This window comes from Lentibacillus sp. Marseille-P4043 (genome assembly GCF_900258515.1).
Classification (GTDB): Bacteria; Bacillota; Bacilli; order Bacillales; family Amphibacillaceae; genus Lentibacillus_C.
The window spans coordinates 3,054,675-3,112,345 of the sequence record NZ_LT984884.1 but is presented as its reverse complement, the minus strand read 5'-3'; the positions used below and the strand labels follow the sequence as shown (position 1 = coordinate 3,112,345).

General features: G+C 38.7%; 56 protein-coding genes and 1 pseudogene (2 of these 57 cut by a window edge). 52 read left to right on the top strand and 5 right to left on the bottom strand.

Annotation, left to right across the window (positions count from 1 at the left end; all coding sequences use genetic code 11):
* The 10 genes from C8270_RS15440 to pyrE all read left to right on the top strand — a co-directional run.
* Positions 1-32, top strand: the 3' portion of a protein-coding gene (locus tag C8270_RS15440) for an RluA family pseudouridine synthase (RefSeq protein WP_106497689.1). It extends 880 nt beyond the left edge of the window; 32 of the gene's 912 nt are visible here — the last part of the coding sequence; the start codon falls outside the window, past its left edge; its stop codon occupies positions 30-32.
* Positions 33-198: 166 nt separating this feature from the next.
* On the top strand, positions 199-741 hold the full coding sequence (gene pyrR, locus C8270_RS15435) for a bifunctional pyr operon transcriptional regulator/uracil phosphoribosyltransferase PyrR (protein WP_106497688.1): 543 nt from the start codon (positions 199-201) through the stop codon (positions 739-741).
* A gap of 764 nt (positions 742-1,505) precedes the next feature.
* Positions 1,506-2,426: an aspartate carbamoyltransferase catalytic subunit gene (locus C8270_RS15430; RefSeq protein WP_106497687.1), complete on the top strand. Its 921-nt coding sequence runs from the start codon at positions 1,506-1,508 to the stop codon at positions 2,424-2,426.
* Entirely contained in the window at positions 2,389-3,687 is a 1,299-nt protein-coding gene (locus C8270_RS15425) for a dihydroorotase (RefSeq protein WP_106497686.1), read from the top strand. Before C8270_RS15430 ends, C8270_RS15425 begins: the two co-directional genes overlap by 38 nt.
* The gene (locus C8270_RS15420; protein ID WP_106497685.1) at positions 3,662-4,762 is read left to right on the top strand and encodes a carbamoyl phosphate synthase small subunit; all 1,101 of its coding nucleotides are present in this window, start codon (positions 3,662-3,664) and stop codon (positions 4,760-4,762) included. Before C8270_RS15425 ends, C8270_RS15420 begins: the two co-directional genes overlap by 26 nt.
* Positions 4,755-7,955, top strand: a complete 3,201-nt coding sequence (carB, locus tag C8270_RS15415) for a carbamoyl-phosphate synthase large subunit (protein ID WP_106497684.1) — start codon at positions 4,755-4,757, stop codon at positions 7,953-7,955. The genes C8270_RS15420 and carB overlap by 8 nt, the downstream gene beginning before the upstream one ends.
* On the top strand, positions 7,952-8,707 hold the full coding sequence (locus C8270_RS15410; protein WP_106497683.1) for a dihydroorotate dehydrogenase electron transfer subunit: 756 nt from the start codon (positions 7,952-7,954) through the stop codon (positions 8,705-8,707). Before carB ends, C8270_RS15410 begins: the two co-directional genes overlap by 4 nt.
* Positions 8,704-9,618: a dihydroorotate dehydrogenase gene (locus tag C8270_RS15405; protein ID WP_442785809.1), complete on the top strand. Its 915-nt coding sequence runs from the start codon at positions 8,704-8,706 to the stop codon at positions 9,616-9,618. The genes C8270_RS15410 and C8270_RS15405 overlap by 4 nt, the downstream gene beginning before the upstream one ends.
* Positions 9,615-10,325 (top strand): orotidine-5'-phosphate decarboxylase, encoded by a 711-nt coding sequence (gene pyrF, locus C8270_RS15400; RefSeq protein ID WP_106497682.1) that lies wholly within the window; start codon positions 9,615-9,617, stop codon positions 10,323-10,325. The genes C8270_RS15405 and pyrF overlap by 4 nt, the downstream gene beginning before the upstream one ends.
* Positions 10,309-10,923, top strand: coding sequence for an orotate phosphoribosyltransferase (gene pyrE / locus C8270_RS15395; RefSeq protein ID WP_106497681.1), 615 nt, complete (start codon positions 10,309-10,311; stop codon positions 10,921-10,923). The genes pyrF and pyrE overlap by 17 nt, the downstream gene beginning before the upstream one ends.
* A 51-nt stretch (positions 10,924-10,974) precedes the next feature.
* Here pyrE and C8270_RS15390 read toward each other — a convergent pair whose 3' ends face one another.
* The gene (locus C8270_RS15390; RefSeq protein ID WP_325034788.1) at positions 10,975-11,607 is read right to left on the bottom strand and encodes a class I SAM-dependent methyltransferase; all 633 of its coding nucleotides are present in this window, start codon (positions 11,605-11,607) and stop codon (positions 10,975-10,977) included.
* 245 nt (positions 11,608-11,852) lie between these two features.
* Here C8270_RS15390 and C8270_RS15385 point away from each other — a divergent pair, with 245 nt between their 5' ends.
* Positions 11,853-12,713, top strand: a complete 861-nt coding sequence (locus C8270_RS15385) for a LysR family transcriptional regulator (RefSeq protein ID WP_106497680.1) — start codon at positions 11,853-11,855, stop codon at positions 12,711-12,713.
* Positions 12,714-13,380: 667 nt separating this feature from the next.
* Complete coding sequence (locus C8270_RS15380; protein ID WP_106497679.1) at positions 13,381-13,800, top strand: organic hydroperoxide resistance protein; 420 nt, start codon at positions 13,381-13,383, stop codon at positions 13,798-13,800.
* Between the two features lie 90 nt (positions 13,801-13,890).
* On the opposite strand, the gene C8270_RS15375 is transcribed toward C8270_RS15380, so the two are convergent.
* On the bottom strand, positions 13,891-15,603 hold the full coding sequence (locus tag C8270_RS15375) for an Rqc2 family fibronectin-binding protein (protein ID WP_106497678.1): 1,713 nt from the start codon (positions 15,601-15,603) through the stop codon (positions 13,891-13,893).
* 124 nt (positions 15,604-15,727) lie between these two features.
* Between C8270_RS15375 and C8270_RS15370 the strand changes: the two genes are divergently transcribed.
* The 15 genes from C8270_RS15370 (at position 15,728) to spoVM (ending at position 32,146) form a co-directional block, all read left to right on the top strand.
* Positions 15,728-18,379 carry a calcium-translocating P-type ATPase, SERCA-type gene (locus tag C8270_RS15370; protein WP_106497677.1) on the top strand — a complete coding sequence of 884 codons (2,652 nt, stop codon included), beginning with the start codon at positions 15,728-15,730 and terminating at the stop codon, positions 18,377-18,379.
* Positions 18,380-18,484: 105 nt separating this feature from the next.
* Positions 18,485-19,366: a YicC/YloC family endoribonuclease gene (locus C8270_RS15365; protein WP_106497676.1), complete on the top strand. Its 882-nt coding sequence runs from the start codon at positions 18,485-18,487 to the stop codon at positions 19,364-19,366.
* An 88-nt stretch (positions 19,367-19,454) separates the two neighbouring features.
* A complete protein-coding gene (remA, locus tag C8270_RS15360) occupies positions 19,455-19,715 on the top strand; it encodes an extracellular matrix/biofilm regulator RemA (RefSeq protein WP_088050122.1) in 261 nt (86 codons plus the stop codon).
* Between the two features lie 14 nt (positions 19,716-19,729).
* The gene (gene gmk, locus C8270_RS15355; protein ID WP_106497675.1) at positions 19,730-20,350 is read left to right on the top strand and encodes a guanylate kinase; all 621 of its coding nucleotides are present in this window, start codon (positions 19,730-19,732) and stop codon (positions 20,348-20,350) included.
* Positions 20,347-20,541 carry a DNA-directed RNA polymerase subunit omega gene (gene rpoZ / locus C8270_RS15350; protein ID WP_325034787.1) on the top strand — a complete coding sequence of 65 codons (195 nt, stop codon included), beginning with the start codon at positions 20,347-20,349 and terminating at the stop codon, positions 20,539-20,541. Before gmk ends, rpoZ begins: the two co-directional genes overlap by 4 nt.
* Before the next feature lie 482 nt (positions 20,542-21,023).
* The gene (gene coaBC, locus C8270_RS15345; protein WP_106497674.1) at positions 21,024-22,232 is read left to right on the top strand and encodes a bifunctional phosphopantothenoylcysteine decarboxylase/phosphopantothenate--cysteine ligase CoaBC; all 1,209 of its coding nucleotides are present in this window, start codon (positions 21,024-21,026) and stop codon (positions 22,230-22,232) included.
* Entirely contained in the window at positions 22,229-24,637 is a 2,409-nt protein-coding gene (priA, locus tag C8270_RS15340; protein WP_106497673.1) for a primosomal protein N', read from the top strand. The genes coaBC and priA overlap by 4 nt, the downstream gene beginning before the upstream one ends.
* Positions 24,638-24,652: 15 nt before the next feature.
* Positions 24,653-25,591 (top strand): methionyl-tRNA formyltransferase, encoded by a 939-nt coding sequence (fmt, locus tag C8270_RS15335; RefSeq protein ID WP_106497672.1) that lies wholly within the window; start codon positions 24,653-24,655, stop codon positions 25,589-25,591.
* A gap of 3 nt (positions 25,592-25,594) precedes the next feature.
* Positions 25,595-26,938 carry a 16S rRNA (cytosine(967)-C(5))-methyltransferase RsmB gene (gene rsmB, locus C8270_RS15330; RefSeq protein WP_106497671.1) on the top strand — a complete coding sequence of 448 codons (1,344 nt, stop codon included), beginning with the start codon at positions 25,595-25,597 and terminating at the stop codon, positions 26,936-26,938.
* A gap of 84 nt (positions 26,939-27,022) precedes the next feature.
* Positions 27,023-27,784, top strand: coding sequence for a Stp1/IreP family PP2C-type Ser/Thr phosphatase (locus C8270_RS15325; protein ID WP_106497670.1), 762 nt, complete (start codon positions 27,023-27,025; stop codon positions 27,782-27,784).
* Complete coding sequence (pknB, locus tag C8270_RS15320) at positions 27,778-29,814, top strand: Stk1 family PASTA domain-containing Ser/Thr kinase (RefSeq protein ID WP_106497669.1); 2,037 nt, start codon at positions 27,778-27,780, stop codon at positions 29,812-29,814. The genes C8270_RS15325 and pknB overlap by 7 nt, the downstream gene beginning before the upstream one ends.
* Positions 29,815-30,696 (top strand): ribosome small subunit-dependent GTPase A, encoded by an 882-nt coding sequence (gene rsgA, locus C8270_RS15315; RefSeq protein ID WP_106497668.1) that lies wholly within the window; start codon positions 29,815-29,817, stop codon positions 30,694-30,696. It begins immediately after the preceding gene.
* 2 nt (positions 30,697-30,698) lie between these two features.
* Positions 30,699-31,361: a ribulose-phosphate 3-epimerase gene (gene rpe / locus C8270_RS15310; protein ID WP_106498561.1), complete on the top strand. Its 663-nt coding sequence runs from the start codon at positions 30,699-30,701 to the stop codon at positions 31,359-31,361.
* A 5-nt stretch (positions 31,362-31,366) separates the two neighbouring features.
* A complete protein-coding gene (locus tag C8270_RS15305) occupies positions 31,367-32,032 on the top strand; it encodes a thiamine diphosphokinase (protein WP_106497667.1) in 666 nt (221 codons plus the stop codon).
* A 3-nt stretch (positions 32,033-32,035) separates the two neighbouring features.
* Complete coding sequence (spoVM, locus tag C8270_RS15300) at positions 32,036-32,146, top strand: stage V sporulation protein SpoVM (protein ID WP_325034786.1); 111 nt, start codon at positions 32,036-32,038, stop codon at positions 32,144-32,146.
* Between the two features lie 251 nt (positions 32,147-32,397).
* On the opposite strand, the gene rpmB is transcribed toward spoVM, so the two are convergent.
* On the bottom strand, positions 32,398-32,586 hold the full coding sequence (gene rpmB / locus C8270_RS15295; protein ID WP_106497665.1) for a 50S ribosomal protein L28: 189 nt from the start codon (positions 32,584-32,586) through the stop codon (positions 32,398-32,400).
* A 226-nt stretch (positions 32,587-32,812) separates the two neighbouring features.
* On the opposite strand from rpmB, the gene C8270_RS15290 reads away from it, so the two are divergent.
* Positions 32,813-33,175, top strand: coding sequence for an Asp23/Gls24 family envelope stress response protein (locus tag C8270_RS15290; protein WP_106497664.1), 363 nt, complete (start codon positions 32,813-32,815; stop codon positions 33,173-33,175).
* 27 nt (positions 33,176-33,202) lie between these two features.
* Positions 33,203-34,864 carry a DAK2 domain-containing protein gene (locus C8270_RS15285; protein ID WP_106497663.1) on the top strand — a complete coding sequence of 554 codons (1,662 nt, stop codon included), beginning with the start codon at positions 33,203-33,205 and terminating at the stop codon, positions 34,862-34,864.
* Positions 34,865-35,733: 869 nt separating this feature from the next.
* Here the strand turns inward: C8270_RS15285 and C8270_RS15280 are convergent.
* On the bottom strand, positions 35,734-37,020 hold the full coding sequence (locus C8270_RS15280) for an NCS2 family permease (RefSeq protein WP_106497662.1): 1,287 nt from the start codon (positions 37,018-37,020) through the stop codon (positions 35,734-35,736).
* 136 nt (positions 37,021-37,156) lie between these two features.
* On the opposite strand from C8270_RS15280, the gene sdaAB reads away from it, so the two are divergent.
* The 9 genes and pseudogenes from sdaAB to rnc all read left to right on the top strand — a co-directional run bounded on the left by sdaAB (position 37,157) and on the right by rnc (position 45,215).
* Entirely contained in the window at positions 37,157-37,819 is a 663-nt protein-coding gene (gene sdaAB, locus C8270_RS15275; RefSeq protein WP_106497661.1) for an L-serine ammonia-lyase, iron-sulfur-dependent subunit beta, read from the top strand.
* Positions 37,820-37,878: 59 nt separating this feature from the next.
* Positions 37,879-38,763, top strand: a complete 885-nt coding sequence (sdaAA, locus tag C8270_RS15270) for an L-serine ammonia-lyase, iron-sulfur-dependent, subunit alpha (RefSeq protein ID WP_106497660.1) — start codon at positions 37,879-37,881, stop codon at positions 38,761-38,763.
* A 5-nt stretch (positions 38,764-38,768) separates the two neighbouring features.
* Positions 38,769-40,802, top strand: a pseudogene (gene recG, locus C8270_RS15265) (ATP-dependent DNA helicase RecG).
* Positions 40,803-40,904: 102 nt separating this feature from the next.
* A complete protein-coding gene (fapR, locus tag C8270_RS15260; RefSeq protein WP_106497659.1) occupies positions 40,905-41,477 on the top strand; it encodes a transcription factor FapR in 573 nt (190 codons plus the stop codon).
* A gap of 6 nt (positions 41,478-41,483) precedes the next feature.
* A complete protein-coding gene (gene plsX, locus C8270_RS15255; protein ID WP_106497658.1) occupies positions 41,484-42,491 on the top strand; it encodes a phosphate acyltransferase PlsX in 1,008 nt (335 codons plus the stop codon).
* On the top strand, positions 42,488-43,429 hold the full coding sequence (gene fabD / locus C8270_RS15250) for an ACP S-malonyltransferase (protein WP_106497657.1): 942 nt from the start codon (positions 42,488-42,490) through the stop codon (positions 43,427-43,429). Before plsX ends, fabD begins: the two co-directional genes overlap by 4 nt.
* Entirely contained in the window at positions 43,430-44,170 is a 741-nt protein-coding gene (gene fabG / locus C8270_RS15245; RefSeq protein WP_106497656.1) for a 3-oxoacyl-[acyl-carrier-protein] reductase, read from the top strand.
* A 39-nt stretch (positions 44,171-44,209) separates the two neighbouring features.
* Entirely contained in the window at positions 44,210-44,446 is a 237-nt protein-coding gene (locus C8270_RS15240; protein WP_106497655.1) for an acyl carrier protein, read from the top strand.
* Positions 44,447-44,531: 85 nt separating this feature from the next.
* Entirely contained in the window at positions 44,532-45,215 is a 684-nt protein-coding gene (gene rnc / locus C8270_RS15235) for a ribonuclease III (RefSeq protein WP_106497654.1), read from the top strand.
* A 70-nt stretch (positions 45,216-45,285) separates the two neighbouring features.
* Here rnc and C8270_RS15230 read toward each other — a convergent pair whose 3' ends face one another.
* Complete coding sequence (locus C8270_RS15230) at positions 45,286-45,510, bottom strand: DUF1128 domain-containing protein (protein WP_106497653.1); 225 nt, start codon at positions 45,508-45,510, stop codon at positions 45,286-45,288.
* A 158-nt stretch (positions 45,511-45,668) separates the two neighbouring features.
* Between C8270_RS15230 and smc the strand changes: the two genes are divergently transcribed.
* The 14 genes from smc to C8270_RS15160 all read left to right on the top strand — a co-directional run.
* Positions 45,669-49,235, top strand: a complete 3,567-nt coding sequence (smc, locus tag C8270_RS15225; protein ID WP_106497652.1) for a chromosome segregation protein SMC — start codon at positions 45,669-45,671, stop codon at positions 49,233-49,235.
* Between the two features lie 15 nt (positions 49,236-49,250).
* Entirely contained in the window at positions 49,251-50,249 is a 999-nt protein-coding gene (ftsY, locus tag C8270_RS15220; RefSeq protein ID WP_106497651.1) for a signal recognition particle-docking protein FtsY, read from the top strand.
* Positions 50,250-50,298: 49 nt separating this feature from the next.
* The gene (locus C8270_RS15215; RefSeq protein WP_106497650.1) at positions 50,299-50,628 is read left to right on the top strand and encodes a putative DNA-binding protein; all 330 of its coding nucleotides are present in this window, start codon (positions 50,299-50,301) and stop codon (positions 50,626-50,628) included.
* A gap of 13 nt (positions 50,629-50,641) precedes the next feature.
* Positions 50,642-51,985, top strand: coding sequence for a signal recognition particle protein (ffh, locus tag C8270_RS15210; RefSeq protein ID WP_106497649.1), 1,344 nt, complete (start codon positions 50,642-50,644; stop codon positions 51,983-51,985).
* Between the two features lie 189 nt (positions 51,986-52,174).
* The gene (gene rpsP, locus C8270_RS15205; protein ID WP_106497648.1) at positions 52,175-52,444 is read left to right on the top strand and encodes a 30S ribosomal protein S16; all 270 of its coding nucleotides are present in this window, start codon (positions 52,175-52,177) and stop codon (positions 52,442-52,444) included.
* Between the two features lie 17 nt (positions 52,445-52,461).
* Positions 52,462-52,689 (top strand): KH domain-containing protein, encoded by a 228-nt coding sequence (locus C8270_RS15200; protein WP_106497647.1) that lies wholly within the window; start codon positions 52,462-52,464, stop codon positions 52,687-52,689.
* Positions 52,690-52,980: 291 nt separating this feature from the next.
* Positions 52,981-53,370, top strand: a complete 390-nt coding sequence (locus C8270_RS15195; protein ID WP_106497646.1) for a YlqD family protein — start codon at positions 52,981-52,983, stop codon at positions 53,368-53,370.
* A gap of 11 nt (positions 53,371-53,381) precedes the next feature.
* Positions 53,382-53,900, top strand: a complete 519-nt coding sequence (gene rimM / locus C8270_RS15190) for a ribosome maturation factor RimM (protein ID WP_106497645.1) — start codon at positions 53,382-53,384, stop codon at positions 53,898-53,900.
* The gene (trmD, locus tag C8270_RS15185) at positions 53,900-54,649 is read left to right on the top strand and encodes a tRNA (guanosine(37)-N1)-methyltransferase TrmD (RefSeq protein WP_106497644.1); all 750 of its coding nucleotides are present in this window, start codon (positions 53,900-53,902) and stop codon (positions 54,647-54,649) included. Before rimM ends, trmD begins: the two co-directional genes overlap by 1 nt.
* A 119-nt stretch (positions 54,650-54,768) precedes the next feature.
* Entirely contained in the window at positions 54,769-55,113 is a 345-nt protein-coding gene (gene rplS / locus C8270_RS15180; RefSeq protein ID WP_106497643.1) for a 50S ribosomal protein L19, read from the top strand.
* A gap of 116 nt (positions 55,114-55,229) precedes the next feature.
* Complete coding sequence (gene lepB, locus C8270_RS15175) at positions 55,230-55,793, top strand: signal peptidase I (protein WP_106497642.1); 564 nt, start codon at positions 55,230-55,232, stop codon at positions 55,791-55,793.
* A gap of 13 nt (positions 55,794-55,806) precedes the next feature.
* The gene (gene ylqF / locus C8270_RS15170) at positions 55,807-56,655 is read left to right on the top strand and encodes a ribosome biogenesis GTPase YlqF (RefSeq protein WP_106497641.1); all 849 of its coding nucleotides are present in this window, start codon (positions 55,807-55,809) and stop codon (positions 56,653-56,655) included.
* Positions 56,656-56,738: 83 nt separating this feature from the next.
* On the top strand, positions 56,739-57,509 hold the full coding sequence (locus C8270_RS15165; protein WP_106497640.1) for a ribonuclease HII: 771 nt from the start codon (positions 56,739-56,741) through the stop codon (positions 57,507-57,509).
* Positions 57,510-57,539: 30 nt separating this feature from the next.
* Positions 57,540-57,671, top strand: partial view of a hypothetical protein gene (locus tag C8270_RS15160; protein ID WP_106497639.1) — the 5' end (the start) only. The gene runs 1,629 nt beyond the window's last position; the window shows 132 of its 1,761 coding nt (coding positions 1-132); the start codon lies at positions 57,540-57,542; its stop codon lies off the right edge, out of view.

Sequence of the window (57,671 nt, the reverse complement as noted above, 5' to 3'; positions counted from 1 at the left end):
ATATGTTAACACAAATTGAAAAAATGTATTGACAGATGGAAACGAATTTGAAATAATATACACAATGAAATAATGATCCTTTAACAAGTAGTCCCGTGAGGCTAAAAAGGAAACGGAATACAAAGCGTAATAGAGTTACGTATATCCAAATCCCTTTTTCCTCATGGAGAAAAGGGATTTTTTAATAGGAGTGACAAGGTGAAAAAGAAGACTGAAGTACTTGATCAAGATGCAATTAACCGGGCATTAACACGAATTGCCCATGAAATCGTGGAAAAGAATAAAGGTGGAGAAAATCTTGTCTTGGTTGGAGTTAAGACAAGGGGGGTTCCCACTGCAAAACGATTGCAGAACAAAATCAAACAAATAGAAGGCATAACGGTACCAATCGGTGAATTAGACATTACTCTATATCGTGATGATTTAGAAAAAACGGTAGAAAACAATGAACCGGAATTAAAAGAAACGAATATCGAAACCGATGTGACAGGTAAAAAAGTAATTTTAATCGATGATGTTCTTTTTACAGGTCGAACCGTACGCGCCGCAATGGATGCGGTTATGGATTTAGGTAGACCATCACAAATTCAACTCGGTGTATTAATCGATCGTGGTCATCGAGAACTGCCAATTCGCGCTGATTATGTCGGAAAAAATATCCCAACATCAGATAAAGAAATAATCGTTGTTCAGCTAGACGAAACAGACGAAACGGATCAAGTAGCCATATATGAAAAGTAAAAAAATATAACCTTTAATTAAATCCAGAGAGATTTACAAGGTTGTGAAAGAATACGTGTATCTAACACACGTGTACCTCTTTGCGACCTTTCGCAAAGAGGTTTTTTTAATGAGGATCTTTTCGTAATGTTTGTTGCTTTTTAATGTCCTAGTTGATATAAACTGCGACACAGTGAAATTTCCTTTCGTAACAATGATGATGCAATGCCTGAATTCCGCTCCGGCAGAATACTTCGCTTTCCGCGGGCACGGCTTCAGCCTCCTCGGAAGAAAACCACTTCCTGCGGGGTCTTCAGACTCGTGCTGGGGCTGCGCTAACTCGCCCCACCGAAAACCATTGTTCCCGCAGGACAAGGAATGCTTCGGCAGCGTTACATCGCACGCAGAAAATTGATCTGTATTTTCAAGGAGTCTACGTATTCTGCCTCCGCTGGTAGTTGTGCTCTGATTATCGACAGGGGAAAAGCCATGGATTCTAAACGTTACACAAGGCTTTTTCACCCTTAAACAGAAATTCACTCAAGCAATAGATGAATGTAAAGAGTTTTTAAATCACAACACCAGTGGAGGAAATATACGTAGACTCCTGGGGGAAAGCGAAGACGATGAGACACCAAAGTGAGTGGTTTTCTCACGAAGAGGCTCATCGCGAGCCCCCGGAAAGCGAAGTGTATTTCCGTAACGGTAATTAGTGCACAGTTTATATCTATTGTGTAAAATCAACAATCTTTAAAAAACAGCTTGATGAAAAGAAGGAGGAGCTTATGCGACACTTCATATCTGTTAACCAATTATCTACGGAAGAAATTTTTTCGATCATGGAAACAGCGGAAAAATTTCGCAATCAGGAGTTACTACCGATTAGGCAAAAGCTATTTGCCGCAAATTTGTTTTTTGAGCCAAGTACACGAACAAAAATGAGTTTCACCGTAGCCCAAAAAAAGCTAGGCCTTGAAGTTTTGGATTTTCATAGTGAATCGTCAAGTACTTTAAAAGGTGAAACACTGAATGATACGGCAAAAACGTTTGAAGCAATTGGAGCAAACATGCTTGTGATCCGTCATGAGGAAGACACGTGGTATAACGACCTACTATCAGGTCTGCAGATTCCCATCATTAATGCTGGTGCGGGTAAAGGAGAGCATCCAACCCAATGCATGCTTGATTTAACAACAATCTATCAGGAATTCGGTTATTTTAACAATTTAGATGTAGTAATTGTCGGTGATATCAAGCATAGCAGGGTAGCTCATTCCAATGCATATGCACTAGAGAAACTAGGTGCAAACGTTTATTTATCAGTTGCTCCAGGTTTTGCCGATGATGGATTGGATTTTCCTTATTTATCAATGGATGAGGCAGTAAAAACCTGTGATGTTGTCATGCTGCTACGAATCCAGCATGAGCGTCATGGGGCAGCGTATGAAGATTCCAGCTACCTGGATCATTTTGGCCTAACAGAAGAACGTGAAAGGCAAATGAAAGAAAATGCAATTATCATGCATCCCGCGCCTATTAATCGTGGTGTAGAAATTGATAGTAGCCTTGTAGAGTGTGACAGGTCAAGGATTTTTAAACAAATGGAAAATGGTGTTTATGTTCGCATGGCAATCATGACGAAATTACTTAATGAATGGGGGTTTATCAATGATTCTTTTAAAAAACGTGAAAAGACTACAGCCTAATAACGATATTGAAACCTGTGATGTATTAATAGAAGATGGAAAAATCGCCAAGATAGATTCATCCATTATAACGAATAAAGCACAAACGATTGATTGTCAAGGAAACATGTTGTTCCCAGGTTTTGTCGATGTTCATATTCATTTACGCGAGCCAGGTGGGGAACATAAAGAGACGATCAAAACTGGGACACAGGCCGCGGCTAAAGGTGGATTTACAACAGTTTGTGCTATGCCAAATACCAACCCTGTTCCTGATAATAAGGAAACAGTCAACGATCTATTAGAAAAAATCAATCAGGATGCGGTTGTTCGGGTTCTGCCTTATGCTGCAATTACGAAAGAATTAAAGGGAGAAAAATTAACAGCAATTCGTGCATTAGCCGATACGGGTGTTTTCGCTTTTACTGATGATGGTGTAGGAATTCAAACAGCTGATTACATGCTTCGGGCAATGAAAGAAGCTGCTACGTGCAACATGCCAATTGTGGCGCATTGTGAAGATAATTCAATTGTTTATCAAGGTGTCGTACATGATGGAGAGGTAAGTGATCGATTACAGCTTCCCGGAATCCCATCATTGAGCGAATCCGTACAGATCGCCCGTGATGTTTTATTAGCGGAGGCTACAGGTTGTCATTATCATGTTTGCCATGTTAGTACGAAGGAATCTGTTCGCGTTATTCGTGATGCAAAAAAAGCTGGGATTCACGTAACTGCTGAGGTTAGCCCGCATCATCTAATCTTAAATGAAACGGCCATTACGGAAGATGATGCCAATTTCAAAATGAATCCGCCACTACGTTCCATTGCCGACCAGGAAGCGTTACTTGAAGGCTTACTTGACGGAACAATTGATGTTATCGCAACCGATCATGCACCACATGCAGAAGCTGAAAAAGCACCAGGATTTTTAAAAGCACCATTCGGAATTGTTGGTTTGGAAACAGCTTTCTCCTTATTGCATACGTACCTTGTTCAAACAAATAAATGCTCCCTTCAACAGCTGATTGAGTGGTTAACTAGTAAGCCGGCCGATGTGTTTGGATTGCCGTATGGGCGATTGGAAGTAGGCGCTGTTGCAGATTTAACACTCGTTGATATGGAAAAAGAAACTAAGATTGATAAACACGGATTTGCTTCTAAAGGAAAAAACACACCTTTTCATGACTGGAAGGTTACTGGTGTGCCCGTGATGACAATTGCTGAAGGAAAAATCGTTTATGAGGAGGATTCACATGCTACAACGACAACTTATTCTTGAAGATGGAACTGTTTTTATCGGTGAAGGTTTTGGTAGTGAAGAGAATACCAGTGGTGAAGTCGTGTTCAATACTGGAATGACTGGGTATCAGGAGGTTATTTCTGATCCATCGTACTGTGGTCAAATCGTTCTGATGACATACCCGTTAGTAGGGAATTATGGAATTAACAGGGATGATTTTGAAACTGTAACACCATTTATCCAAGGGTTTATCGTAAAAGAATATTGTGAACAGCCATCTAATTTTCGCAGTGATGAAAGTTTAAATACCTTTTTAAAAGCAAATGATATTCCGGGAATTGCTGGTATTGACACACGGAAATTAACGAAAATTATTCGCCAACATGGAACGATGAAGGGGTGCATTACTTCCATGGACGAACCGGTTGAACAAGTGATAGAACGGTTAAGAAAAACACCAGAACAAACCGATTTGGTGCAACAGACATCTACGATAAAACCATATGTAGTGCCTGGCAGGGGTCATAGAATCGTTTTAGTCGATTTTGGAATGAAGCATGGTATTTTACGTGAGCTCACAAAACGCGACTGTCATGTAACTGTTGTGCCATACAACTATGGTGCGGAAAATATTTTGCGTTTAAAACCGGATGGGATCATGTTGACAAATGGCCCTGGAGATCCAAAAGATGTACCAGAAGCGATTGAAATGATTAAAGAAATTATCGGTAAGGTTCCGTTGTTTGGAATATGTTTAGGTCACCAGCTGCTTGCATTGGCATGTGGAGCGGACACAGAAAAAATGAAGTTTGGTCATCGTGGTGCAAATCACCCCGTAAAGGATTTGGAAAAAGGTAAAACGTATATGACGTCACAAAATCATAGTTATGCGGTTACAAATAAGTCCATAAACCAAACGGATTTGCAGATAACACAAATTGCTTTGAATGATCATAGCATTGAAGGAATCAGACATACAGTTTATCCGGCATTTTCCGTGCAATATCATCCAGAAAGCTCTCCAGGTCCCGAAGATACAAATCAGTTATTTGATGATTTTATGCAAATGATTGAGCAAATCAATGCTAAAAATGAGGAGGAAGTTTATGCCTAAAAATACGAACATCCAAAAGATTCTTGTAATCGGATCAGGTCCTATCGTCATCGGTCAAGCAGCAGAATTTGATTATTCCGGAACCCAGGCATGTCAGGCCCTAAAAGAAGAAGGCTACAATGTAATTTTGGCCAACTCGAATCCTGCTACAATTATGACAGATCACACTGTAGCAGATAAGGTATATATGGAGCCACTTACAACAGAGTTTTTAATTAAAATCATTCGTAAAGAACAACCGGATGCATTGCTTCCAACGTTAGGTGGTCAAACTGGCTTAAATCTAGCAGTGGCATTAGAAGCAACTGGTATTTTAGCAGAATACGATGTTGCGTTACTAGGTACTTCCTTGGATGCGATTCAAAAAGCAGAGGATAGAGAGAAATTTCGGTCATTAATGAAAGAATTGAACGAGCCTGTACCAGATAGCCAAATTGTTAATACTGTTGATCAAGCGTGTGACTTTGCAGGGGAAATTGGTTATCCTGTTATTGTCCGGCCTGCTTACACATTGGGAGGTACAGGTGGTGGAATGTGTTATAGTGAAGCAGAGTTAAAAGAAATTGCCCGAAACGGACTAGCACTTTCACCAGTTCATCAATGTTTAATTGAAAAAAATATCGCAGGCTTTAAAGAGATTGAATATGAAGTGATGCGCGATAAAAATGATCAGGCAATTGTTGTATGTAACATGGAAAACGTTGATCCGGTCGGAATTCATACAGGTGATTCAATCGTTGTTGCACCATCACAAACGTTAAGTGATCGCGAATATCAATTGCTACGAAATGCTTCGTTAAAAATTATCCGGGAATTACAAATTGAAGGAGGCTGTAATGTACAGCTGGCACTTGATCCTGACAGTTTTAACTACTACATTATCGAAGTAAATCCGCGTGTCAGCCGATCGTCAGCATTAGCATCGAAAGCAACGGGATACCCGATTGCAAAAATGGCAGCGAAAATTGCAGTAGGTTTGACGCTCGATGAAATTATAAATCCTATTACTGGTAACACCTACGCATGTTTTGAACCTGCCCTTGATTATGTGGTTACGAAAATACCACGGTTTCCATTTGATAAGTTTGTAACAGGTGACCGTAATCTCGGTACACAAATGAAAGCGACAGGGGAAGTTATGTCGATCGGGCGTAATTTTGAAGAGTCACTGTTAAAGGGGATTCGTTCCCTTGATATCGGCACAGAAGAACTTTGGTTGAGAAGTTTAGTAGAGCTTCCGCTTGATGAACTTAAAAAAAGGTTGCAAAAAGCGGACGATGAACGATTGTTTGTCCTTGCTGAAGTAATTCGCCGCGGTATGACAATAGAGGAAATTTTTCAACTGACGAAAATAGACCGGTTCTTCTTGATTAAATTGGAAAGATTAATTGAACTGGAAAATAAATTGAGGAACAATGCATTGTCACAAACCATTTTGGCTGAGGCTAAACAGCTAGGGTTTTCCGATACACATGTTGCCCGTTTATGGGACGCGTCCGTAGATGAAGTTTATGAACGGAGGATGCAACATGAGATTAACCCTGTATACAAGATGGTTGACACATGTGCAGCAGAATTTGCATCGGAAACACCATATTTCTATAGCACTTATGAAGAAGAAAATGAATCCATTGTATCAGGTCGTAAGAAAATTCTTGTACTTGGATCTGGTCCAATTCGAATCGGTCAAGGGATCGAGTTTGACTATGCAACGGTTCATTCGGTATTGGCAATTAAGGAAATGGGCTATGAAGCGATTATCATGAATAACAATCCAGAAACCGTGTCAACAGACTTTAGCATTTCCGACAAGCTTTATTTTGAACCACTTACATTAGAAGATGTGATGCATGTGATTAATTTGGAACAGCCTGAAGGGGTTATCGTTCAATTCGGTGGTCAGACAGCAATTAATTTGGCTGAAGGATTAGAACGACGTGGTGTAACAATTTTAGGCACAAATTTAGAAGCAATCGACAAAGCGGAAGATCGTGATAAATTTGAGCAGTTGTTAAATGATTTACATTTATTACGTCCTAAAGGAAAATCGGTTCTGAAACTTAATCAGGCATTAGAAGTTGCTCGGGATATCGGCTATCCGGTTTTAGTTCGGCCGTCATACGTGATCGGTGGCAGTCGCATGGAAATTGTGTATGATGACGAAGAACTTCATGCATATTTAGCAAAATCACATGATACGGATAACGAACATCCGATTTTGATCGATAAATATATAACAGGTATCGAAGCGGAAGTGGATGCCATTAGTGATGGTGAAACGGTTATTGTTCCCGGGATCATGGAACATATCGAACGTTCTGGGGTCCATTCAGGCGATTCAATAGCAGTTTATCCGCCGCAACGTATAAGTGAAGCGGTGAAACAAAAGTGCATGGATGCAACCGTCAAAATTGCCCGTGAATTAAATGGAAAAGGGTTAATCAATATTCAATTTATTATTCGTAATGATGAGGTTTATGTATTAGAAGTTAATCCACGAGCAAGTAGAACGATCCCATTCTTGAGTAAAATTACTGGAGTAACAATGGCAAACTTAGCAACACGATGCATTTTAGGTGAGACATTGTCAAGTATGGGATATGAATCAGGAATATTACCAGAGCAAGATGCTGTTTCGGTGAAAGTGCCAGTATTTTCTTTTGAGAAATTACGTAGTGTTGACACCATTCTCGGACCAGAAATGAAATCGACCGGGGAAGCAATTGGTCATGATAAAACATTGGAAAAAGCCCTTTATAAAGGCTTAGTAGCTTCTGGCTTATCAATACCCCAAGAAGGTGCAGTGTTACTGACGGTGGCTGATAAGGATAAACAAGAAGTGTTGGAAATCGCAAACCGTTTTTACCAGTTAGGTTTTCAGTTATATGCAACAACAGGAACTGCTTCGTTTGTAAAACAACATAACATTCCAGTTATCGAGGTGGGGAAAGTGGGCTCAGATGAACCAAATGTATTATCGATTATTGAAAATGGCGATGTGCAATTTGTTGTTAACACCTTAACATCTGGCAAAAAGCCTCGATCTGACGGATTTAGGATTCGCCGGGAAGCGGTAGAACATGGTATTGCTTGTTTAACAAATTTAGATACTGCAAATGCCATTTTGAATGTGATTGATTCGACTACCTTTAGTGCTAGTCCATTGACAGGCAAGAAAGTTGTCTTATCATGAAGCAACAGATAGAGATGGTTGTGGACTCGGTACGTGAGATCGCTTTGGATACGATTGAGATGACGCTAAAAAATTCCTATGTAGCGAAAACAGCGAGGCCAGGTCAATTTCTGCATTTGCTTGTAGAAGGGCATACATTACGAAGACCGATCTCAATTGCAGATATGGATCAAGCGAAAGGAAATGTAACCATTTTATTTAAAAAACTTGGTAATGGAACAAAACAGTTGGCATCCTATAAGTGTGGAATGCGCATCAATGTATTAGGACCAAATGGGAATGGTTTTATTAATAATTTATCTCCAGGTGATACAGCCTTGTTAATTGGTGGGGGAATTGGAGTTCCTCCGCTATATAACCTGGGGAAAGAACTCCATAGCAAAGGAATCAACGTAAAAGCAGTACTAGGTTTTCAAACAAAAGAACTTGTATTTTATGAAGAAAGGTTTCAGGAAATTGGTAAAACTTACGTGGTTACGAATAATGGCAGCTATGGACATCAAGGGTTTGTAACGAATGTTTTGGATCAAATCGGGGATTATGATTGTTATTTTTCCTGTGGTCCAATTCCGATGTTACAAGCAGTAACAAAAAAGCTGTCTAACCAGCCCGGGTACATTTCACTAGAAGAGCGGATGGGCTGTGGTGTCGGGGCTTGTTTTGCCTGTGTTATTCCTACTGACAATGAAGGTGGGTATAAAAAAATCTGTCAGGATGGTCCTGTATTTGCCGCAAATGAGGTGGTATTATGATTGATTTAACAATGAATCTACCTGGTTTAAATCTCAGAAATCCAATCATGCCTGCATCTGGTTGTTTCGGTTTTGGGCGGGAGTATAGTGAATTTTACGATTTAAGCGTCCTTGGTGCCATCATCATGAAAGCAGCAACTAGTGAGGTGCGCTACGGGAATAATACACCACGTGTGGCTGAAACAGCTTCTGGAATGTTAAATGCGATTGGCCTACAAAATCCTGGTGTCGAGAAAATTATTGATCATGAGGTAGCGAATCTTGCAAACTATGATGTTCCAATTATCGCTAATGTTGCAGGAAGTACATTAGAAGAATATGTGCAAGTTGCTCAAGCATTTAACAGGACAAATGGAGTCCATGCATTGGAATTAAATATTTCCTGCCCGAATGTAAAAGAGGGAGGAATCCAGTTTGGGACAGACCCAAGCATGGCGGCCATGGTAACAGAAAGAGTTAAAGAAGTAAGTGACCTTCCCGTATATGTGAAACTTTCACCAAATGTATCTGATATCGTTTCCATGGCAAAAGCAGTCGAACAAGCAGGTGCAGATGGACTATCAATGATCAATACACTAACAGGAATGCAAATCCATTTAGGTAGTAAAAAACCGTTACTGGCGAATAAAACGGGTGGACTATCTGGACCAGCAATAAAACCAATTGCTATTCGGATGATTTATGAGGTTAAGCAACATGTCTCAATACCCATTATTGGCATGGGTGGAATTGCAACTGCTGAAGATGTACTGGAATTTTTACTTGCAGGTGCTAGTGCAGTGGCAGTTGGTACAGCTAATTTTCAAAATCCGTTTGTTTGCCCGGAAATTATTAAGAAATTACCAAATGTATTGCAAAAATATGGATTTGATTCTTGTGAGAGTGCAATTGGAAAGGGGCATGGAGCATGATTGGCAACACGTATTTATCACTCGATTTTCCTACATGGGTTGAAACAAAAAACTTTATTGACCAGCATGAATTACAAGCTATACCGGTAAAAGTTGGGATGGAATTGTTTTACCGTGAAGGTCCAAGTGTAATAGAAAAATTAAAACAGGATAATCATGCTATTTTTCTAGATTTGAAATTGCACGATATTCCAACAACGGTCAGGAAAGCAATGAAAAATCTTGCAAAACTAGAAGTGGATATGGTGAATGTTCATGCACTAGGTGGTAGTGAAATGATTCAACAGGCTAAAGAGGGATTGCTTTCCGGTTCCAATCATGAAACAAAATTGATTGCTGTTACTGTGCTAACTTCAATGAATGACACAATAATGAATCACGAATTAAAGTTATCTGGCAGTGTAAACGAAAATGCTGTTCATTTTGCTGATTTTGCCAAGCAAAACGGAGCGGATGGCGTTGTCTGTTCTGTTCATGAAGCGAAGCAAATAAAAGCAACTTGTGGGCCTTCGTTCTTAACTGTTACTCCTGGAATCCGTTTGCAGGAATCGGATACAAATGACCAAAAACGGGTTGCCACACCAATGTTTGCTCGTGAAAATGGTGCGGATATTCTTGTTATTGGCCGTACTGTGACTAATGCAAAACATCCAAAATCAGCATATGAGAAAGTTCAAAAGGAGTGGGGAAATGGGTTTAAATCGTGAAATAGCACGGGATTTATTAGACATAAAAGCGGTACAAATTAAAACGAATCATTATTTTACATGGACTTCCGGGATAAAGTCACCTATTTATTGTGATAATCGGCTGACAATGTCATATCCAGAAATACGCAAGAAAATAGCTGAAGCGTTCGTGGATTTGGTTGAAAAACTGGATAAAAAGCCTGACGTGATCGCAGGTTGCGCGACAGCTGGCATCCCACATGCCGCCTGGATTTCCGAGAAGCTTAATTTGCCGATGGTTTACGTTAGATCAAAACCAAAAGGGCATGGCAAGGGAAATCAAATCGAGGGACAGTTGGATAAAGGACAACATGTTATTCTTATTGAAGATTTGATTTCAACAGGCGGATCATCAATTGAAGCAGCTAAGGCACTACAGCAAGCAGGTGCTAATGTGCTTGGAGTATTCGCCATTTTCACATATGGGCTGACAAAATCAAGGGAACAATTTTCTGAAGCAAGACTAGCCTATCAAACAATAACGGATTATGATGAAATACTGAATTTATTGATTGAGGATGAGTCAATTAATGATGCAGAATATCAAGAATTACAGGCATGGCGCAATTCCCTTTAGTTTCAAATTAAACAAACGGCAACTATACAAATGATAGTTGCCGTTTGACGTTTACTTGGCCAATACCATCCACTCATCTATAGCAAAGGATTGGATATCATTGTTTTCCATTTTCACCTGGAAGTAGTATTGTACCTCATCAGATGAATTTAGTATATATTGTGTTATTCCATTTATCTTCTCCTGATTGTCCACCGTTCTTCTAACCCACTCTTTGTAAGGTAATGTTTTCTTTCGTGTCATCTCTTTCATGATTGTCAAATCGTTATCGCGAAAGATTTTCTTCCATTCTGAAACTAAACGCGATCGGACATGACTATAATCACGCATTTTTTCTAAAGTATTATTAAACTGGTCTAAAGCATTGTCTTCTGGTGCAATGTTATCGATAAAAAGAAATTGCCCGTCAGGTTTTAGAACGCGCTTCACTTCTGAAATAAATTTTTCTGGATTGGGAAAATGATGTGCTGCAATCCTGCACGTTATAATATCGAACATGCTATCATGAAATGGTAAATTTTCGGCATCGGCAACTGCGTAAGAAATATTCTGATAGGCCTTTAGATGTTTTGCGGTGTTCTCCAACATTTCTTTTGTAAGGTCTGTTGCTATTACCTCGTTTACATGTTTCGCCAATTGTTTTGCGACATGCCCTCCCCCAGTGGCAATATCGAGTACTTTCATCGTTGATTTAGTATCAAGTCATTCGATCATCACTGCTAAATCGTTTCCGTTTGCATGTGTTGAACTACTTACATATGCCTCCTTATTTTTTGCAAAAACCTGTTTCACATAATCCTTTTCTTTCAAAAGTTTCACCTCCAAAAGATACTTCTTAATTGGTATCATATGCTTCGAAGTGCAATAAGTAAAATATTAGTTTATAATCATAAGTAATAATAAATACTTATCGAATAGGAGGTATGGTAATGAAAATTGATGACTATGCTTTATTATTAAAATTAAATGAGATTGGCACAATACGTGGAACAGCAAAAGCAATCCTAATATCACAGCCGGCTGTTACGCAACGGCTTAAGTTTATTGAGGAATATTTCGGTCAGACTATCTTTATTCGTACTTCCAAGAGCTTAGTTTTAACGCCTGCTGGAGAATTGATTATGGAGCACGCGAAAAAAGTGATGGAACGGGAGGAATTCTTAAAAAATCAGTTGGCTCAATCAAGTGAAGATGTGCAAGGAACTATCTCGATTGCTTGCTCATCTCTGATTAGTCAACGATTTTTACCGGCTATTTTGGCAGAATTCACACAAAGTTATCCCAAAGTAGCTATTGATCTTGAAACAGGGCTAAGTGAAGATATTAAACGAAAACATAAAAATTATCATGTCTGTATCATTCGTGGCGAAACGTTTAAAGAGTCTACATGCAAACCGTTATTTAACGATCCATTGTATATATTTGATACGGAACCTTTTCCTAAAGATAACGTAAAAGAAAGACCATTAATTTCGTTCAAAAGTGATGATAGCATGCATGAATCAGTAGATAATTGGCTTTTTCACCATCAGGAGCAAATTAAACCGTTAAAGACGATTACAGTTGATCAGATCGAGACGTGTAAACAGTTTATGAAAGAGGGACTAGGTATGGCGGTATTACCAGAAAGTGTCTCCGATAAAATGATGGATGAATATCCACATGTTCCGCTAAAATTGAATGGTGAAAATGTAACAAGGGATACATGGGTTTGCTATCAGGAGGGTGTTCGCAAATTACCCCAGGTTGACCGTTTTATTGAAACGATCATCGCCAAAACATTTCTTTAAGTTTAATTACATGAAAATAAAGGAACAAACAATCATATAAGGCTCTTTTCATAATGTTTGTTGCTTTTTAATTTCGTAGTTGATGTAAACTGCGACACAGTGAAATTTCCTTTCGTAACAATGATGATGCAATGCCTGAATTCCGCTCCGGCAGAATACTTCGCTTTCCGCGGGCACGGCTTCAGCCTCCTCGGAAGAAAACCACTTCCTGCGGGGTCTTCAGACTCGTGCTGTTCCCGCAGGACAAGGAATGCTTCGGCAGCGTTACATCGCACGCAGAAAATCGAACTGTATTTTCAAGGAGTCTACGTATTCTGCCTCCGCTGGTAGTTGTGCTCTGATTATCGACAGGGGAAAAGCCATGGATTCTAAACGTTACACAAGGCTTTTTCACCCTTGGACAGAAATTCACTCAAGCAAAAGCTGAATGTAATGAGTTTTTAAATCACAACACCAGTGGAGGAAATACACGTAGACTCCTGGGGGAAAGCGAAGACGATGAGACACCAAAGTGAGTGGTTTTCTCACGTGGAGGCTCATCGCGAGCCCCCGGAAAGCGAAGTGTATTTCCGTAACGGTAATTAGTGCGCAGTTTATATCTACTATGTAAAAAAACAGCAATCTTTTTGAATACAGCTTTATATAACTGTAAAGGAGTGTTCCTAGTATGAGTAATGTAATTTTTACGTCAAGTGCAACTGCAAAAAATGGACGAGATGGTCATGTTAAATCTGATGATGGTTTAATTGATCTTAAACTTGTTAACCCGGCAAATAATCAGGTAGCTAAAGGATCAAATCCGGAACAGCTTTTTGCTGCAGCGTATTCTGCATGTTTTGATGGTGCATTAAATCTAGTAGCATCTCAACAACATAAAAAAATAGATTCGGAAACAAATGCAGAAGTAAGCTTTTGCAAGGACCCGGAAGATGATGGATTTAAGATTGCCGTTACACTGAATATTGAAATACAAGGCGTGAATCCCGAAGATGCCCAACAATTAGCGGAAGATGCTCATCAAGCATGCCCATATTCAAAAGCTACACGGGGAAATATTGACGTAAAATTGAATCCAAAAGCAGTGTAGGAGTTGAACGTGGCTATTCCAGTTCGAAACAAATTAGAGCCAAATTTTATAATCCCTTACCATAAAAAAACGGATGATTCTAACGACGAATCATCCGTTTTTATTTCTTAATTTATCAACTGTTTGTTTATTAGGGGTGACAAAAACTGTTTTTTGATTATCATAGGTAACATATCCGGGCTTGGCGCCATTTGGTTTTTTCACATGACGTATTTTTGTATAATCCACAGGCACGGATGAAGATTGCTGTGATTTACTGAAATAGGCTGCCAGTGTTGCTGCTTCTAACAAAGTATCTTCACTAGGCTCCCGGTCACGAATGATGACGTGTGATCCAGGGATGTCTTTCGTGTGCAACCATATATCATCACGGTGTGCGATCTTCATTGTTACATATTCATTTTGTTTATTATTTTTTCCGACCAGAATTAATGTTCCGTCTGAGGCAAGGTATTGTTCTGGATTTGGTTTTGTTTGTTTTTTCTGCTTTTTGCGGTGCCGCTGTTTTTTCAGATATCCTTCATCACGGAGTTCATCGCGTATTTCTTCTATATCAGCCTCGCGAGCTACATCAATTTGTTGTAAAAGCTGGTCCAAATAAGTAATTTCTTCATTTGTTTTAGCAATTTCCTTCTCGACCATCTGTTTAGATGTTTTTAACTTTTGATACGTTTTAAAGAAACCTTGGGCATTTTCACTTGGTGTTTTATTGGGATTTAACTCAATGGTAATGCTATTTTGTTCAGGATCATAATAATCGATTACTTCAGCAGTTGCATCACCAAGTTTTACCGTATGCATGTTTGCTATCAATAATTCACCGAGCCGCTGGAACTTCTCCGCCCCTTCAGCCTTTTTGACTGTTTTTTTGTGTTTTTTTAGTTTGCGTTCATTTTTGTCTTTTTCTTTTTTAATAAACCGATACAAATCTTTCGCTTGTTGTTTCACTCGATCACGTTCTGCTTTTCCTGAATAAAATTGATCAAGCATCATATTGGTTGATGAAAAAGGCTGTTGTTCATTTTGTAGTAAAGTAATTGGCAAAACATGGAAGTCTTCTTTTTTGCCTTGGTAAATAACAGGTGTATAAGTATTGGCTCTGATTAATTTCTGTAGTTCCATAAATTTCTCACCATACATAGCTGCTGAACCAAGATTCGCTCGATATGCAATTTCTTTAGCAACAAGTGGTGAAACACCAAGTAACGTTTGGACAATTTGGTTTTCAATTTTGCCAGCGTTAAAATCTAGTTTTTTTATCAATTCCTGTCCATCTATTTCTAGTGGGTTTAATTTACCTTGACTAGGCGGCAACTTGTAATCATGTCCAGGCAAAATGGTTCGATAACGATTTTGTGCTATCGGGACATGTTTCAGACTATCAATGATATGTCCTTTTTCCTGATCAACCAGCATCACATTACTATGTTTTCCCATTAACTCGATAACTAGTGTTTTGTACGCGATGTCTCCAATTTCATTTCGCGTTTTAACTGTGAACGTTACAATTCGTTCCATTCCAAATTGTTCAACCGACTCAATTATAGCTCCGGATAAATGTTTACGAAGGAGCATACAAAACATTGGTGGCTCTGTTGGATTTTTATAATCATCAGCTGTGACGTGAAAACGGGCATATGTTGGGTGAATGGATAATAATAACGAGTGGTTTTCTCCCTGACTCCGGACCGTTAAAACAAGTTCAGTTGCTGTTGGCTGATAAATTTTTGTGATTTTTCCTGGGAGTATATTGTTCTTTAATTCTTCTGTCACTGCACGAGTAACAATTCCATCAAATGGCATACGATCACCTCTTCAAGCAATTATAGCATTTTTTAGGACGAGTCTGCATAGAAATGAATAAAGGATTGACATGTTCAACCAATGTGTAAAAAAAGTGTGCAGGTGAATTTGGAGGAATGCTCAGATGAGATGGTATCAATTAGATGTAGATCATGTTGAACAAAAGCTAAATGTGGCAGCAGACAAAGGTTTACCTGGCAAACAAGCTGACGAGCGCTTAAAGCAACTTGGTCCAAACGTACTGGAAGAAGAAAAGGGTACGTCCAGATGGTTGCTGTTTTTAAAACAATTTCAAGACTTTATGGTGCTCGTTTTACTTGCGGCAACATTAATAGCGGGTTTGTTAGGTGAATTTGTTGATGCTATAGCGATAATGGTTATCGTTATTGTGAACGGGTTCATCGGTTATTTCCAGGAACAAAAAGCTGAAAAATCGCTAGCTAAATTAAAGGAGTTATCGGCACCAGTTGCCACAGTTTTACGTGATGGAGAGTGGGAAAAAGTCCCGTCGCAAGAAATTGTCGCAGGTGATGTTATTCGTGTTTCTAGTGGAGATCGAATTCCGGCCGATATTCGGATTATCCAATCAAATAGCATGGAAACGGAAGAGTCCGCACTAACAGGCGAATCATTACCGGTTATGAAACACGCTTCGTCAATATCGCGTGATCACCTTGACCCACAAGATCAAGTGAATATGGCGTTTATGGGAACATTGGTTACAAGAGGAGCCGGTAAGGGGATTGTTGTAGGAACAGGCATGAATACGGTAATGGGACAGATAGCCTCATTAATGGTTAAAACGAAGAAAATTATTACTCCTTTAGAAAATAAACTTGCCGAATTAGGTAAAATCCTAATTTTTGTCGCATTGGCATTAACGGCATTAGTTGTTGTTGTCGGCGTTTATCAAGGCCATCCGGTTTACAATATGTTTTTAGCTGGTGTATCGCTTGCAGTTGCAGCAATTCCGGAAGGGTTACCGGCAATTGTAACTGTTGCATTATCGTTAGGTGTCCAGCGGATGATACGGAAAAAAGCAATCGTCCGAAAACTATCGGCTGTTGAAACGCTTGGTAGCGCTTCTGTAATTTGTTCCGACAAAACAGGGACAATGACGGAAAACCAAATGACGGTAAAAGAACTCTTTTTAAATGGGGAACATTTATATGTCACCGGTGACGGTTATGATATTCGTGGTGATTATTTTCGTGATAAAGAAAAGGTTAATGATAAATTTCCAAATTTAGAATCGATGCTTTTATATGGCATGCTTTGTAATCATGCGGAATTGAAAATCAAAAAGGGAAAGTATTATGTTGATGGTGATCCTACAGACGGAGCGTTATTAGTTGCTGCACGAAAAATCGGTCTTAAACCAGATCATGGCCAATATCGAATTGTCAAGGAAATACCCTTTGATTCAGATCGTAAACGAATGAGTGTAATTGTGGAAGATGAAAACAAGCGTCGTTTTGTGATTACAAAAGGTGCACCAGACGTGTTACTACCACGAACTTCATTTGTAATGGAGAATAGTGGAAGGAAGTTAATGAAAGCAGCAGAGAAAGGAAAGATTGATCAGGCTATCAATCAAATGGGAGAAAAAGCATTACGAACCATTGCTATTGGTATAAAACCTTTATCGAGTCAAGACACACTTGAATCTACATTTTTAGAGAACGACTTAACTTTTATTGGGTTATACGGAATGATCGATCCTCCAAGAAAAGAAGTTAAAGCAGCAATTGCAGAATGTAGACAGGCCGGGATTAAGACGGTGATGATTACAGGGGATCATGTTAAAACCGCTAGAGCAATAGCAATGAATTTGCAACTGTTACCAGAAAATGGTTTGGTGTTAGATGGAAGTCAACTAAATCAAATGTCAACAGAAGAATTACAGGAAATTATTGATCGCGTTTATGTTTTTGCTCGTGTAACACCTGAACATAAGTTGAAAATTGTCAATGCCTTTCAAGCAAAAGGGCATATCGTGGCAATGACCGGTGATGGTGTGAACGATGCTCCGGCAATTAAAGCAAGTGATATTGGTATTAGTATGGGGCGAAGTGGTACAGATGTAACAAAAGAAGCTTCCTCCTTAATATTAATGGATGATAACTTTGCAACAATTAAAGCAGCGATCAATGAAGGACGAAATATTTATGAAAACATTCGTAAATTTATCCGCTATTTGTTAGCTTCCAATGTAGGTGAAATTTTGGTCATGTTGTTTGCCATGTTACTTGCATTGCCGCTTCCACTCGTACCAGTACAGATATTATGGGTTAATTTAGTTACGGATGGTCTTCCAGCAATGGCTCTCGGTCTGGACAAGCCGGAGGAAGATGTGATGCGACGGGCGCCAAGAAATCCAAGAGAAGGTGTTTTCGCACGTGGTCTTGGGTTTAAAATTGTTAGTCGAGGCATATTAATTGGATTAGTGACGTTAATCGCTTTTATCCTGTCCTATCAAAATAATCCGGACAATTTGATTTATGGTCAAACAGTTGCATTTACGACGTTAGTAATGGCTCAGCTCATTCACGTATTTGATTGCCGCAGTGATCATTCGGTTTTTGCTCGTAATCCATTTGAGAATATTTATTTAGTGTTAGCCGTTCTCTCTTCTTTACTGTTATTGCTTGTCGCTATCTATTTCGAACCATTACAGCCGGTTTTTCATACAACTTTTTTAAGTTTGCGTGATTGGATGTTAATCATCGTACTTAGTTCGTTACCAACTGTTTTGTTTGGCTTTACAAAAAAGTAAAAACTTCCAGGCTTCCTCTTTACCCAAGGAGGAAGTTTTTATTTTTCTTCTTATCACTGTTATAATAAGGAAATGCATGTAGCAAATTGAACGGATGTGGTAAGTATGGCAAGAAGCATGACAGGGTATGGCAGAGAAGTGATCTATATCGAAAATACGATAGTAACAGTCGAAATTAGGAGTGTTAATCACAGGTTTCTAGATTTTCATACGAAGATTCCATCGACTTTTTTATTCTTGGAAGAAAAGATGAAAGAAGTTGTCAGGTCCTATTTTGGAAGAGGACGAATTGAAATACTCATACGGATTGATGGTGAGGGTTTTGTTAAGAAGAGACTAGAAACAGATTGGAAGTTGTTGGACCAATATGTGGAACAACTTAAGCAAGTGAAGGAGCGCTATCAAATAACTGGTGATATTCCAATGACTGTTCTTTCACAGATGCCAGACTTGTTTTCAATCCAACAAATGGAAGAACAATCTGAACAACAAGTTGAAGTGATCATAGCCGGCCTTCATACTGCTTGCGAACATGTTCAAAAGATGCGTGAGGCAGAAGGGGAAAAACTTCTTGCGGATATAACAGATAGAATGGAATCCATTCAGGAAGTTGTGTCTTTATTAAAAACACGCCGAGCAAATGTAGTTCACGAATACCGGGAACGGATTAAAACGCGTGTCAACGATTATTTAGCTGACATGATCGATGTTGATAGTAGTCATATGTATCAAGAAATTGCGCTTTTAGCAGAAAAAGGCGATATTACAGAAGAAATAACAAGGTTACTTAGTCATATTGATCATTTTTTTGCTATAATAAAAAAGGATGAGCAAATCGGTAGAAAATTAGACTTCATCCTTCAGGAAATGCATCGCGAAACAAATACAATTGGCTCTAAATCCACCGATGTAAAAATTAGCGAATGGATCGTTTCGTTGAAAAGTGAGCTTGAGAAAATCAAAGAACAAGTTCAAAATATAGAGTAATAGCTTGTATTTTGTATTTCTTTTTCCTTATAATAGAATGAACTAGATACAGATGAGTGGTTTTTGAATTTTAAGGGGGAACTAACTATTGAGTTTACGATTAATTAACATCGGATTTGGCAACGTGGTTTCAGCCAATAGAATTATTTCTATTGTCTCACCAGAATCCGCACCAATAAAACGGATAATTACTGTTGCACGTGATAATAATAAACTAGTAGATGCAACATATGGACGTAGAACAAGAGCAGTAATTATTACAGATAGCGATCATGTTGTACTATCTGCAGTCCAACCAGAAACGGTAGGGCAACGTGTATTGAGTCATGAAGAAGATTCGGATGAATAGTAGGAGGAAATGTTTTGATCGAGGAGAAAGGGATTTTATTTGTTCTTTCCGGTCCTTCCGGTGTCGGGAAAGGAACGGTAAGGAAAGAATTATTTGCGCACGATACTGATTTACGGTATTCTATTTCCATGACGACAAGGGATATCAGACCTGGCGAAACAAATGGTGTTGATTATTTTTATAAAACAAATGAAGAATTTGAAGCTTTAATTGAGCAAAATCAGCTATTAGAATACGCTAAATATGTAAATAATTATTATGGAACACCACGAAAATATGTTGAGGAAACACTAGCGGCCGGACATGATGTGTTTTTAGAAATCGAAGTACAGGGTGCATTACAAGTCAAGGAAAACTTCCCGGAAGGTGTGTTTATCTTTTTGTTCCCACCTAGTTTGGAAGAATTGAAAAACCGTATTGTCAGCCGTGGTACTGAATCACAGGACTTAGTCTTAAACCGGTTAAAAGAGGCGCGAAAAGAAATTGAAATGATGGATGCATATGATTATGTTGTTGTGAATGACCGTGTAGAACATGCAGTTGCCAAAGTTCAATCCATTATTCAAAGCGAGCACTGTAAACGGGAACGGATTGAGAGACAATATAAACAACTATTGGAGGATGATAGAAAATGATGCTTGATCCATCAATTGATGCATTACAGGAAAAAATCAGATCTAAATATACACTTGTTACACTATCAGCCAGACGGGCAAGAGAGATGCGTCAGAAAAAGAATTGCCAGGTTGAAAATCCAAAGTCAGCTAAATTTGTTGGTATGGCACTTGAAGAAATACAAGCAGAAAAATTGTTTGTGAAAGAATAATTTCAGAACAAAAGCGCAAGCGACCGGGTAGCGACGTACGGACTGCGCCCTGCCAAGCAGGGTGGTTCAGTGTTGCTGCGCAAAGCAGCGATCTTAACCGAACATTCCTACCGTAGGAGATAAAGGAAACATGCCACTAAAAAAGGGGTATGCCGACGTTGGACGCAAAGTCCGGTTTTAGTCGGCCTTCCTTTATACTTGAACCGATAAGGAAGCTCGACTAAGAACGCCACGTCCTGTGGCAACGTCGAACTACCCCACCTCGTGTGGGGCAGGAGGTGAGGGAAGTCGCGCTAGTCGCTGGGCGCTGGAGCTGGACGTGGCTCGTTATGCCAAAAGCAAATTAAAGCCAAATTTTATACTTTCTTAGCTTTTCAAAAGCATAGAATACCCTCGCCTTCCTAATTTGCGAGGGTATTATTTGTTTTATAATCCATCCATTATGTATGATTAGAGTATGCAACCTGAAAGGGGACAATCAGATGGTTGAAAATAAAAATATTCTTTTAGGGGTTTCTGGTGGAATTGCAGTATATAAGGCATGTGCATTAACAAGTAAACTGACCCAAGCGGGTGCCAATGTGAAAGTAATGATGACAGAGAACGCTGCTAAATTCGTTTCCCCATTAACATTTCAAGCGTTATCAAGGAATCCCGTTTATATTGATACATTCGACGAGAAGGATACGAAGAAAATTGCTCATATCGATGTAGCGGACTGGGCAGATATTGTGATTATCGCTCCGGCGACAGCAAACATTATTGGGAAAATTGCTGGTGGGATTGCCGATGATATGCTTTCCACAACCTTATTGGCTACCCAAGCTAGCATATATGTTGCTCCGGCAATGAATGTTCATATGTATGCACATCCTGCTGTTATTCAAAATATGCAGCAATTGGAAAAATGGGGGTATCATTTTATTGAACCTGGTGCAGGTTATTTAGCGTGTGGTTATGTTGGCAAAGGCCGACTAGAGGAACCAGAGCAAATAGTTAAAGTGGTTCAACAGCACCAAGCGAAAAGTTCTATTTTAACAGGAAAAAAAGTATTAGTTTCAGCAGGCCCGACGCGTGAACAAATTGATCCAGTAAGATTTTTCACCAATCGTTCAACAGGCAAAATGGGATTTGCATTGGCTGAAGCTGCCGCTAACTTTGGAGCGGAAGTTACGCTTGTATCTGGCCCAACTAACCTTGAACTGTCTAAAAACAATGTACGTAGAATTGATGTAACAACAGCAGAGGAAATGTATGAGGCAATGAATCACTATTTCTTAGAAAGCGATATTGTTATAAAGGCTGCAGCAGTTGCCGATTACCGGCCAAAACAGGTTTTTCAAGAAAAAATGAAAAAACAGGAAGGCACCTGGCAGATTGAAATGGAACGAACGAGAGATATTTTACAGTCGCTAGGAGAAGTGAAGACCCATCAATTTTTAGTAGGATTCGCTGCGGAAACGACAAATGTCTTAGATTATGGCAAAAACAAATTACAAAAAAAACAACTGGATGCCATTGTCATCAATGATGTTTCAACAGAAGGTGCAGGATTTGGTGGAGATATGAATGTGGCTACATATTTAAATAAAGATTTACAATCAACTGAACTTGCCTTATCAACAAAACAGGAAATGGCTGAAAAGATACTGACGTTAATTCACCGTGATATGAAGGATGAAGCGAAGTGAAAATAGCAAAAGTTATTGTAGATGTTCCGGCCAGTTCAATTAATCAGACTTTTGATTATCTAATCCCGGATCACTTCCAGCAGGTGATCACAAAGGGAATGCGAGTAATCGTGCCATTTGGGCCTCGAAAAATTATGGGTTTTGTTGTTGAACTGATTTCGGAGTCAACACACAAAGGGCTAAAAAAGATCATTGATGTATTGGATTTAACACCAGTTTTAACAGATGAATTACTAAAACTTGGAAAATGGCTCGCAGATCAGACATTAAGCTTGTATATCACCTCATACCAAGCAATGCTGCCACAAGTATTAAAATCTCAATATAAAAAAGAACTTGTTCGGTTGACGGAAGAACGGTTGTCAGACGATTTAGAAATGGTTTTCGCTGGACGTGATTCCATTCCATATGAAGAGCTGGCAAATAGGTCTATTCGTTATTACCATGTACAAAAAGCAATTCAAGATGGCGATGTTGCCGTTAACTATCTTGTGAAATCGAAAATAACAAAAAAGTACGTTACGATGGTACAGCCAGCGAAAGAGACGTATTTACTTGAAGAAGCATTATATGATGTAGCAAAAAATGCAAAAAAACAACGGGAACTGTTAGGTTTTTTTATTGAATATCCTGACCCAATTGAACAGCCTAAATTAATTCGTTATTTAGAGACAACACAACCGACGATTAAAAAATTAATTGATAGGGGTTTGCTGGCATCATCGAAAGTTGAAGTGTTTCGTAACCCATATGATGATGATGCGATTGCAAAAACAAATGCATTGGAACTTACTGAACAACAACAACAGGCAATTAATCCGATTAAACAGAAGATTTCACAAGGACAACATGATGTCTTTCTCTTACATGGTGTAACGGGTAGTGGGAAGACAGAGATTTATTTACAGGCGATACAAGATGTGATTCAAAATGGGGAAGAAGCAATCGTGCTAGTTCCGGAAATTTCTCTCACACCCCAAATGGTACATCGTTTTAAAGGAAGATTTGGTTCAAATGTGGCTGTGTTGCATAGTGCTTTATCGAGTGGAGAAAAGTATGATGAATGGCGACGCATCCATCGAAAGGAAGTACAAGTAGTTGTTGGCGCTAGGTCAGCCATTTTCGCTCCATTTGAAAATATTGGTATTATTATTATCGATGAAGAACATGAAAATAGTTATAAACAAGAAGATCAACCACGTTATCATGCCAGGGATGTAGCAATTTATCGCGGGGAAGTCCACCAATGTCCAGTTATACTTGGCAGTGCAACCCCAACATTAGAGTCATATGCAAGGGCACAAAAAGGTGTTTATCAATTAGCTACTTTGACAAAACGAACGAACGATAAAGGGATGCCCGAAGTCCAAATTGTCGATATGCGTAACGAACTTCATGCTGGTAATCGTACAATGTTTTCAAGACGTTTAAAAGAAAAAATGGAGAACTGTATTGCGAAGAACGAACAAGTTGTATTGCTATTAAACAGGCGGGGATACTCAACATTTGTCATGTGTCGTGATTGTGGACATGTTAAAGAATGTCCGCATTGTGATATTGCATTAACATTCCACAAGAATAGCAATCAATTAAAATGTCATTATTGTTCGTATGAAGAACCAATGCCAATGATTTGTCCGGAATGTAATAGTGATTTAATTCGTTATTTTGGTACAGGGACACAACGGGTGGAGGAGGCATTAACCCAACTTATCCCAGAAGCACGTGTCATTCGAATGGATGTTGACACAACAAGGAGAAAAGGTGCGCATGAAAAGCTATTAAAGCAATTTGCCAATCGGGAAGCAGATATTTTGCTGGGGACACAAATGATTGCGAAAGGTCTTGATTTTGAGAATGTCACACTAGTTGGTGTATTAACCGCTGATTCCATGTTACATTTGCCTGATTTCCGGGCATCTGAAAAGACTTTCCAACTATTAACACAGGTAAGTGGTAGAGCAGGTAGACATGAATTACCCGGTGAAGTCATCGTTCAGACCTATACACCAGATCATTATAGTATTGAGCTTGCAAGTACGTATGATTATTCTCAATTTTATTTAACGGAAATGAATACACGAAAAACGTTTCAATATCCACCATATGTCTATTTAGTTTTAATGACGATTTCACATGAGAATCAGGTGAAAGCTGTTCAAACGACGCAAAAGATTGTGCAATTACTGATGAATCATGTCAGTAACAATACGGTTGTGTTAGGACCGACCCCGTCGCCCATCACGCGTGTGAAGGATAGATATCGCTATCAATGCATGATAAAATACAAGCATGAACCGCAATTAAGAAAACTAATCAAAAAAATAATTCAACAATTTGATGAAGATGTCAGGAAAGATGATTTACTGATTACAGTAGACATGCAACCATATCAATTGATGTAGGAAGTAGGGATTTAGATGGAACGAATTGTATTTATGGGGACACCGGATTTTTCAGTACCTATTCTACAAGCTCTAATAGAGGCTAATTATAATGTAGTGTTAGCCGTTACACAGCCAGATCGACCAAAAGGAAGAAAGAAGGTGCTAACACCGCCACCTGTGAAGGAAGCTGCGGAAGGGCTCAATATCCCAGTCTTTCAACCTGAAAAACTAAAGAATGATTATCAAAAAATAATTGATTATAAGCCGGATTTAATTATTACGGCAGCGTACGGGCAAATATTGCCTGTAGAGTTGTTAACAGCGCCAGAATATGGGTGTATTAATGTTCATGCATCCCTGTTACCGGAACTTCGTGGTGGTGCACCAATCCATTATGCTATTTTGCAAGGAAAGCAAGAAACTGGTGTAACCATTATGTATATGGTAGAGAAATTAGATGCCGGAGATATTTTAACGCAAGCAAAAGTGCCAATTGCTAAAGATGATACTGTTGGGTTACTACATGATAAACTATCCCAAGCGGGTGCTGATTTATTACTGGAAACATTGCCCAAACTAGCAGCACATTCTATTACACCAATTAAACAAAATGACCAAGAAGCAACATTTGCAGCCAATATTAAACGCGAACAGGAGAAAATTGACTGGAATAATCATAACATTGATATTTACAACCAAATTAGAGGACTAAATCCTTGGCCTGTTGCTTTTACAACCTATCAAAATAAACCAATGAAGATATGGTGGGGAGAAGTCGATAATAAAACATATGACGGAATACCTGGTGAGATTATAGAAATTGATGAGGAAGCATTTACCGTAATCTGTGGAAATCACCAAGGTTTACGAATCAAAGAAATTCAACCAGCAGGCAAAAAACGAATGACAGTTAAGCAATATTTGCATGGTTCACCGGATCGGATCAAACCAGGAATGAAAATGGGTGATTGATAGATGAGTAATGATTTAAGAGCAACAATTGTCGATATTTTAGTAAGAATGGAGAAAGACGGAGCCTATAGCCACTTATTAATTAACTATCAGCTTAAAACAGGTAAAGTTAGTCCGAAAGATGAGGGGCTATTAACTGAAATTGTCTATGGAACGTTTCAACGCAAATTGACATTGGATTTTTATTTGAATTCCTTTGTCGATTCTCAGAAAAAAGTAGCGCCCTGGGTACGGATGCTATTACGGATGTCTGTTTATCAAATGGTTTTCTTAGATAAGATCCCAGATCATGCAATCATTCATGAGGCAGTTGAAATTGCGAAACACAAAGGGCATAAGGGAATCGCTTCGTTTGTAAATGGTGTGCTAAGAAGCGTGCAGCGTAATGGGGTTCCGGAAACAACAGCAATTAAGGACACGGCTGTACGACTATCAATTGAAACAAGTCATCCGGAGTGGCTTGTGAATCGTTGGCTGACCATGTATGGGGAACAGATTACTACGGAGATGTGTGAAGCAAATTTAATGCGAAAGCCATTAGCTATTCGTGTACAACCATTAAAAATTTCCCGACAAGAGGCGATAAATATTTTGCGTGAGCAAGGGCTGGAAGTAAGAACATCAGACTTTTCAAATCAAGGTATTATTGTTGATAAGGGGAATATTTTAAAAACAGACTTGTTTAACGATGGTTACATCACGATTCAAGATCAAAGTTCGATGCTTGTTGCTGAAATGTTCGATGTAGAACCAGGTATGCAAGTTTTGGATGCATGTAGTGCACCAGGTGGAAAGGCAACACATATTGCTGAAAAAATGGAAAATCAAGGGACAATACATGCATACGACCTTCATTCGAAGAAAGCAAAAATGATCGAAAAAAAAGGATTGGATCTCAGTTTGTCCAACATCATTGCGAATCAGGCAGATGCAAGAAAGCTACAAACTATTCACGAAAAAGGGAGCTTTGATCGGATTCTTGTTGATGCACCATGCTCAGGCTTGGGTGTTATACGTGGTAAACCGGAGATTAAATACAATAAAAGTGAAGCAGATATTGGACGATTAGCTCAAATTCAAAGCGATATTTTGCAACATGTTGCGCCACTATTGAAAAAAGGTGGTTTATTGATATATAGTACTTGTACAGTTGACCAAGAAGAAAATGATGGTGTTGTGAAAGCATTTTTACAACAACAAACTGATTATAAAATTGATCAAGCTTTTTTTGAGGGGTTACCGCCTGATTTAAATCAATCACCAGGGAAAACGGACTATGGTTTACAGATTTTTCCGCAAACATTTCAAACGGATGGATTTTTCCTTACACGGTTTAGAAAAAAGTGACAAAAAACGTTCTTTTCATGGTTATTTCATGTCATAATGTAGGTAATGACTGGAGAGGTAACGAGGTTTTTAAGGGGTGAAAGAATGAAAAGTAAATTTTTTACAGATCGTGGTAAAATTAGAAACCATAACGAAGATTCCGGGGGGATTTACCATAACCGTTATGGTCAATTTTTAGCGATTATTGCTGATGGTATGGGTGGGCATAAAGCTGGTGATGTTGCTAGTCAAATGGCCACGACTCTCATTAAGGAAAAATGGGAGCAAAGTAATCAGCTTCAAACACCAGATGAAATCGAAAATTGGCTTAGAGACTCCATCCAAGAAATGAATAAAGCATTATTTGAATACGCATCAAACAATGAAGAATGTCAAGGAATGGGTACGACAATTGTAATTGCGATCTGTACTGATGAATTTATCACCATTGCACATGTTGGGGACAGCCGTTGCTATCTTGTAAATGAAAATGGCTTTAATCAACTAACAGAAGACCATTCATTGGTAAATGCGCTTGTTCAATCTGGTCAAATTACAAAAGAGGATGCACAACATCATCCTAGAAAAAATGTTGTATTGAAAGCCGTCGGAACAGAAGAGTATGTTGAATCAGACATTCGAAGCCTTGAATGGGATTCCGGGAATATTTTATTATTGTGTACCGATGGGTTAACCGATAAATTAACAGATGACGAGTTGGGTGAGCGTATTCAAAGTCAACAGGATATGGAGGAAAAAGGACAACAGTTGATTCATTTAGCGAATGAACTAGGCGGCGAAGATAATATTTCACTTATACTTGTCCAACATGACGTTCCTCAGGAAGAAGGTGAAATTCCGTGTTAGAAGGGCACCTATTGAATGAACGTTATCGGATTAAAGGAACTATCGGTGGCGGTGGAATGGCCAACGTCTATTTAGCGAACGATATCATACTGGATCGGGATGTAGCAATAAAGGTTTTACGGCTTGAGTATGCAAATGATGAGGAATTTATCGCCCGCTTTGATCGAGAAGCTCAGTCAGCGACGAGCCTTTCCCATCCAAACATTGTAAATATTTACGATGTTGGTGAAGAGGATAATATTTTATATATGGTAATGGAATATGTCGATGGGATGACATTGAAAGAATACATACAGAAATACGGACCAATTGAAGTTGAAAAAGCATTAGATATTATGAAACAAATTGGTTCGGCAATTGCGCATGCACATGCAAATGATATTGTTCACCGTGATATTAAACCACAGAATATTTTAATTGATACATATGGACAAATCAAGGTAACGGATTTCGGTATTGCCGTTGCGCTTAGTGCTACATCATTGACTCAGACGAATTCAATATTAGGGTCTGTCCATTATCTTTCTCCAGAACAAGCTCGTGGAGGTATGGCCACTAAGAAGTCGGATATTTATTCGTTAGGAATTGTACTGTTTGAACTATTAACAGGCAGGCTCCCATTTTCAGGGCAATCTCCGGTTTCAATCGCTTTAAAGCATCTGCAAAGTGATACACCATCCGTAAGACGTTTTAATCAGGATGTTCCACAAAGCGTTGAAAACATCGTACTAAAAGCAACAACAAAGGATCCATTGAATCGGTATGATACTGTCTACGATATGGAAGATGCACTTGAATCGGCTTTAGACCCAGATAAGATAAATGAGGATAGATATACACCGCCAGTTGAAGTCGGGGAAGAAACAAAGGCAATCCCAATTATTACAGATGATCAACTGCAACATTTTCCTGCTAATCAGGATACAATTGTCCACCAAACAAACGGAAATACGAAAAAGTACAATGAAGATGCAGTCAAAAAACCTAAAAAAAACAAGAAAAATAAAAATAAAAGTAAGAACAAGAATAAGGGCAAAAGCAAGAAGAAAAAGTGGATCATTATTGCGGTCATCCTTTTCATATTGCTGGCATCTGGCGTAGCAGCACTTTTTATCATTCCAGGGGTTTTGCAACCTAAAGATGTAGATGTTCCTGATGTTGTTGATATGGAATACGATGATGCCGTGGATAAATTAGAGAAATTAAATTTAAAAAGCGAAAAAGAAATGATTTATTCAGAAGATGTTGAGGAAGGAATTGTTGTTAAAACAGATCCTCGTGTCGGAAAAACAGTAAAAGAGGATTCAACTGTTACGGTTTTTGTCAGTCAAGGAAAGGAAAAGATAACTTTTTCTGATTATGTTGGCAAAGATTTTAGTCAAGTAAAACGGTTACTGGAGGATGAGGAATATCAGGAAGTTATTTCCTATAAGAAATACTCGGATAAACCAGCAGGTCAAATCATTACACAAATCCAGCCGACACCAGATTCAGAAGTTATCCCCGGTGAAACGAGAGTTATTTTTGAAATCAGTAATGGACCGGAATTAGCATCTCTTAACAATCTAAAGGGCATGACAGAGGACGAGGCGAAGGCATATCTTGATGAACAAAACTTTAAGATAAATGTCATTGAAGAGCATTCGGACAGCACGACTGAAGGAGAAGTTATAAAACAGGATCCGGAACCGAATACGAAATTAGAGGAAGGATCAACGGTTGATGTATATATTTCGACAGGTCCAAAAGAAAAGCCACCAGCATCAAAAACGATTTCATTTAATGTGGCATATAACCCAGATCAACCAGCTGATGAAACTCAAGAACAACCAAAGGAACAAACTGTAAAAATTTATATTGAGGATGCGAATCGTTCTATATCTGATGTAGCAGAACAAGAAACGATAACGAAAGACACGGAATTTACGATAACATTAACGATAGCACCGGATCAGAATGCGGAATATAAAGTAATTCGTGATGATGACGTAGTAATTGACAAAACGGTTTCATATGAAGAGGGTGAATAAATGGCGGATGGCAGAATTATTAAAGCGTTGAGCGGATTTTATTATGTTCAATCAGAAGGTAAAGTATATCAATGCAGGGGGCGTGGTGTTTTTCGTAATAAAAACATTACACCACTTGTTGGAGATTTTGTATCGTTTGATAAAAGCAATCCGGATGAAGGATATATCCAGGAAATTAAGTCAAGGGAGAACCAATTAATCCGTCCTCCCATTGCCAATATTGACCAGGCGATTATCGTGAGTTCTGCCATCATGCCCGATTTCAATCCATTATTGCTTGACAGGTTTCTTGTTTTGATTGAATCAAAAAGGATTGAACCAGTAATTTTTATTACAAAAATGGATGCAATCGCTGATGAAGAGAAAGAAAGAATCGAAAGTTATCAAAAGCACTACCAGCAGATTGGCTATTCAGTAGAATTACTATCGGCAAAACAACCGGAGGGCTTAGCGAATTTAATCGACTATTTTGCAAAACAAGTAACCGTTATTGCTGGCCAGTCTGGTGTGGGAAAATCATCTTTATTAAATGCGCTAAAACCATCCCTGCTGTTGAAAACGGCAGATATCTCTAAAAGTTTAGGGCGAGGAAAACACACGACAAGACACGTAGAGTTGGTTGAAGTAAACGGGGGGTTGGTTGCTGATACCCCAGGGTTTAGTTCACTTGATTTTAATGAGGTAGATTTAGATATGTTAGCCGATTGTTTTCCAGAAATACGAGAACGGGAAGAAAACTGCAAATTTCGCGGGTGTAAGCATTATAAAGAACCGAAATGCGCAGTAAAACAGGCTGTTGAAACCGGTGATATTCCTTTATTCAGGTATGAACACTATGTGAATTTTTATGAAGAAATTCAATCTAGAAAGCCGAGGTATTAATGATGACAAAAATAGCACCTTCCATATTATCAGCTGATTTTGCAAGACTTGGTGAAGAAATAACTGATGTTGAAAAGGGTGGAGCAGACTATATTCATGTCGATGTCATGGATGGTCACTTTGTTCCGAACATAACGATTGGACCGCTGATTGTTGAATCGATCAAACCGAAAACAACCCTTCCTTTAGATGTGCATTTAATGATTGAAAATCCGGATGCATTCATTCCGATGTTTGCCAGTACTGGTGCCTCAATTATTACAGTACATCAAGAAGCGTGTCCACATTTGCACCGTACGATTCAATTGATAAAAAGTCAAGGAGTGAAAGCTGGTGTGGTGATCAACCCTGCAACTCCTGCTGAAATGATAAAACAAGTTCTTCCAGACGTTGACCTCGTTTTACTTATGACAGTCAATCCAGGATTTGGTGGTCAATCTTTTATTAGTCATGTAGTGCCAAAAATTAAGCAAATTGCGGACTGGAGAGACGAATTAGGTCTATCATTTGAAATTGAAATTGATGGTGGTGTTAATGTTGATACTGCAAAACGATGTACAGATGCGGGTGCAGATGTCTTAGTGGCAGGCAGTGCAGTATTTAACAAAGATGATCGCCAACAAGCAATCCAAGCTATTCTCCAAGCAACAAGAAAATCGGAATAACTGCCATGAATATTGCGATAGTAGGGAATGGACCGCTTGAATTAATTCCCGATCTTATTTCTTTTGAACGCGATGTGGACGTATGGATTGGGGCAGATCGTGGTGCACTAACATTGATCAAACATCATATCATGCCAGATTATGCTGTTGGGGATTTTGATTCGATAAATCCGGAAGAAAAAGCATATATTAAGAGAAAAGCGAAATGGTATAAGGAATATCCGATTGAAAAGGATCAAACAGATTTAGAGATTGCGATTTCCAAAGCATATGACTTGAAACCAGCGAAGTTATTCCTATTTGGTGTAACAGGTGGCAGATTGGATCATGAGCTCATAAACATACAAACGCTTTTTCGGATTTCGCAGAATGATAGTCAGGGAATTATTGTGGATAAAAATAATCAAGTTGAAATGATGAAACCAGGTACCCATACTGTGACAATGGACGAAAAATATCCTGCCATATCATTCATCCCGTTTACAAAGCGTGTAAAGGGATTAACCCTGGAAGGCTTTTATTATCCGTTAGTTAATCAGACGATCACATGGGGGTCAACATTGTGTATCTCTAACAAGCTTCTTTTAAAAAATGGTACTTTTTCTTTTAATGAAGGCATACTATTACTAATAAAGAGTCGTGACGCCATGAATAAAACGATTCCAAAGTAAGTTTTGTCTGTAATTAGAGGAGGGGACTCATTGAAATTTTATACGATTAAACTCCCAAGATTTATTGGCGGATTAGTTAGAGTCTGTATTGGTGTTTTCAAAAAGGAAAAATAAGAAAAATTGGCTTTTGTCATTTGGTTGGCAGAAGCTTATTTTTTGTTGTAAAAGCGCAACGTTACGTTTGGATGAGGATTGTTCACTTTTTGTGCCGTTTGAAAATATGACTGTCGCTAATCGGGGCTGTGTGGAGATGCAGGGCATAAAGCAGCGAACAATGCGAATACAGGCCTTTATAAAACAGCCAAAACGAAAAAGGCAGCCTGTTATAGGCTGCCTTTTTCATTTTGAACTAATGTTAAGCTATATTATACGCGCTCTACTTTACCTGACTTAAGGGCACGTGCAGAAACATAAACACGTTTAGGTTTGCCGTCTACCATAATACGAACTTTTTGTACATTAGCTTTCCATTTACGCTTGTTGGAATTCATAGCGTGAGAACGTTGGTTTCCACTGCGAGTTTGACGTCCAGTTACAACACATTTTCTAGCCATGTAAATCCCTCCTTACTCATCACATGTGTCATTTATTACTTATACAATTTATCACAAGTACAGCCTGAATGCAATTTATTTTTTGTATAAAGCGAAAACACTTGACAGATTATAAGATTTCGTCCATTGTTAGAAGGGGTTAGATGGGATAATATGTTTGCTTTTAAAAGTGGATTTATTGTAGTAAAATATCCTTAAGAGAAGCGGGTTTTAAAGGAGGATAATAATGTCCATTGAATTGAATACGAATGATGGTCACGTAACAATTACAAACGATGTGATTGCAACCATTGCTGGAGGCGCTGCAATCGAATGTTATGGTATTGTAGGAATGGCCTCGAAGAACCAAATAAAAGATGGTATTGCTGAAATTCTTCGTAAAGAAAATTTCTCAAAAGGTATCATAGTCAGACAAGATGGTGAACGTCTTCATATTGATATGTATATTATTGTTAGCTATGGTACGAAAATATCAGAAATAGCCCATAATGTTCAATCCCAAGTAAAATATACACTAAATCAATCATTAGGATTAGCGATTGACTCCGTTAATATTTATATTCAAGGAGTTCGTGTAGCAAAAGATTAGCGTGGTCAATAAGGAGGAAGTACAGGTATGGTACGAGCGTTAGATGGCAAGACTTTTGCACAAATGGTACTCTCTGGAGCACACCATTTAACGAATAACGCCAAAAAAATTGATGCATTAAATGTATTCCCGGTTCCAGACGGGGATACTGGAACAAATATGAATTTATCCATGACTTCAGGCGCAAGCGAAGTTAAAAAAGTGAAGTCGGACAATATATCGGAAGTTGCTAATGCTTTCGCTAAAGGTTTATTAATGGGAGCCAGAGGTAATTCTGGTGTCATTCTATCGCAATTATTCCGCGGATTTGCTAAAGGTGTTGAAAAGCAGCAGACACTATCATCAGAGGATCTCGCAAATGCATTTGAAAATGGGGTAGCAACTGCTTATAAAGCCGTGATGAAGCCTGTGGAAGGAACAATTTTAACCGTAGCCAAAGATGCTGCTGATGTAGCTGTTCAAGAAGCAGAAAAAGAAACCGATGTTGTCGTTATTATGGAAAAAGTGCTGACAGAAGCAAAGGCATCCTTAAAGCGGACACCGGATTTATTACCGGTATTAAAAGAAGTAGGTGTAGTTGATTCTGGCGGACAAGGTCTTGTAACGATTTATGAGGGATTCCTTGCTTTGTTAAAAGGAGAAGAGCTACCCGAAGAAGATGTAGACGACGTAGAAATGGATGAAATGGTGAACGCTGAACATCATAAGCTCGCTCAGGATTTTATGGACACATCTGAAATCGAGTTTGGCTATTGTACTGAGTTTATGGTCAAATTTGAAGAAGAGAAAACAGCTAAAAGTCCATTTAGTGAAGAATCATTTCGTAATGAATTAAGTGAACATGGCGATTCTTTGCTAGTTGTAGCGGACGATGAGATTGTAAAAGTACATGTCCATGCAGAATACCCTGGTCACGTGCTAACGATTGGTCAACGATATGGCAGCCTGATTAATATGAAAATTGAAAACATGCGTGAACAGCATACGGCAATCGTTGGTGAAAAAGACAAAGAATCCACAACAAAAGAAAAAGCGGATTATGCGATTGTAACAGTTGCCATGGGGAAAGGTTTAAAAACGCTTTTGGAAAGTCTTGGTGCTACAGTAGTTATTGAAGGTGGACAAACTATGAATCCAAGCACACAAGATATTACCGATGCGATTGAACAAGCAAATGCAAAAAATATTTTAATCTTACCGAACAATAAAAATATCGTGATGGCAGCAGAACAAGCTGCAGAATTAGCGGATGATAATGTTCAAGTCGTTCCAACAAAGACAATACCACAGGGGATTAGCGCTATCTTAGCATTTCACCCTGAGGCTGACATAATTGAGAATAAAAAGTTGATGGAACAGGCGAGCAGGCAAGTAAAAACGGGGCAGGTTACATATGCTGTTCGGGATACACAAATTGATGGAATCACGATTGAAAATGGTCATTTCATGGGAATTGCGGATGGGAAAATAAATGCAACAGATCCAGATAAAGCACAAACAGTTAAATTGTTGTTAAACGAAATGATCACTGAAGATGATGAAATCCTTACAATTCTTCAAGGTGAAGATGCGAGTGATGCCGAAGTAGAATCATTAGTGGAATATATAGAAGAAACATATGAAGATATCGAAGTCGAAGTCCACAAAGGAAACCAGCCAATTTATTCGTACATTTTATCAGTGGAATAAGTAACTATTTTTTCCTTAGGTCATACTACCTTTTCGTAGTGTGGCTTCTTTGTTTTTGTTGGAGCAGCTCCGAAGCTTTGAAAAAATGTCACCTATGCTAAAAAGATTGCGATTTTATATGCTATTTTGTTGTTTTAGTAAGGCCTCTTTTCATAATGTTTGTTGCTTTTTAATCTCGTGGTTGATAGAGACTGTGACGTAGTGTTTTAATGATTGGTGCTTCATTTCTCGCTCCGGAAATCGAATGCGAAGTAAGTGCGCCGTTGATTTCCGTTCCGGGCAGTCGCTTTCCGCGGGCACGGCTTCAGCCTCCTCGGAAGAAAACCACTTCCTTGAAAAAGGAAACCACTTTTTCTGCGTGCGATGTAATGCTGCCGAAGCTTTCCTTGTCCTGCGGGGTCTTCAGACACGTGCTGGGGCTGCGCTAACTCGCCCCACCGAAAACCATTGTTCCCGCAGGAGTCGACTGCCCTTCACTCCAATCAACTATATTAAAAATAGATGATAATTATTGTTATTAATCCAGCAATAGTTATTGGAAATTGCAACGCACTATACTTAGCGGAGGAAATACGCTGAGACTCCTGGGGGAGGAAAGGCATCGGTGAGACCCCGCAGTGCGTTAGCGCGAGGAGGCTCAACAGCCGCCCCCGGAAAGCGAAGTGTATTTCCGTAGCGGTAATTAGTGCACAGTTTATATCTATTGTGTAAAATACACCAATCATTTAGAAAACAGTCTAAGAAAACAATAAAATTCTTTATATAACTAAAAATAGAGTGCTAAGATCACTTGATTTAGCACTCTATTTGCATGATTATATACGATTTTCTCCACTTACTAAACTACATTCACGACTTTTATATTTCAATTATAAACCGATAATTTTCATCACAAAATCAAATAAAAACAGGGATGAAATGATAACTAATGCTGTTGACAGTTCTCTTTGTTTACCCAAGGCCACTTTTACAATTGGATATGCAATAAAACCGAATGCCATTCCATCGGCGATACTATACGTGAATGGAATCATGACTGTAATCAAAAATGCAGGAAGTGCTTCTGATAAATCATCAAGCGAAATATGCCGGATATTTTGGGCCATTAACACGCCAACAATGATAAGAATTGGGCTAATAGCTGTATTTGGAATCATTGAAATCCATGGAATGATAAAAATGGTTGCCAAGAACAGTACACTGGCTGTAATTGCCGCTTTACCGGTCTTTCCATTGGATGCAATAACTGCCGCATTTTCCGCCGCTGAAACAGTTGGTGAAGTACCCAAAAAACCAGAAGCCAATGCCGAAAAAGCTGTGACCTGGTATGCTTTTTTGTAGCTGTTATCTCGCTTCAGCATTTGCAGTTGTCCATTCAATAACCCCATATTTTCAAAAATAAGGATCATTGCCAATGGGAAGACTGCCAACCAAAACGAAAAATCACCTACTGCCGAGAAAGCGGGGATGAAAATTATTTCATCAACATTAATTGTTGCCGTATTCGTTGCAGTGTCAAGAATGCCAAAGAAGTAAGCGAGTATTGTTCCACCAACCATCGTAAACAGGAAGTTTGCTGGGATATCTTTAATAAATAAAAATATCGCTAAAAATAATGTTAACAAACTAACGATGACTGTTGGTGAGGTGAAGTCACCGAGTGCAATAATGGTATGCTCACCACTGACAACAAGTCCGCTTTTTTCTAGACCAATTAAGATTAAGAAGAATCCCAATCCAACTGTAATAGCATGTTTCAAAGATTCGGGGATCGCTTCTTTTAATAACAGTCCCAATCTACTAAATGCTGTAATTAAGAAAATAATGGAAGCGATCAAGACAACTGCTAACCCCTCTTGAAAAGCAAGTCCAGTACTTTCAATAATAGAGTAAGCAAACAGTGCATTGATTCCCATACCCGGAATGATAATTAGCGGAAGTTTTGTAAAAAATCCCATTAAGAGCGTTCCAACAAAACTGGCCAAAATCGTTGCTGTCATTCCACTTTCCAGCGATATACCCGCTTCACTAAGAATCGATCCATTTACAACCACAATATATACGGTTGTCAGGTAGCCGATTAACCCGGCGAGTAATTCGGTATGCCATTTTCCACTTGCTGTTTCTAAATTGGCATGATTACCGTTATAAGGCATGTAATCTCCTCATAATTCTTTCTATCCCTCTCCCGCCCGATTATAAAGAAATATAATCCACAAATGATTATTATAGATGTTTTTGTTATAATTGACAATAGAGACTATAGAATACGTGGGAAAAGAGGGTGTCGAAGTGAAGTTCAATTCAGTATTTGATATCATTGGTCCAGTGATGATTGGACCATCTAGTTCACATACAGCAGGTGCAGCTAGAATTGGAAAAGCTGCACGTAATTTATTTGGGGAAGAACCGAAATGGGCAAAAATCCATTTATATGAATCTTTTGCCAAGACGTATAAGGGGCATGGGACTGATTTTGCTCTAGTTGGTGGGCTGTTAGGATTTGAAACTGATGATCCACGGATGAGCAAAGCTTTAGAGATTGCTAAAGAGAAGAATATAAAAGTAGAATTTATTGAGGATGATGCCAAGGCAGATCATCCAAATACGGCGCGTCTTATCATCGGCAATGATACGGAGGAAATGGAATTAGTCGGTATCTCTATCGGCGGTGGTAAAGTAGAAATTACCGAGTTAAACGGGTTTGAACTACGTTTGTCTGGGAATCATCCGGCAATATTAATTATGCATAATGATCGGTTTGGTGCAATTGCCTCTGTAACGAAAATTCTGGCAAAATATGAAATCAATATCGGTCATATGGAAGTAAATCGAAAAGATGTTGGCAAAGAAGCCTTAATGGTGATTGAAGTGGACCAAAATGTCGAGGATCGTATTTTAAAAGAATTAGAGAATGCTGATCATATTATTCAAATAGCGAAAATCGTTAGTTAGTAATTGGGGAACGGTCTCATAAGCAAACATGAATAATGATCAAGGAGAGGAGTCAGCTTATGTTTCGTACTGTTGCGGAATTAGTAGAGATTGCAGAAAAAGAAAATATACTTATATCAGAGGTTATGATTCGTCAGGAAATGGATGTGAAGAATCTATCACGCGAGGAAGTTTTCGCGAACATGGAAAAGAATTTGAATGTCATGGAGAAGGCGGTTGAGGATGCGCTTGAAGGTGTGCAGTCGGTTACCGGTTTAACCGGTGGAGATGCAGTGTTAATCCAAAACTACATGAAGGAAAAGACACCGCTTTCAGGTAATTTGTTGCTTGATGCTGTTAGTAAAGCGATGGGAACCAATGAAGTGAACGCAGCGATGGGCACGATCTGTGCAACACCAACTGCAGGAAGTGCCGGATGTGTGCCCGGAACATTGTTTGCGGTTAAAAATCAATTAAACCCAACTCGTGAACAGATGATACGTTATTTATTTACAGCAGGTGCATTTGGTTTTGTTGTTGCTAATAATGCTTTCATCTCTGGTGCAGCAGGTGGTTGTCAGGCAGAAGTTGGATCAGCAGGGGCAATGGCATCAGCAGCAATTGTCGAGATGGCCGGCGGAACTGCCCAGCAATCTTCTGAGGCATTTGCCATGACATTAAAAAACATGCTTGGGCTTGTGTGTGACCCTGTTGCAGGATTAGTTGAGGTACCTTGTGTGAAGCGTAATGCTGCAGGATCATCACTTGCTATCGTGTCAGCAGATATGGCTCTGGCTGGTGTAACAAGCCGAATCCCTTGTGATGAAGTAATTGGTGCCATGTACAGAATTGGAAAAACAATGCCATCAACCTTAAGGGAGACTGGTGAGGGTGGCCTAGCTGCAACGCCAACAGGCCAAGCAATAAAAGAAAAAATATTTGGCATGTCAGTTACGAAAGAGTGATTATTTTGTTACAGGAACCCGTACAAACAGTCAAAGGAATAGGAGAGAAGTTTGCCGAGGATTTAGCAACTATTCATATATATACGGTTAAAGATTTACTGTTTTATTTTCCTTACCGTTATGATGTTTTTGAAATAAAGCCACTCCGTGAGTTAATTCATGATGATAAAGTGACGATTGAGGGAAGGGTTATTCATGAACCTTCTCTCACTTTTTATGGGAAGAAAAAATCGCGACTCTCGTTTACAGTGGAGGTTGAAAATGTTGCGATTAAGGCAGTTATGTTCAACCGAGCTTTTGCAAAAAAACAAATCAAGCCAAATGATACGGTGACATTAACTGGAAAGTGGGATGCCCACCGTCTGCAAATTACGGTCAGTAATTATAAAAAAGGTCCTGCAGAAAATCATGCGGCCATCCAGCCAATGTACTCATTAAAAGGGAATATTACGAATATAAAATAAAAAAAGGCAATCCAAACCGCCATAACTGACTATGGAAATCAAATGGAAGAAATATTGCCGTCTAGTTATCTACAAGCATACAAACTACCTAGACGGCGTGATGCATTAACGGCGATGCACTTCCCAAAAGATAGATTATTGCTAAAACATGCACGAAGAAGATTTACATATGAAGAATTTTTATTGTTTCAATTGAAAATGCAATTGTTACGTAAAATAAAGCGGGAGGCAACACAAGGAAATGCACAATTTTATAATTCTGCGAAACTGCAGGAATTTGTTGATCATTTTCCGTTTTCTTTAACGAAAGCACAGAAACGCTCGCTTAACCAAATTTTGTCTGATATGAAATCACCGCATCGGATGAATCGATTGCTCCAAGGAGATGTCGGGTCGGGAAAAACGGCAGTTGCAGCAATTGCTCTTTACGCATCTATAACAGCCGGTAAGCAAGGCGCGTTAATGGTGCCGACTGAAATATTAGCAGAACAGCATTATCAATCGTTAACTGAACTATTCGGGGAAAGAGCGAATATCGCGTTGCTGACTGGTTCGGTAAAAGGGAAAAAACGTAAGGAACTCTTAGCGGCGGTAGAGTCATCTGAAGTAGATATTGTTGTTGGTACACATGCGTTAATTCAGGAAGATGTGTTTTTTGCTGATTTAGGTTTTGCTATTGTCGATGAACAGCACCGGTTTGGTGTAGAACAACGGCGTGTATTGCGTGATAAAGGACTTGATCCAGATGTGCTATTCATGACTGCAACACCGATTCCTAGAACATTAGCGATTACTGCTTTTGGTGATATGGATGTTTCTGTTATCGATGAGATGCCTTCCGGGAGAAAAGAAATCGAGACGTATTGGACAAAAGAAAATACACTTGAACGGGTGTTGCAGTTTATTGAAAAACGGATTGCCGAAGGGGAACAAGCCTATGTTATTTGTCCGCTAATCGAAGAATCGGATAAGCTGGATATTCAAAATGCAGTAGATCTCTACAATCAATTACAGGCGTTTTACCCAGCTACGATAAATGTTGGGTTAATGCATGGTAGATTGCAAACCGATGAAAAAGATGAGGTCATGAAGCAATTTGCCGCGAACGAAATCCAGGTTCTTGTTTCGACAACCGTTGTAGAAGTTGGAGTCAATGTCCCAAATGCTACGATTATGGTGATTTATGATGCAGAACGGTTTGGATTATCCCAATTACACCAGCTAAGAGGTAGGGTTGGTCGTGGGGACAAGCAAAGTTATTGTATCTTGATAGCTGAACCCAAAGGAGAAGTTGGTAAAGAACGGATGCGGATCATGACCGAAACAAATAATGGCTTTGAATTATCGGAACAGGATTTAAAACTTCGTGGACCTGGTGACTTTTTTGGAAAAAAACAAAGTGGTGTTCCTGAGTTTAAAGTTGCCGACATGATTCATGATTATCGTGCATTGGAGACAGCCCGGAACGATGCCCAAGAAATCATCGATGCAAATTTGTTAGATAATAACGAAGAGTTTTCCAAGTTGCGAACAATACTTGAGAATGATGCTGTTTTAAACAGTAAACTTGATTAAAAGATTGTTGCATAATTAATAGGTGTATTATATATTACTATTAGGACCTAGTCTTAAATTTAATGAATAAAGATTTTCCAATAATAGCGGATGGTGCCAAAAATGAAACGTAGCAAAGTGGAACGACAACGGTTATTAAAAGAGACGATCGAACATACACCGTTTATAACAGATGATGAACTGTCAAAAATATTTTCAGTTAGTATTCAGACAATCCGATTAGATCGTATGGAGCTTGCTATACCGGAATTACGTGAACGAATTAAAACAGTTGCGACAAACCAATGGAATGAAACAGTAAAGGCACTACCTTTAGATGAAGTGATTGGTGAAATTATTGATTTAGAATTAGATAGTCGAGCCATTTCTATTTTAAATATTAAACATGAGCATGTTTTTTCACGTAATAAAATAGCCCGTGGGCACCATTTATTTGCCCAAGCAAACTCACTTGCTGTGGCCGTAATTAATGATGAATTAGCTCTAACAGCAAAATCAGAACTAAAATTCACCAGACAGGTTACAGAGGGAGAACGTGTCGTAGCCAAAGCATCCGTTAAAGAAGTAAACGACAATGGTTTAACGACCGTTTTAGTGAATAGTTTTGTCGATAATGAAGTTGTGTTTACCGGGTTGTTTCATATGTATCGATCAAATGAGCAACAGAGGAGATAGTTCAAAATGAGAATAGTAATTGATGCCATGGGAGGCGACAATGCACCAAAAGAGATTGTTCTCGGTGCGATGGATGCCGTAGCTCAAATTAATAATTTACACATCACGCTAATTGGTGATGAAAAAAAAATCAAACCAATTTTAACGGATGATACGAACATTAACGTGATTCACACAGATGAAGTTATTACAGGAGATGATGAACCTGTTCGAGCAGTACGTCGCAAGAAAAATGCATCACTCGTGTTGATGGCTAAGGAAGTTAAAGAAAATCATGCAGATGCATGTATTTCAGCAGGAAACACTGGTGCATTGATGAGTGCAGGTTTGTTTGTTGTTGGAAGAATACCTGGAATTGATCGTCCGGCATTAAGTCCGACACTACCAACAATTGATGGAAAAGGATTTTTATTATTGGATGTTGGAGCAAATGTTGATGCAAAAGCACATCATCTTGTACAATATGCAATAATGGGAGCCATTTACACAGAAAAAGTCCGATCGATTAAAAACCCTACAGTCGGGCTATTAAATGTTGGTACGGAAGATGGGAAAGGGAACGATCTTACGAAAAAGGCTTTCACACTATTAAAAGATGCCCCTGTTCATTTTGTTGGTAATGTGGAAGCGAGAGATTTATTGGATGGGGCTGCGGATGTTGTTGTCACAGATGGTTTTAGTGGAAATATTGCATTAAAAACGATTGAAGGTACGGCATTAACGATGTTTTCGATGCTAAAGCAAACATTTATGTCATCGATGAAAACAAAAATCGCCGCAGGATTAGTAAAAAATGACCTGAAAGGATTGCAGGACAAACTCGATTATTCTGAGTATGGTGGTGCAGGTCTATTTGGGTTAGCAGCGCCAGTTATTAAAGCACATGGTTCATCAAACCGTCGAGCAATTTTTAATGCAATCAAACAAGCTTGTCATATGATTGAACACAATGTAACAGATACGATTCAGTCAACGATCATTCAGGCAGAAACGGAGAAGGGGGAAACCGAATGAAACGCGTAGCATTAATGTTTCCAGGACAAGGATCACAAGCAATTGGTATGGGGAAAGTGTTTTACGAAAACTACCCAGAAATAAAGGAGTTATTTCAAGAAGCTGATCGAACACTTGATTTTTCACTATCTACTCTAATGTTTGAAGGCCCAAATGAAACATTAACATTAACCGAAAACGCCCAGCCGGCATTATTGCTTTCCAGTATTGCCGTACATACATTACTAATTAAAGAGGAGATTCAACCTGTCATGGCAGTAGGGCACAGTCTAGGTGAATACAGTGCCCTAGTTGCTGCGGGTGCATTATCATTAGAAGATGCGTTACCATTGGTTGCTGCACGAGGTAGGTTAATGGAAGAGGCTTATCCTGCTGGTAAGGGAGCGATGGCAGCTGTGTTAGGAATGAAGCAGGAGGAAATTGAAGCTGCAATCGAAGGAATGGATTCAGATGAAATTGTTGACATTGCTAACCTAAATTGTCCGGGACAAATTGTAATCTCTGGTACAAAAGCGGGAATCGAACAAGCATCAACGGTGTTAAAAGAAAAGGGAGCTAAACGTGTACTTCCATTAAATGTAAGTGGTCCATTCCATTCTCGTTTAATGAAACCAGCAAATGAGGCGTTTGCTAAAAAGCTGGATGAAGTGGCGATAACAGAAGCAAGTATACCTGTATATGCCAACGTAACAGCAGCACCTGTAACAGATGATAGTGAAATTAAGGAATTATTATTAAAACAACTCTATTCGCCAGTGCGTTTTGAAGAATCAATTCGCAATATGATCGAAGAAGGCGTTGACGCTTTTGTAGAAGTTGGTAATGGGAAAGTATTAAGTGGATTGGTGAAAAAAATTAGTCGCAGAACACCAACGTTTGCTATTCAGGATCAGGAATCAATGGATGCGTTTATTTCGTGGTACAGGGAGGAATCCTAGATGTTACAAGAGAAAAATGCTTTGGTTACTGGAGCATCACGTGGTATCGGTAGAGCAATAGCGTTAGAGTTGGCAAAACAGGGTGCTAATGTAGTAATAAATTACGCGGGCAGTGAAGCAAAGGCTCAAGCTGTTGTCGAAGAAATTGAAAAAACAGGTGTGAAGTCATTTAAAGTTCAAGCCGATGTCGCCAATGAAGCGGATGTAAAAGATATGGTCAAACAGGTCATCGGTGAATTTGGCAGTCTGGATATTTTAGTAAATAATGCTGGGATTACACGAGATAACCTGCTAATGCGTATGAAAGAGGAAGAGTTTGATCAAGTTATTAACACGAATTTAAAAGGTGTATTTGTTTGTACAAAAGCTGTAACAAGACAAATGATGAAACAACGCAGCGGAAAGATTGTTAATGTAGCATCAATTGTCGGTGTTAGTGGGAATCCAGGACAAGCTAATTATGTTGCTGCAAAAGCAGGCGTAATCGGACTAACAAAATCAACCGCAAAAGAATTGGCAACAAGGAATATTTTTGTCAATGCCGTTGCACCTGGATTTATTTCAACAGACATGACCGATGCGTTAACAGAAGAGCAACGTAAAGGGATGCTTGACATGATTCCATTGGCAAAATTAGGCGAACCGGAAGATGTAGCTAGAGTTGTCCGCTTTCTGGCCTCAGATGATGCAAATTATATCACTGGACAAACCATTCATGTAGATGGAGGAATGGTGATGTAGGCATAATTTACATATTCATTTGAAAGGAGGTGAAAGATAGTGGCAGATGTATTCGATCGTGTAAAAGATATTATTGTTGATAAACTTGATGTGGAAGAATCAAAAGTAACAATGGAAGCTTCTTTTAAAGATGACCTTGATGCAGATTCATTGGACGTAGTTGAATTAGTAATGGAATTGGAAGATGAATTTGACATGGAAATTGCTGATGAAGAAGCCGAGAAAATTAATACAGTGGGTGATGCTGTTAATTACATAAACAGTACACAATCTTAATTATTACATTTTATTTTAGTAGGAAGTCTCGCAATGTGCGGGGCTTTCCATATATTTTAATAAGGTCGAAGCAGGTGACATAAATATGGATGTTGCAAAACTGGAAAAACAACTTAATATCACATTTAACGATCATGCTTTAGTTAGGCTGGCGTTTACACATTCATCCTATGTGAATGAGCATCGAAATGAAGTATTTTCGGATAATGAACGATTGGAATATTTGGGTGACGCGGTATTAGAATTAGCCGTTTCTCAATATTTATATCGCAATAACGCAAACATGCCTGAGGGTGAAATGACCAAATTACGAGCGGCAATTGTTTGTGAACCTTCATTAAATAATTTTGCTCGAGATTTAGAATTTGGTGAGCATTTATTGTTAGGGAAAGGCGAAGAACAAACAGGCGGACGCGAGCGACCAGCAATACTTGCAGATGCATTCGAAGCATTTCTTGGTGCATTGTATCTGGATCGCGGCTTTGATATTATTTTAAAATTCATGGATAAATTTGTCTTTCCGAAAATAGATACCGGTGCTTTTTCGCATGCGATGGATTATAAAAGTCAGCTTCAAGAATTAGTTCAGCAATATCGAAATTCTACAGTAGAATATAACATTGTTGAAGAAAAGGGACCATCACATGATAAAGAATTTGTTTCAGAAGTTGTGATAAAAGGTAAGGTTTCAGGCCGCGGAATCGGTCGTACTAAAAAAGAAGCGGAACAACGAGCTGCAAAACATGCGTTGGATTCGTTTAATAAATAGGTTAAAAGGCAGTAGCGCATAGTGTTTGCTACTGCCTTTTTAGAAAATATGGAAAAAGAGCTCTATATCATTATTTTTTTCTCACCGATCGCAATTCATCAATAAAGGCTTGTGTCTCTGATGCGCTTAATTGTCCTTTTTGTTTAACCATATCGTACATAAATTTCAAATCCTCGTATTTATTCAAATCGTAATCTTCGGGATCCATGATCGATCGATTTACGACACCAAGTATGTCGGCAAATTCCTCGAGGATTACTTTTAAATTTTCTGTAGAAGGATTTTCTAACCCCATATGAACACCCCAATTTCGTAAAGTATCGTCAAAAAAAGATCAGCTACTATGTATGAAATCAGTCTTCCTCTTCTTTTGTTTCTCTCTTTATGATAAAATAAATGCGGTAAAAAGCCAAATCAAAATTGGTTGGCGATGTACGTGATAGGAGAATGAATATGTATTTAAAACGGTTGGAAAGTGTTGGATTTAAGTCATTTGCGGAACGAATCAATGTTGACTTTGTTCCTGGTGTTACGGCAGTAGTCGGCCCAAATGGAAGCGGAAAAAGTAATATAACCGATGCACTGCGTTGGGTTCTTGGAGAGCAATCGGCTAAATCGTTACGAGGCTCCAAAATGGAGGACATTATATTTCAGGGAAGTGACACGAGAAAACCGTTAAATGTCGCCGAAGTAACACTTGTTTTAGATAATACAGATCATACACTGCCACTTGATTATGAAGAAGTTAGTGTGATGAGACGTGTTTATCGTTCAGGGGATAGTGAATTTTATATTAATAAACAATCATGCCGTTTAAAAGATATAGTCGATTTATTTATGGACTCAGGGCTTGGACGAGAAGCTTTTTCTATCATCAGTCAAGGGAAAGTAGAGGAAATATTAAGCTCAAAAGCAGAAGAGCGTCGGACTATTTTTGAAGAGGCAGCAGGAGTTTTAAAATATAAACATCGAAAAAAGAAAGCAGAATATAAGCTTGCTGAAACACAGGAAAATTTAAATCGTGTGGAGGATATTATTTATGAAATTGAAACCCAAATCGATCCGCTGAAGCAGCAAGCGGAAACGGCACAAACATACCTTAAGCAAAAGGATCAATTAAAAGAACAGGAAATTTCGTTATTAATTACGGAAATTGAACAGCTTCATGAAGAATGGCAAACATTGTTAAACGAAATAGAAAAAGAAAAACTGACAGAAATCGAGTTAAAAACAACGATTCAGCAAAAGGAAGCAAAACTGGAAAATGAACGGCAGCATATACAGACATTAGATGATCAGATCGATCAACTGCAAACAACATTACTAACAATCACACAAGAATTAGAACAATATGAAGGGAAAAAGCAAGTTTTAAATGAACGAACGAAACATTTTACCGAAAACAAAGCCGAATTAGAGTTACAGCAACAAGAAGCAGCTGACCGGATCGAAAAGTTACAGCAAGAATTAGCTGAAGAGAAGAACAAACTTGCGGAAATCACCAAAACTAGAAATGAAACGAAACAAAAGGTAGAGCAGCTTGAAGGAAGGCTAACTGCTGAAAAAGAAAATATTACTGATCGGATTGAGGACTTAAAAACAGAATACATTGAGTATCTGAACAATCAAGCAGCCAAGCGAAACGAAAAGCAATCCATTCAACAGCAGTTGCAACAAATTACAGCAAAAAAAGATAGGCAGGTAGCGAAGTTCGGTGATCTATTATCAGCCAGAGAAGAATTGGACGAGAAACAAATACAAACAAATGAAAATCTCTTACACCAGCAGCAACGTTTTCAAGAGAAAGAATCATCCATTAAACAATTAAAGGATGAATTAGATCAAAATAGAAATCAGTTTCAGGAATCACAAACAAAGCTTTATCAAGGTTACAACTATTTAGAAAAACTGAAATCAAAAAAAGAAATGCTTGAGGAAATGAAAGAAGACTTTCAAGGATTTTTTAATGGTGTAAAGGCTGTCTTGAAAGCTAGGAAAGAGCAAAAGCTTGAAGCTATCCATGGTGCAGTCATTGAATTGGTTGATGTACCAAAAAACTACATAACAGCGATTGAAACAGTCCTTGGTGGTCAAGCACAGCATATTGTCGTACAAGATGATGCAGCCGCAAGAAAGGCGATTACATGGCTAAAGCAAACAAATCAAGGACGAGCAACGTTTCTACCATTAGGGTCCATTCAGGCACGGTATATCACAAAAGATATTTTGACAAAAGTAGAAGATCATCAGGGCTTTGTAGGTATTGCTGCGAATTTAGTTTCCTGCCAGGCAAAGTATAAGAAGGCAATCGATCATTTAATGGGACATGTAATTGTGGCTAAAACATTAAAAGATGCCAATGAGATTGCGAAAGTTGCGCTGCGCAGGTTTAGGGTTGTTACGTTGGATGGTGATGTCGTCAACCCTGGTGGTTCGATGTCAGGTGGGGCGAAAAAGAAAACGAATCAATCATTGTTTACGAGAGATAAAGATTTACAAGAGATTACGAAAAAGCTGAACGAATTTCAAGCGAAAGCAACCACCTTTGAACAAGGTGTAAAAGAACAAAAACGGACCATTGAACAGCAGGAACAAGAGCTTGAACGACAGCAAAATACGTCCATTTCTGAACAACAAGCATTACAAGAGATACAAGCTGACCTAAAAGAAATTGAATTAAAACAAGCTACATTAAATGAAAATTTAACGTTGTATGACCGAGATAAACAACAATTTGATGTCGATACAAAGGAACTGCAAACGAGAGATACGCAGTTGTCTAAAGACTTAAACGAGATTGGACAGCAACTGACAACGATACAGAAACAAATAGATGAATTAACGGTGCAAGATTTGCGTTACAAGGAAAACCAAGAGCAAATGCAAGATGATTTTCATCGATATCAAGTGATGCTTGCTGAACAAGAAGAACGTTTAAAAAGTCAACGTGAAAAGACGAACACGCTCACGTCTCAGTTGAATGATTTAAGCGAACAAAACAGCTCATATATGAAAAAACTGGAAGAAATAAACGATCTTGAACAAAATGAGGTTACTGAAGAAGAACTTACAGAACATATTCAGATGAAACAAAAGAAAAAAGATGAAGTTACGGGTGAAATCCAACAAAAGCGTGCAGATCGTTCCGAACGGACACAGCTTAATCAAGATCAAGAACGGGAAATAAAAGAAGAAAATAAGCAGCATCAGGCATTGGTAGAAGTAATTCAAACGAAGGAAGTAAAAGCTAATCGGCTTGATGTCGACTTAGAAAATCGCTTGTCGCGTCTACAAGAAGAGTACACACTAACATTTGAACGTGCGAAACAGACTTATGCAAAAACAGAAGATACAGAAATGGCAAAACGAAATGTAGAGCAGATAAAACAGGCAATTGAGCGATTGGGGAGCGTAAATCTTGGCGCAATCGATGAATATGAACGCATTTCTGAGCGATATACTTTCTTGTCCGATCAGCAAAATGATTTAGTGGAGGCAAAACAAACGTTATACACTGCTATTGCTGAAATGGATGAAGAAATGGAAAATCGTTTTGAAACAACTTTTTCACAAATTAAAGCAGAATTTACTGTCGTGTTTAAGGAGTTGTTTGGCGGTGGACGTGCAGAATTAAAATTAACTGATCCGAAAAACCTCCTTGAAACCGGCATTGATATTGTCGCTGAGCCGCCAGGAAAAAAATTGCAGCACTTAGGTTTGTTATCAGGCGGGGAACGAGCACTGACGGCAATTGCGTTGTTGTTTGCGATATTACGGGTTCGGCCTGTTCCGTTCTGTGTGTTAGATGAAGTAGAGGCTGCACTTGATGAAGCAAATGTTGCACGGTTTGCCAAATATATAAAAATGTATAGTGAACAGACGCAATTTATTGTGATTACACACCGTAAAGGTACAATGGAAGAAGCAGATGTTTTGTACGGTGTAACAATGCAAGAATCTGGTGTATCACGGCTCGTTTCTGTTCGTTTAGAAGATACAAAAGAATTGGTGAAATCATAAGGAGGTTGTTAATGTATGGGTTTTATGGATAAATTGAAAAATAAATTTAAACAAACTGATAACGAAGAAGAAGTGACGACGAAATATAAAGAAGGAATGAAAAAAACACGGAATTCTTTTTCGGGAAAAATAAATGATCTAATTGCTCGATATCGTAAAGTGGACGAAGATTTTTTTGAAGAGCTGGAAGAAGTACTTATTTCCGCTGATGTCGGCGTGATGACGGTTATGGATTTAATCGATGAATTAAAAATGGAAGTAAAACGCCAAAACATTAAAGATACAAAGGAAGTAAAAGAAGTAATTTCCGAAAAGTTGGTTGCAATTTATTATGGTGATGATGAAGAAGAAATAGAAGAATTAAATGTGCAGGAGAATGATTTAACTGTCATTCTTGTCGTAGGTGTGAATGGGGTTGGTAAAACAACATCGATCGGCAAATTGGCTCATAAGTTTAAGCAAGAAGGAAAAAAGGTAGTATTAGCGGCTGGAGATACTTTTCGCGCTGGTGCCATTGAACAGCTTGAAGCATGGGGTGAACGTGCAGAAGTAGATGTTATCAAACAAAATGCTGGTAGTGACCCTGCAGCTGTTATTTTCGATGGAATTAAAGCGGCAAAATCCCGTGGTGCAGATGTATTATTATGTGATACTGCTGGTAGATTGCAAAACAAGGTCAACTTAATGAATGAGTTAGCTAAAGTAAAACGAGTTATCGAAAAGGAAATACCTGGTGCACCACATGAAGTATTACTCGTATTAGACGCGACAACGGGACAAAATGCAATGAGTCAAGCAAAAACATTTTCGGAAGCCACGGATGTTTCAGGTATCGTCTTGACGAAGCTTGATGGGACTGCTAAAGGTGGGATTGTCCTTGCGATTCGTAATGAATTGCATATTCCGGTGAAATTTGTTGGACTAGGTGAACAGGTGAATGACCTTCAAGCGTTTAATGCAAATGCATTTGTATACGGCTTGTTTGCGGATTTACTTGAAGAGGACAGCGAATAATGGTAGTATAATTTTGTAAAGGGCTTTCACTTAACAAGGGGTGAGGAGATTGCTAGAAAAGACGACACGAGTCAATTATTTATTTGATTTTTATCAAGCATTATTAACCCCTAAGCAGCGAAGTTATATGGAAATGTACTACTTAGAGGATTATTCATTAGGTGAAATATCGGAACTGTCGCAGGTTTCAAGACAAGCTATATATGATAACATTAAACGTACAGAGATGATGCTTGAATCCTATGAGGAAAAATTGCATTTATACGATAAATTTCAACAACGTGCAGAATTGCTGGATAAACTGGAACAAACGGCAGCTGCAGGGGATACAAGTAACGCTATTATTGCGATGATTAACCAATTAAAAGAATTAGATTAGGGGGACACCTTCTATGGCATTTGAAGGACTGGCCGACCGCCTGCAAAGTACCATAAAAAAAATAACCGGTAAAGGTAAAGTCAGTGAGCAAGACGTTAAAGAAATGACACGCGAAGTCCGCCTGGCTTTACTTGAAGCCGATGTGAATTTTAAAGTTGTCAAAGATTTAATAAAACGAATAAAAGAACGTGCTGTTGGACAAGAAGTGATGGAGAGCCTCACACCTGGCCAGCAAGTTATAAAAGTTGTTAAGGAAGAACTAACTGAGTTAATGGGTGGCGAACAAAGTAAAATTGCGGTTGCTGATAAATCGCCAACCGTTATTATGATGGTTGGTCTGCAAGGTGCAGGTAAAACAACCACGACAGGAAAGCTTGCCAATTTACTGCGAAAAAAACATAACCGTTCACCATTACTTGTTGCATGCGATATCTATCGTCCAGCGGCAATCAAGCAGTTGGAAACATTGGGAACGCAATTAAATATGCCAGTGTTTTCCATGGGAACAGAGGCAAATCCGGTTGATATTGCAACAAAAGCAATTGAACAAGCAAAAGAAGAACATCATGATTATGTCATCATTGATACTGCGGGACGATTACATGTCGATAATGAATTAATGGATGAATTGCAACAAATTAAATCAACTGTCAAACCGGATGAAATTTTCTTAGTTGTTGATTCAATGACAGGTCAGGATGCCGTTAATGTTGCGGAAAGTTTTAATGACCAGCTGGATGTATCTGGCGTTGTCTTAACAAAACTTGATGGGGACACTCGTGGTGGTGCTGCACTTTCCATTAAGGCTGTCACAGATAAGCCAATTAAATTTGCTGGTATGGGTGAAAAACTTGACGAATTAGAAGCATTCCATCCAGAACGTATGGCCTCAAGAATCCTTGGTATGGGTGATGTGCTAACACTAATTGAAAAAGCACAAACAAATGTTGATGAGAAGCAGGCAAAAGAATTAGAAGAAAAAATGCGGACCGCGTCATTCACCTTTGATGACTTCTTAGAGCAAATGGGTCAAGTGAAGAAAATGGGGCCGTTAGAAGATTTGCTTTCGATGATTCCAGGTTCAGGAAAAATGAAAGGCTTAAAAAATGCGCAAATTGATGAAAGTCAACTTACTCAAGTGGAGGCTATCATTCAATCGATGACCAAAAAAGAGCGACAAGAACCTGAAATTATGAATGCAAGTCGTAAAAAGCGTATTGCTAAGGGATCAGGGACTTCCGTATCACAAGTCAATCGACTACTCAAACAATTTGGCGAAATGAAAAAAATGATGAAACAAATGACCAACATGCAAAAGGGTAAAAAAGGTAAGGGTATGAAGTTTCCATTTATGTAGGAAAAATGATGGAAGCGGGAAAATGAAGTGTATTCGGAATGCGGCCAAGAGTTTGGTGTGTAAAAATGAAAGCAAAATGGCTCATAAAACAAACTAAAAATAAGATGTAATGGAAAAACACTTTACAGACAAACAAGTTTCTGATAGAATCTAAACTTGTGATAGATAATTAATTGGAGGTGCAAAAACATGGCTGTAAAAATTCGCTTAAAACGTATGGGATCTAAAAGAAATCCATTTTATCGTATCGTTGTAGCTGATTCACGTTCTCCTCGTGATGGACGTCAAATCGAACAAATTGGAACATATAATCCGGTAGTGAACCCGGTTGAAGTTAAAATTGATGAAGAGAAAGCACTTAGCTGGATGACGAATGGTGCAAAACCAAGTGATACAGTACGTAATCTTTTCTCAAAACAAGGCATCATGAAAAAATTCCACGACCAAAAAAATCAATAGTAAGGTAGTGAAATATCATGAAAGCCCTAATCGAATCAATTGTTACAGCGCTAGTCGATTATCCAGATGATGTCGTTGTGACAGAAACAGAAGAGGAAGCAAAGATTGTTTACCATCTAACTGTGAATCAACATGATGTTGGTAAGGTTATTGGCAAAAATGGTCGTATCGCTAAAGCAATCCGTACCGTTGTCTATGCAGCACGTACGGATGCTAACAAACGAATTTATTTAGATATTATGTAAGGTTGTTTTCTAAAAGACTGTTGTTTTGAAGAATTATTTAAACATATGTTTCCTATCGAGCAGCCCGTATACACGTAGACTCCTGGGGGAAGAGAGGCATAGGTGAGACCCCGCAGTGCGTTAGCACAAGGAGGCTCTCCAGCCGCCCCCGGAAAGCGAAGTGTATACGGGCTGCGGGGTTAGAAGCAACAATCTATGTGAAAATAGCTTTACGTAAAAAGGGAGAGGCGGATACCTTTCCCTTTTTACACATGACTGTTTTAAATCGTTTTAGGAGAGCGAGGAACAGGTATGAAAATAATCAAAAAGGTATTAATCAAACAAATTGTAACAGAAAAAAGCAAGGCAAAGTTACAAACAAATTTTGACCAACATAAAATGCGGCTTGAACAAGAGTGTCAACAACTACTGTTTGAACAACGTAAACTGCAAAATAAGACAGGTATCTCCAAACAAGAAGTTACCAGCCGTTTTCAACAGGAAATCAAAAATCGTAAAGAAAAAATGAAATTGCTCGATTTTAAGATTGAGCAGTTGGACATGTTAGAAATAGGTAGTGAAATTGTGGAAAGTGAAGTTGAAGCTCTTGTTGAAGTAGATGTAGGTACGCATTGGAATGAAATAATGGATGATCGGGCAATTGTCATTAAAGATGATGTTGTCATTCGGATTGATGAATAGTAGGTGGATTTATGAACGAAGTAGAATTTTTTAATGTTGGTAAAATCGTCAACACGCACGGGATTCGCGGAGAAGTAAAAGTAGTCCGTATTAGTGATTTTGCGGAACGCTTTGCTATTGGTGAAACGTTATATGTGGTCATGGAGAAAAAGGATCCTCTTCCAGTAGTAATTGATGGGCACCGAACACATAAAGGTTTTGATCTTATCCATTTCAAAGGCCTTGACAGCATTAATGATGTCGAATATTTAAAAGGTGCACAATTGAAAATCACGGAAGCTCAACTAACAGATTTGGATGAAAATGAGTATTATTACCACGAAATCATTGGATGTGATGTCCAGACAATTGATGGAGAGATGCTAGGAACCATTAAAGAAATTTTAGCACCGGGAGCGAATGATGTGTGGGTGGTAAAACAGCCCCAGGGTAAAGATTTATTAATACCATATATTGAGGATATCGTGAAGCAAATTGATGTTGAGGCAAAAAAAGTGGTTATCGAGCCAATGGAAGGACTGCTTGACTAATGCATATCGATGTTTTAACACTCTTTCCAGAAATGATCGCAGGGGTTTTTAATTCTTCTATTCTGCAAAAAGCTCAAGATAAAAATAAATTCAGTTTCGATCTGATTAACTTCCGTGATTACACGGAGAATAAACACAAAAAAGTAGATGACTATCCATATGGTGGAGGGGCTGGTATGGTTTTAACCCCACAGCCTGTATTTGATGCTGTTGATACGATAACGAAGAAAAAAACGACAAATCCTAGGATAATTCTAATGTGTCCTCAAGGTGAACCGTACAACCAAAAAAAAGCTGAAGAATTGGCAACGGAGGATCATCTTATTTTTATTTGCGGCCATTATGAAGGCTATGATGAACGGATCAGGGAACATCTTGTAACAGATGAAATTTCGATTGGCGATTACGTCCTGACCGGTGGTGAGCTTGGGGCAATGGTTGTGATTGATAGTGTTGTTAGGTTGCTACCGGACGTACTTGGTAACAAGGAGTCTGCTCCAGAGGACTCCTTCTCGACCGGATTGTTGGAACATCCACACTATACCCGTCCAGCAGATTTCCGCGGCATGAAAGTCCCTGATGTATTGCTATCAGGTGACCACGGTAAAATTGAACAATGGCGCAGGAAGGAATCACTGAAACGGACATATGAACGACGGAGAGATTTGATCGAGCGGGAAGATTTATCGGAAGAAGATAAATCTATCGTAAATGAAATTATAAATAATGATGTTGCTAAAAACAGTTGAACTCATGTTTTTGTTATGGTATATTAATTGTTGTGCTTAAGTGTCGGCTTAAGCATTAAAACGATGTTCCGCTGTCCCCTAGTGAGATATGAGCATTAGTTTGGAAGGAGTGAAGTAGGATGCAAAAATTAATCGAAGACATCACAAAAGATCAGCTTCGCACAGATCATCCTGATTTTCGTGCGGGTGACACTCTGAAAGTTCATGTTAAAGTTGTTGAAGGAACTCGTGAACGTATTCAGGTGTTTGAAGGCGTTGTTATCAAGCGTCAAAATGGTGGAATTAGCGAAACATTTACGGTAAGAAAACTTTCTTATGGTGTAGGTGTTGAACGTACTTTCCCATTACACTCACCAAGAGTTGCGAAAATTGAAGTTTCCCGTCGTGGTATTGTACGTCGTGCTAAACTATACTATCTTCGTAATCTACGTGGTAAAGCTGCACGTATTAAAGAACGTCGGTAATCATAATTCTGTAGGAAAGGAGCTTGGCCTTGTGTGCAAGCTCTTTTTTACTTTAGAATAGCGAAACATTTGTAGCAAAACATAATGTATATATTGTAACTGCTGGAGGTTAGATGATGACCAAGCAAGAGAAAAGTGAGTGGTTCGGTTGGGTCAAGGCATTACTTTTTGCATTTGGACTAGTCTTTGTTGTAAGAATGTTCTTTTTTGCACCAATTGTTGTTGATGGTCCATCCATGCAACCCACATTACACAATCGGGACCAAATGATTGTTAATAAGTTTGTTTACCATCTCCATGAACCGGAACGATTCGATATCGTCGTGTTTCATGCAACTGAAAAAAAGGATTTTATTAAACGGGTAATTGGATTACCGGGTGAACATGTAGCTGTTGAAGACGAAACATTATATATTGATGGCAAGAAAGTTGCAGAGCCGTTTTTAAAAGAACAGAAGGAAGACTTGCAACCTGGTGAAGTTTTGACTGGCGATTTTCGTTTAGAGGATCTTCCTGGTGGGTATGAGACAATTCCAGATGATTATGTATTAGTGCTTGGTGATAACCGCAGTAATTCAACGGATAGCCGGATGTTAGGTCTGATTTCTATGGATCAAATCGTTGGAAAGACAAGCCTCATTTACTGGCCGTTTGATCATTTTCAGATAGTAAAAGAATAGGGTGAAATTAGTTATGCCAATACAATGGTTTCCAGGCCACATGGCGAAAGCGCGCCGAGAAGTGGAAGAGAAATTGAAACTTGTTGATTTTGTTATGGAATTAGTCGATGCACGTGCACCATTATCATCGCAAAATCCCATGCTTCAGCAGGTTCTGCAAAGTAAGCCTAAAATGATCGTTTTAATGAAAAAAGATTTAGCAGATCAACGCGAAACAGCTAAATGGATTCAATATTTCAATCAAAAAGGCAGTACAGCAGTTGCGATTAATGTAAATGACAAGTCAGATATTCAAAAGGTCATTCAAATTGCCAAAGAACTTGGGGAAAAGAAAATGGAAAAATTAAAGCAAAAAGGCATCCAACCTCGTCCTGCCAGAGCAATGATTGTTGGGATCCCTAACGTCGGGAAATCAACCTTGATTAATCGAATTGCGAATAAAAAAATTGCCAAGATAGGTGATCGGCCTGGTGTAACGAAACAACAATTATGGATTAAAGTGAAAAAAGACTTTGAATTACTTGATACACCGGGGATATTATGGCCTAAGTTTGAAGAGGAACTAGTTGGCTATCGTTTGGCAGCATTAGGAACAATAAAAGATCAATTACTTTCCTTGCAAGATATAACAGCCTTTGTGATCAACTATATGCAGGAACATTATCCAGAATTAATTGAAGATAGATATCCGATTGATCGTGATATGGATGACATGTGGGATGTTTTTGTTGCAATTGGAAAACAGCGCGGTTGCCTAGAAAGTGGAGGTAACGTTAATTTTGATAAAGTAGCCGATATTGTCATTCGCGATCTTCGCACAGGGAAACTAGGAAAGATCACATTAGAATCGGCTGTGGATTAGTTGGCATACATCTTCGGGTGCGTGTCAACTTTTTTCTTTCATAAACAAGTAGATAAACCGATATAAACAGTAGAGGTGTACATATGGATAAAAAGTCAATTGCTGTTTTAAAGCAATTATTTGAAACAAATGAAGTGAATAACAATGTAATAGCTGAATTAAGAAAAGATGAACGTAAAGGAGTTCAGAAATTACTCCAACGCTACGATCGTGAAAAGCATAAAGAACAAGTATTGAAACAAAAGTTCGCAGAGATGTGTCATTTTGAACAAATAAATTATGATAAAGGTTGCCGGTATATTGCAGGAATGGATGAAGCTGGCAGAGGTCCACTTGCTGGTCCGGTAGTAGCCGCAGCAGTTGTTTTACCAAGGGATTTTACGTTACTTGGTTTAAACGATTCCAAGCAATTAAATGAAGCAACACGTAATCGTTTTTTTGAAATTATAAAAAGACAAGCGGTAAGTTATGGAATCTCTATCGTCAGTAATCAAAAGATTGATCAAGTTAATATATATGAAGCAACGAAACTTGCAATGTATGATGCCATAAACCAACTTGATCCAAAACCGGATCATGTTTTAATTGATGCGGTTAACCTTGATAATCTTCCTTGTACATCTGAAGCAATTGTAAAGGGAGATCAAAAAAGTATTAGCGTTGCAGCTGCCAGTATTTTGGCAAAGGTTTCACGGGATCAGTTAATGAAAAAAATACATACAGAATTTCCAATGTATGATTTTGCGTCAAATATGGGGTACGGCACAAAGCACCATATGGACATGTTAGAACAACATGGGATTACGCAATATCATCGGAAATCATATGCACCTGTTAGAAATGTAGCTAAGTGAATCAAGTAAAATGAAATGGGGTGAATCTAATTGCGTCTTCAACAACTAACTCGTCTTGCTGGTACTAACATACAAGAATCGCAACCTGTACTACGACAAGGTCAAATTATCCAAGGTAAAATTTTACATTTATACCCAAATAACAAAGCGCAAATTCAGCTT

Coding starts and splice junctions, on each gene's coding strand:
- pyrE (WP_106497681.1), top strand. CDS start 10,309: ATGGGTTTAAATCGTGAAATAGCACGGGATTTATTAGACATAAAAGCG.
- rpsP (WP_106497648.1), top strand. CDS start 52,175: ATGGCTGTAAAAATTCGCTTAAAACGTATGGGATCTAAAAGAAATCCA.
- C8270_RS15365 (WP_106497676.1), top strand. CDS start 18,485: ATGGCAAGAAGCATGACAGGGTATGGCAGAGAAGTGATCTATATCGAA.
- ftsY (WP_106497651.1), top strand. CDS start 49,251: ATGGGTTTTATGGATAAATTGAAAAATAAATTTAAACAAACTGATAAC.
- sdaAA (WP_106497660.1), top strand. CDS start 37,879: ATGTTTCGTACTGTTGCGGAATTAGTAGAGATTGCAGAAAAAGAAAAT.
- C8270_RS15280 (WP_106497662.1), bottom strand. CDS start 37,020: ATGCCTTATAACGGTAATCATGCCAATTTAGAAACAGCAAGTGGAAAA.
- ffh (WP_106497649.1), top strand. CDS start 50,642: ATGGCATTTGAAGGACTGGCCGACCGCCTGCAAAGTACCATAAAAAAA.
- carB (WP_106497684.1), top strand. CDS start 4,755: ATGCCTAAAAATACGAACATCCAAAAGATTCTTGTAATCGGATCAGGT.
- C8270_RS15305 (WP_106497667.1), top strand. CDS start 31,367: ATGAATATTGCGATAGTAGGGAATGGACCGCTTGAATTAATTCCCGAT.
- C8270_RS15285 (WP_106497663.1), top strand. CDS start 33,203: ATGGTACGAGCGTTAGATGGCAAGACTTTTGCACAAATGGTACTCTCT.
- C8270_RS15325 (WP_106497670.1), top strand. CDS start 27,023: ATGAAAAGTAAATTTTTTACAGATCGTGGTAAAATTAGAAACCATAAC.
- rimM (WP_106497645.1), top strand. CDS start 53,382: ATGAACGAAGTAGAATTTTTTAATGTTGGTAAAATCGTCAACACGCAC.
- rpe (WP_106498561.1), top strand. CDS start 30,699: ATGACAAAAATAGCACCTTCCATATTATCAGCTGATTTTGCAAGACTT.
- fmt (WP_106497672.1), top strand. CDS start 24,653: ATGGAACGAATTGTATTTATGGGGACACCGGATTTTTCAGTACCTATT.
- plsX (WP_106497658.1), top strand. CDS start 41,484: ATGAGAATAGTAATTGATGCCATGGGAGGCGACAATGCACCAAAAGAG.
- rsgA (WP_106497668.1), top strand. CDS start 29,815: ATGGCGGATGGCAGAATTATTAAAGCGTTGAGCGGATTTTATTATGTT.
- C8270_RS15420 (WP_106497685.1), top strand. CDS start 3,662: ATGCTACAACGACAACTTATTCTTGAAGATGGAACTGTTTTTATCGGT.
- ylqF (WP_106497641.1), top strand. CDS start 55,807: ATGCCAATACAATGGTTTCCAGGCCACATGGCGAAAGCGCGCCGAGAA.
- C8270_RS15430 (WP_106497687.1), top strand. CDS start 1,506: ATGCGACACTTCATATCTGTTAACCAATTATCTACGGAAGAAATTTTT.
- coaBC (WP_106497674.1), top strand. CDS start 21,024: ATGGTTGAAAATAAAAATATTCTTTTAGGGGTTTCTGGTGGAATTGCA.
- C8270_RS15370 (WP_106497677.1), top strand. CDS start 15,728: ATGAGATGGTATCAATTAGATGTAGATCATGTTGAACAAAAGCTAAAT.
- rplS (WP_106497643.1), top strand. CDS start 54,769: ATGCAAAAATTAATCGAAGACATCACAAAAGATCAGCTTCGCACAGAT.
- rpmB (WP_106497665.1), bottom strand. CDS start 32,586: ATGGCTAGAAAATGTGTTGTAACTGGACGTCAAACTCGCAGTGGAAAC.
- rpoZ (WP_325034787.1), top strand. CDS start 20,347: ATGATGCTTGATCCATCAATTGATGCATTACAGGAAAAAATCAGATCT.
- C8270_RS15405 (WP_442785809.1), top strand. CDS start 8,704: ATGATTGATTTAACAATGAATCTACCTGGTTTAAATCTCAGAAATCCA.
- C8270_RS15375 (WP_106497678.1), bottom strand. CDS start 15,603: ATGCCATTTGATGGAATTGTTACTCGTGCAGTGACAGAAGAATTAAAG.
- fapR (WP_106497659.1), top strand. CDS start 40,905: ATGAAACGTAGCAAAGTGGAACGACAACGGTTATTAAAAGAGACGATC.
- lepB (WP_106497642.1), top strand. CDS start 55,230: ATGACCAAGCAAGAGAAAAGTGAGTGGTTCGGTTGGGTCAAGGCATTA.
- C8270_RS15230 (WP_106497653.1), bottom strand. CDS start 45,510: ATGGGGTTAGAAAATCCTTCTACAGAAAATTTAAAAGTAATCCTCGAG.
- C8270_RS15195 (WP_106497646.1), top strand. CDS start 52,981: ATGAAAATAATCAAAAAGGTATTAATCAAACAAATTGTAACAGAAAAA.
- trmD (WP_106497644.1), top strand. CDS start 53,900: ATGCATATCGATGTTTTAACACTCTTTCCAGAAATGATCGCAGGGGTT.
- rnc (WP_106497654.1), top strand. CDS start 44,532: ATGGATGTTGCAAAACTGGAAAAACAACTTAATATCACATTTAACGAT.
- C8270_RS15290 (WP_106497664.1), top strand. CDS start 32,813: ATGTCCATTGAATTGAATACGAATGATGGTCACGTAACAATTACAAAC.
- smc (WP_106497652.1), top strand. CDS start 45,669: ATGTATTTAAAACGGTTGGAAAGTGTTGGATTTAAGTCATTTGCGGAA.
- C8270_RS15385 (WP_106497680.1), top strand. CDS start 11,853: ATGAAAATTGATGACTATGCTTTATTATTAAAATTAAATGAGATTGGC.
- C8270_RS15200 (WP_106497647.1), top strand. CDS start 52,462: ATGAAAGCCCTAATCGAATCAATTGTTACAGCGCTAGTCGATTATCCA.
- C8270_RS15165 (WP_106497640.1), top strand. CDS start 56,739: ATGGATAAAAAGTCAATTGCTGTTTTAAAGCAATTATTTGAAACAAAT.
- pyrF (WP_106497682.1), top strand. CDS start 9,615: ATGATTGGCAACACGTATTTATCACTCGATTTTCCTACATGGGTTGAA.
- C8270_RS15410 (WP_106497683.1), top strand. CDS start 7,952: ATGAAGCAACAGATAGAGATGGTTGTGGACTCGGTACGTGAGATCGCT.
- C8270_RS15390 (WP_325034788.1), bottom strand. CDS start 11,607: ATGAAAGTACTCGATATTGCCACTGGGGGAGGGCATGTCGCAAAACAA.
- fabD (WP_106497657.1), top strand. CDS start 42,488: ATGAAACGCGTAGCATTAATGTTTCCAGGACAAGGATCACAAGCAATT.
- C8270_RS15425 (WP_106497686.1), top strand. CDS start 2,389: ATGATTCTTTTAAAAAACGTGAAAAGACTACAGCCTAATAACGATATT.
- C8270_RS15380 (WP_106497679.1), top strand. CDS start 13,381: ATGAGTAATGTAATTTTTACGTCAAGTGCAACTGCAAAAAATGGACGA.
- fabG (WP_106497656.1), top strand. CDS start 43,430: ATGTTACAAGAGAAAAATGCTTTGGTTACTGGAGCATCACGTGGTATC.
- rsmB (WP_106497671.1), top strand. CDS start 25,595: ATGAGTAATGATTTAAGAGCAACAATTGTCGATATTTTAGTAAGAATG.